Raw genomic sequence first — 57,671 nt, 5'->3', positions numbered from 1 at the left:
GGTCGACCGTGGGCAGGGCACGCCTGCAGCCGCTGACACCCGCGTCGATCTTCAGGGTCAGTATGTCATGCCGGGGTTCATGAACGTCCACGTTCACATCACCGCCGATACACAGGCACTTCAGGGCAAAGAACACTCCGAAGCCGAGGCCGGCGTGCTTGCCTTTACTAACCTTCAAGCCCTGCTCAAATCCGGCGTCACTTACGTCCGTGGCTGTGGCACAGGCTACGATGCCGATGTCAAACTCAAAAAGCTACAACGCGCTGGTCAGTTGCCCCACACGCCACACATGTTAACTTCCGGCAAGGCCTTCTCCATGACTGGTGGTCACGGCGATTCACCTCATGGCGGCCACGCTGTTGACTCTCCCGATGAAATGCGTAAGGCCGTTCGAACTGCATTTAAGAACGGGGCCGAAAGTATCAAGGTCATGGCTACCGGTGGCGTTATGACCCCCAACGACTTCATGGAAGATGCCCAACTTTCCGTGGCCGAAATGCACGTTGCCGTGGAAGAGGCCCACCACAAACGGCGCGTTGTCGCTGCCCACGCCGAGGGGAACCCCGGCATCCAGAATGCCCTCGATGCCGGCGTCGACTCCGTGGAACACGGCTTCTACGTCACCGAAGCCGAGGCGAAGCAGATGGTCAAACAGGGAACCTTCCTCACCCCCACGTTGATCGCTGAATGGGTGATCCCCGAACAAGGCCATGGCGTGCTTCCCGACTGGGAGGTGAAGAAGGCCGCTGACGCGTTGGACGATACCTATGTCAACATGAAACGGGCTTTCCAGCTGGGCGTCAAGTTCACCTGTGGGACTGATGCCGGAACCCCGTTCAACGGCTTTGATCTCACCCCCAAGGAGTTCGGCCTTTTAACCAGACTGGGGATGACCCCCGCACAAGCGTACCAATGTTCAAGCTTAAATTCTGCCGCACTGATGGGGGTGGATCAGGAATACGGGACTCTCGAAGTTGGCAAATTTGCTGATTTCCAAGTCCTTAAGGCTGATCCCCTCGCTGATACCGCGGCCGTAGTTCAGCCCGACAAGCAGGTCTACTTGGGCGGTCATCGCGAATTCTAATTAACTACAAAGCAATGCCCACGCACGGGATCCGACCCCTGGTGCGTGGGCATTGCTTTTTGTGGGTAATCATATCTCAAAGGCCAACCCAAAATTTGACCGAAAAAAAAGACCAACACCGAAGTGTCAGTCTTCAAATTACTAGTCTTCGCTAACGAATGGCATTAAGCCCATGATCCGTGAACGCTTGATAGCAATGGTTAACTTACGTTGGTTCTTGGCACTAGTACCAGTTACCCGGCGTGGTAAAATTTTACCCCGTTCGGAGATGAACCGACGTAATAAGTCAGTATCCTTGTAATCAATGTATTCGATGTGGTTGGCTGCAATAAAGTCAACCTTACGACGGCGACGGCCGCCACGACGTTGTCCTGCCATGAGAAATTCCCTCCTCGTATTTTAGTTTTTAGAACGGTAAATCGTCATCGGAAATGTCAATTGAATCGCCGGTGTTCGCAAACGGATCAGCTGAGTTGTTCCCAGCATTGTTGCCGTTGTTACTTGGTGCGGGATTCGAGTTTTGCGAAGGGGCCGTCGAAGACGGATTCCCACTCGTAAATGGATTGGCATTTTGATTCTGATTCGATTGAGGAGCATTATTCGCTGGGTTACCGCCGTAGTTATTGTTGCCAGCATTGTTGTTCGCGTTGCGAGAACGTGGTTCGAGGAACGAAAAGTCCTCGACAACAACTTCGGTAACATAAACTCGTTGGCCCTGTTGATTTTCGTAATTTCGGGTTTGAATCCGGCCTTCAATCCCCACAAGGGAACCCTTGTGGAAGAAGTTCGCGAAATTCTCCGCAGATTTGCGCCAAATGACACAACTTACGAAATCAGCTTCCCGTTCACCAGATTTGTTGGTGAACCGCCGATCAACGGCCAAGGTAAACGTGGCAACAGCAGCACCGCCTTGGGTGTATCGTAAGTCAACATCCCGTGTCAGTCGGCCAGTTAGTACTACTCGGTTGATCATTGCTGAATAACTCCTCTCAAAATTAAAAGTTTAAAGTCAAATTAGTCTTCACGCTTAACGATCATGTGACGTAAGATACTGTCATTGATCTTGGATAAACGGTCAAATTCGTTCAATGCTGCATCGTCATTAGCGTTTAAAGTAATAACGTGGTAGATACCTTCGTTAAAACCGCCAATTTCGTAAGCAAAACGACGCTTGGACCAATCCTTTGAGTCAAGGATGTCAGCACCGTTATCCTTAAGCAACTTGTCGAAGCGTTCAACCAATGCGGTCTTTGCGGCATCGTCAAGATCTGGACGAATGATGTAGGTAATTTCGTATTTAGTAGTTTCCATGAATGTTACACCTCCTTATGGACTTCAGGCCCCCACTGCGATGCGGGAGCAAGGAGAGACTCTAGCGAAAGCCAGATACTCACAAGCTAGTAGTATAGCATAGAATAATTGGTTAAGCAAATCGGGGCCGACCGACGGGGTTGCCTTACGCTACATGACTTAACTCCGTAAAAAGTCGACTTCTATTTTTTATTTTTCAAATTTTTTCTCAGCGGTCCTCACCCTGACTTGATGCTTGCGGACTGCGCGGCGCTGGTTCACGCTTCTCGCCTTCATCAGTCCGTACCCGCTCCTCTACGCGCAAATTGGCGCGCATCATAAATAGTGCAGCTTGAATTGCCGCCCAATCACTCATCACTGTTCTATTCCTCCTGATAGCCAGTTTGTGGTCGCCCCCACGATGGCTGGCTGTAACGCCAGATAAACCTGCGCCAATATGTAATAGTCAGCGGCCAGCAAGCCCTCCGCTTGATGGGTGGTCGCCCAGTCAATGCCCTCCAATAAGATGGCTAATGCCTGTTGCGGGTGGCCCAATTGCAGGCACAGCTGCGCGTATTGCTGAAAGATCACGCCTAAACTCGCATTGCGATCAATCAGCCGATTCTCACGAATAATTTGCAACGTGCGCTCGAAGCTGGCGCAGTCAAATTGTTGCGTACTGGCAACCTGGATGTAATTTTCCATGGCCATCAATAACACTTCCAACGTCCGATAGCGCAGGGGGTGCTGTGGCATGATCATACTAAGTCCGGTACGAATGCGCTGTAACGCCGCCGGACCGTCTTGTGTGGTCCGATAGTACGCCCAACCGTCGTAATAGTAATAGCTCTTAAGATCCTCATCCGTTTGTAAGACCTGTAAGCGCCCTGGATTCTCCATATACGTCACCAGCTCGGCATACCGCTGCTGACGTGCTAGCCGGTGTACTTTACGACTAAACGACGGTAACCGTCGAATCGGAAAATCCCCGCCCAGTCCCTGTTCCAGGGGCAACCGGAGGCGTTCACAGAGACGTCCCAATAAAGTCGTATTGGGCACATGTTGCCCTTGCTCAATTTGCGCAATGGTCGCTGGCAAACAAATCCCTGCCGCGACCATTTCTTGAGAAAAACCCAAGGCTTGGCGCCGATGCTGCAAGTACTGTCCTATAACTGTGATTGCCGTCGCAAAACTCGTGATCGTGGTTGCCATTAGCCGCATCCTCCTCGTAAAGTCGTCAAAATTAACGCCCCCTGCGATAGTTGCTTTGAGCTTACCAAACTCAGCAAATAAAGTAAACACTTTTAACTATATACAATTATTTAAATAATCGGACAGAGCCCTTTATATAAATATCTTTATTTTAGGGCTATCAGTCACTTTCCCTCTCTGCATGGTCTGAAAATCATTTACCCCTTTGTCGTTATTGATAGCGTATAATACTGCAAATAATTGGTATAAATCATAAAACAAGGATCACCATTAGTGGTCGATCCCTGTTTCGTCGTATTCCTTTAGTTTTGCCGTTTGAACCAATTCAAGCCTAATAACGTTAATCCTAGTGCCCCGGCAACCACTGCTAGCCAGTTCTGCGGTTGCTCATTAGTCTGTGGCAACTTTGCCGACATAGCTTGAGATTGTTGGTGGGTTACCGGCTGCTGGGCTTGCTTTGGGACCGTCGTGTGGACCGCCACTTTCAGTGGGGTTCCTTGATTCGAGCCCTTTTGAACCGTCGCTGCCGCATGGCCCGTCACTACTTTCGCCGACTGACTCGTCTTATCCGTTGTTTCTTGGGCTGACTTTGGCTGAGGTTCCGTAGCCGATTGGCCATTGTCAACAATGGCATCGCCATCCCCAGCGGTTACAACATCACCATCACCCGCGGTATCGGTCCCTTGATCAGGTTCCGTCCCCGGATTCGTAGGATTATCAGGATTGGTCGGATTCCCCGTATCCGTTCCAGTGCCAGGATTATCTGGTGTCGTCTTCGCCACTGGCTGCCAAACGTAAGTATCAGCCATCGTGGCGCCATCATAACCAGTACTTAACTGTTTACTGGTAAAGGTGGCTCCCTTAGGATTAGCAATCGTACCACTACCTACCGCTTGCCAAAGACCCGTGTAAGCATCCGTCTTCGCAACAGCTGGCAAATTGGCATTGTCAGTCGTAGTAGCATCAGCATCACCAAGAATCATATCCTTACTGAGCGTTAATTCTTTAAGCGCTGTGGTTCCGGCCAATGCCTGATCTAGCGCCACACCTTCATCGCCAGCAGCAAGCTTGAACCCGGAAAGATCCAGTTTAGTTAAGCTCGCATTCTGATCAAACATATAGCCCATGTAGACAATCGGCCCCGTCTGCCAGCGACTCAGGTCCAGTCCGGTCAAAGCTGAGTCGCCTCTAAACATTTCTGCAAATTGCGTCCCGCTGGAGACATCCCAGTTACTGAGATCAAGCGTCGTCAGTTTTGGCAAGTCTTGAAAAGTCTGCACGAAATCTGTGACGTGACTGGTATCCCAATTTGCCACGTTCAAACTCGTCAAATTACTCATCCCATTAAACAGATTACTTAGGGACGTTAGGTGACTGGTATCCCAGCTACTCAAATCTAAGCTCGTTAGACTAGCATCCCCCTGAAAGAGATCCTCGAGGTCCTGCAGACTGCTGACGTTCCAATCCGCCGCGTCGACCGACGTCAGCGCACTATCGCCCACTAACATATCTTCCATGCTCGTGACGGCACTGGTCGTCTTCCCCAGTTTCAAGCTCGTCAATGAACGGTCCCGAGAAAAGGCATCACTCATATCCGTGACGTGGCTCAGGTCCCAGCTACTAAGATCGAGACTGGTCAAGCCACTTTGCTGAAACATCTGACTCATGTCCACGACTTGACTCGCATCAACATTCTCCAAGCCCTCAATTGTCTTTAAATTGGGGGTTTCCAAGAAAGCCATCCTAGAATTGGCGTTTAACACGACGGGTCCCGCAAAAACAATCTTAGTCACGACAGATTTATAAAACGCTGGGCTTATCCCCGCACCAAAAGTTCCGGCGGAGAAAGTCATGACCCCGTCACTGTCAAGCGTCCAGGGGCTGGTCCCAAATGTCCCCGATTTCACAATCGTCGGTGCTTTGACCGCAGCGTCCTCAGTCGCTGTATCTGTACGCAGCAGCGTCTGTGGACCCTGAACGCGCGCTAATCGTCCAATACCAACGCTCTCCTCATCGCTCGACTGTTTAGACGTGGTCTGCTCAGGCGCCGTGCTAGCCGCTTCTTTTGAGTTTTCTGGTGCACCAGTCTGTGGTGCGGGTGCTGGATCACTAGGCACAACTGGTTTAGCTGGCTCCTTTTCCTCCGATGTTGGCTGTGCTGGGTCGGTAGCGTCCTTGGCTGGCGCAGGTGCTGGTGTAGCTGGCTTTTCAGTCGCATCATTTTCCGTCTGGTCGCCCGTCTGTTGTTCATCGGAGGTTGTGCCCACCGACTGCGAGCCATTCGACAACGTCACCTTCTGGCTAGTCGTGTCATCAGTCACTGTCGTCTTGGATTCGGTCGCCGGCGTATCAGTATCGTTAGCCGTCGACGTATCCGCATAGGCCGTATCAACTTGGTACCCCAAACCAACGATAGCCCCCAAAACCACTAAGGTCGTCAACCTTTGCTTTGATTTATTCCCCAACTTTAAATCTTTCATGCGAATTCCCTCCAAACTTTATGTAACACTTCACGGTTTCTGTTACCATCAGTGTACAACCATCGCTCGCAAAAATCTAACAAATATAACTATTTGGTTCACATTTATTTACTTAATCAATCCATTCGTTGGAAGGATTGTTGTTTGTGCTGACATTTCCTGCTCCTCATCATCCCCATCCATCAGTTAGGGCTTAAGCGGTCAGTTCATTCAGCTAACTAGCTACCGGCCTTTTGACCCACACTTCGGCTATATCCAGTACGCAAAAAGGATCTGAGACTTCTGCCTCAGATCCTTACTCGGTCGAAATACCTATCAATTTAATCTTGACGTTTGAACCAGTTCAATCCCAACAAGCTTAAGCCAATGACACCCGCAATCGTAGCCAGCCAACTCGTGGATTTCTCACCAGTCTGTGGCAACGTCGCCGCTTGACTCCGCTGGTTAGTCTTCGTTCCTGGTTGTTGGGCAAGCTGAGTGGCCTTCGCTTGTTGATCCGGCTTAGCAAAGATGACCGTGACGGGTGCTCCAGACTTCGTGGTCCGCTGGCTGTTTACTGTGGATTTCGTCTTAGTTGACTTAGCATGCTTGGCGCTCGGCTTCCCATCAATCGTCGCACCATCGCCACCAGTGACGACATCAGCATCCCCGCCAGTTTCAGGAGCGGTTGTATCTGGCGTGGTGGGGTCAGTCGTATTATCAACATCTGGTGTCGTCGGATCGGTCGTGTTGCCTGTATCCGTCCCCGGATTCGTTGGCGTGGTTGGCTTAGGATCGGCCTTCTGCCAAACGTAGGTTCCAGCCATCGCAGCGCCATCATAAGTGGCCATTAATTCAGCAGCAGTATAGGTTGGACCATTAGGATGATCAACCGTCCCGGTACCCACGAACTGCCAGAGGCCGGTGTATTCGTCCGTCGGGGTAATTTCCGGTAGGCTTACATTATAGTCATAGCCAGGGTAGCCCACATTAGTTAAGTGGGTCTTCTCACCTAGAGTGAGCGTTTTAATCCCTGTTGCACCACTCAACTCGTCAGTAACAAACGTGGAGTTAATATTAGTTAAATCCAAATGCGTCAATTTTGTATCATTCTTGAACATCGACGAAACAAATCCAGTAAAGACCATATTTTCCAAATTAATAGTCGTTAGATTTGGCATATTAGCGAACGTCTCGATCATCCGACCATCTGACTCAATTTTCCAATTACTCAAATCCAGTGATGTGAACCCTGTCCCGTTAAACATAGCAGACATCCCACCAGCATGACTGACATCCCAATTTTCAGTATCAACGGAGGTTAACACTCTATCTCCTTCAAACATAGCGGAAAGATTCAAGGAGTAAGGATTCCCTATGTGGCCCATCTTCACACTCGTTAAGTGCATATAGTTTTCACCACCAAGTGAAAACTCTGGGGCGGCATTAGGGCCTTGGAACATCGCCAACATACTGTTCACGTGCGTCATATCCCAACTACTCAGATCAATACTTTCTAGCGCAAAGTTAAAGGCAAACATATTAGACATGATATTGACCGACGATGCGTCAACATTAGCTAAGCCTTCATACGACTTGACCTTAGTCCACTCATTGAATAGTGCATTACAATTCCACGGTAGAACCACACCACTATCAAAGACCACCTTGGTCACATTGTCCTTGACATCTTGCATCTCGGAACTGGCTCCTAAGGTACCGGCACCGATGGTCAAAATCCCTTGGTCATCCAGTTGCCAAGTACTAGTTCCCCAATTCCCAGTTTGAATACTTGGGGCTGGTGCTGCTCTCAACGTCATGCCCTTTTCCGGCGTATTCGCTGCTGGGGTGTTCACGTTAAGACTATCGTTGCTAGCTTGAACTTGCTTATTAGCATTGTTGACATCGCTTACATTTTCGTTAGTGTTACCCGGTTCTTGTGTGCCGCCTACGTTTCCATTACTCTGCTTCTCACCGGTATTGCCTTGCTGTCCCTGTGTCTCTTGACCTGATCCTTCTTCGCCTAATTCTCCGGTTTCTCCAGCAGGTTCTTCAGATTGTTGCTCATCACCTAGCTGCTCATTTCCTTCTGGTTGCACATTCGCTTGCGGACCAGCGATCTCGGCCTGATCACGCTGTGGATCATTGGCAGTGCCCGCAACTGCGGTATTCTCCGTTCCTGAATTATCGTCATTGTTAGGCTGAGTATCCGCCTGCGCCGTGTCTACTTGGTAGCCGACCCCGGCAATAACACCCAAGACGGCTAAAGTCGTCAATCTTTGTTTTGATTTATTCCCCAACTTATTAAGCATGACGCTACCCCTTTCTTATGTAACACTTCTCACATACTGTCTAAAGCCAGTATAGGACACATCGGCAAATATGTCCATATGCATTAACCATTAACATATTTTTTCATTTCCCATAAAACTAATGTAATAAAATAACGGTATCGCTCGTGAACGATTCGGTTATGAAAGCTACCTTACAAAATGCCTGCGCGTTGCGTGTTGGCAATGTTACGTTTTTTATTAACCATTAGCTAACTACTTTTTCACAACCAACGGTCACCACTAAGCCATGAAAAAAAGGGATTCTACCAGTTAGTAAAATCCCTTTACGATTATTTTTACATCTCGTTTTCAATTGATCTAAATCAAGCTACGCACGACTGCTAGTGCCGACGATACCACCAGCGACCTAGTCCCGCTAACAGCAGCGTTCCTAACACCACCAGCTTAGTCGCCGTCGCCTCACTAGTTGCCGGTAACTTTTGATTCTGAGTAGGTCTCTCTGAATGACCGGTCACTTGTGGTTGGGGACGACTATTGCTGACGGCGCTAGCCCCTTGACCACCACTCTCACCTTGCACCAGGTCACCCGCACCCCCAGCTCCCGTTTCGTCTGGGCCACCCGGTGCCGGCGGGGTAATTTCAGGTTCTGGATTGGGCTCTGGCGTCGGCAACGGATTGGGGCCAGGATTCGGGTCGGGCGTGGGCTGCGGATCTGGGTCGGGATTCGGTGTCACGATGGTCTTCTTCTTGAATACCAACCCCACTCTGGTGATCCCCGGACCATAGACGCCCGGCACGGGACCCATGCTTTTGACAAAGATATAATCTGCCAGCTCTGAGTCCAGTCCTTTCAAGAATTGGTCTAATTGGTACTGGGTGCCATATTCCCCTTCAAAGTTGCGGGGCGCCACAATCTTGCGGCCCGCTTCATCGACGTAGGTCACGTTAACCTGGCCCAGCTGCCGATAGAGAAATGTCAAAACTTGCGGCTCAGTCGTGAAGAGCCCTTGTGAGGGTAACGGCTCATCCACATGTAAGTGATAACCCTCGATCTCCGGCGGCGCAATCACAAAGGGCTGGCCCACCTTACCAATTTGCGTGTCATCCGGTCTGAGCTGCTGGCCTGCGTCATTAACAAACCGGAACGTGACACTCCCTAAGTCCGCGGCCGTTTTTAAATAATAGAGGGTCACCTTTTGCGGATTGCTTTGAAACGTCCCCGTTAAGGGCCCATCGGCCTTTTGATACTGATATCCCGCAACCTCTGTCTTAACCTCAAACGGGGTTCCCACAATTCCCGCTAGCTGTTGGGCGGGTTGGATCTCTTCGTTAGTGGTCAAATCCCGATAGGTCACGGTCACCGGCGCCGCTTGATAGACGCGGACGTAGGTATCCGCCATCGCCGCTGTATAAGTCGTTTCCAGCTCTTTTCCCGTTAGGATTCGGCCTTGCGGATGCGCGATGGTTCCCTGGTCCACCGCCTGCCAGAGGGTCGTGTCCAAGCCCACCGTATAACCATTGTCATCCTTTAGCTGCGTCTTAGTCCCTAATTTCAGGATCTGAAGATTGGGCATCCCGTTTAACATCAGCTCAACTCGGCCATCGGTCCAATAGCCCGAGCCACTACCCTGATAATCCAACTGCGACATATCAAAGCCCGCCAGATTAAGGATTTTCGCCTTTGACCGAATGAACATCTTCTGCATACTTCCCGCGTGTGACGTCTGCCAGCCATCCACCCGGATATCGGTGCAGCGACTCTCCCCAAACATTTGCTCGAAGTTAACCACGTTGCGGACATCCCAACGCGAGAGATCCAGCGTACTAGCGGCCGTTTGCGCAAACATCTGCTCCATCCGCTTCACCTGACTGACGTCCCACTGTTCAACTGCCAACTTACTTGCCGGCACGTAACGGAACATCATCGCCATATTGGTCACGTTCCCCGTTTGCCAGCCCGTGACGTTCAAAGTGGTCAAATAATAGCATCGCCAAAACATCTGCGTCATATTCGTGACCCGACTGACATCCCATGAGTGCAAGTCTAATGTGCGGAGACCGGTTCCCATGAACATCCCATCCATTCTCGTCACCTGACCCGTCTGCCAGTTAGATCCCAAACGCAAGTCGGTCAATTGACTATCCTCGCCGAACATCCATTGCATTGTTGTGACGTTGTCCGTCTTCCAGCCCGTCAGATCAAGCTTTGACAGATTACGCATACCATAAAACATGTTTCCCATATCGGTGACTTGACTAACGTCCCAGTGACGAAGATCTAAATCCGTCGCGCCACATTCACTGAACATTGATTCCGTCCAAGTTAAGGAAGACGTCTCCCACGTCCCAACCTGCAACGTCCTCAGCTTCGGTGTTCTTCTGAATAAATAACGCATCGCCCACACATGACTAACATCCCAAGTCCGTAAGTCTAAAGCCGTCAATTCTTCATCACCCATAAACATGCCATACATATTAGTGACCTGACTCGTATCCACGTTTTCAGTCCCTAAAAAACGCTGCAATTTTGGTAAATAGGAAAATAAGTCACCCGACATTTCGGGAAGGACCACTCGCCCAGTGAATTGAATTTCCTGAACCTGATCCTTATATTTCAGCCAATCCCCATTTCTCGCAAAGTTTCCCGCTTCAAACTTAAGCACGCCATCCTGCAAGGTCCACTTGCAGGTACCGGTTTGTCCCGTAATCACCTGACTATCCGCACTAGTATCGCTAGTAACCGTCTCCTGCGCGGTCGTCATCTCTGCTTGTGCCGGGGGCGTCGCCATGATTGTGCCCCAAACCACCATGCCAGTAAGTAGACCAACTTTAGTCATCGTTATTTTATGTGAACGCTTTCGTTTTTCTCGTTGCGGTTTCAAAATTTTCGCCTCCCATCAGCATTATCGTCGAACGATTACTATCCAAAACGAGTATACCGGGTCACTTTTATAAAAGCCACCAAAACCTTTTATAAATTAAATTATATACAATCGGATAATCAGGGCATAAGAAAAGACATCACCCATTAAGGCAATGTCTTCTTAATTTCACTAATGATCTAATTATTTAAGCTTCAGGTGCATCAGAATTCGGCGTTACAGAGGCTTCATCAGATGCCGGCGTTTCGTCCTTCGCCGCATCGTCAGTCGCGTCGTCACTGTCGTCTTCCTTGTCCACCTTGGCCATCGTCGCCACAGCGGTGTCGTCGCCCAAGCGGATCAGGTGAACCCCTAAGGTTGCCCGGCCCGTTTCGGAGACATCACTACCACTAAAGCGGATCATGACCCCCTTGTTGGTGACCAACATAATATCTTCGTCTCCATCCAAAGTCGTCAAACCAGCAAGTGGCCCATTCTTTTCGGTCACGTTAACGGTCTTAATTCCTTTACCGCCACGGCCCTTGATTGGGTATTCGCTAGCAGGCGTCTGTTTACCATAACCCTTTTCGGAAATGACAAACACGCGGCTCTGTGGTTGTAGGACACTGGCGCCGATCACGTAATCGTGGTCACGCAACCGAATTCCCCGGACACCGGTCGCTGAACGACCCATTGACCGGACATCCTTAGCTGCAAAGCTCACCGCATAACCTAAGTGCGTTCCGATGATCATATTGGCAGTGTCATCAATGATGTCAACGTCAATCAACTCATCATCGTCTTTCAGGTTAATCGCCTTTAGACCATTGCTCCGAATGTTAGCAAATTCGTCAACTGGCGTCCGTTTAACTGTTCCTTGAACTGTTGTGAAGAACAGGTCTTGGTTCGCGTTTTCACCCGGGTTAGCCACGTTAATGACGGCCTGCACGTGCTCATTGTTATTGATTCCCAATAAGTTAATAACCGGGATCCCTTTAGCCGTCCGACCGTATTCAGGGATTTCATACCCCTTCATGCGGTAGACCTTCCCCGTATTGGTAAAGAACAACAGCATATCATGCGTCGAGGTCGCCACGAGGTGTTCAATGAAGTCATCCTCATGAACGCCCATGCCTTGAACCCCTTTACCACCACGGTTTTGCGCCTTAAATTCGGATGTTGGCAAGCGCTTGATGTACCCATTATGGGTCAAGGAAACCACGACATCTTCTTCGGCGATCAAGTCTTCGTCTTCGAGACTCAAGACTTCACCGACCATCAATTCAGTCCGACGAGCATCGCCAAACTTGTTTTGAATTTCCATCAATTCGTCATAAATAATGGTCTGTTGCCGTTCTTTGGAAGCTAAGATGTCCTTGTAGTCCTTGATGTTCGCCATGACATCGTTGTATTCTTTTTCGACCTTTTCCCGTTCCAGACCGGTCAACCGAACCAGCCGCATATCCAAGATGGCTTGCGATTGCTTGTCTGACAGGCTATACCGGGTCATCAATTCATTCTTCGCCACTTCAGCGGTCTGTGACTGCCGAATAATGGTGATGATGGCATCGATGTGGTCGAGGGCAATCCGCAATCCTTCTAGGATGTGGGCCCGGGCTTCCGCCTTCTTCAGCTCGAACTGTGTCCGCCGCCGAATAACTTCCAACTGGAAGTCCAAGTAATACTGCAAAATGGCCTTTAAGCCCAACACTTTAGGCGCACCATTGACGATGGCTAACATGTTGATCCCAAACGAAGTCTGCATCAGCGTGAGCTTGTAGAGGTTATTTAAGATCACCTCAGCACTCGCATCGCGCCGGACGTCGATCACGATCCGCATCCCAGTCCGGTCGGTTTCATCGTTAATATCGGTGATCCCTTCGATCCGCTTATCCCGGGCCAATTCAGCGATCCGTTCAATCAGCTTGGCCTTGTTAACCATGTATGGAATTTCCGTGGCCACAATGCGTTGCTTACCGTTCTTTTCTTCTTCGATATCGACCTTGGCACGTAAGGTAATCGTACCCTTCCCGGTCTCGTAAGCCCGGCGAATCGCTGCCTTACCCATCACAATACCACCCGTTGGGAAGTCTGGTCCTGGCAAGACTTCCATCAGTTCAGCCAAACTGGCATCGGGGTTCTTCATCAAAATGTGTAACGCACTGATGACTTCCGTCAGGTTATGGGGCGGAATGTTCGTCGCCATCCCCACGGCAATCCCAGAAGCCCCGTTAACTAACAGGTTCGGGAAGCGTGACGGTAAGACAACGGGTTCCCGTTCGGACCCATCATAGTTGTCTTGAAAATCAATGGTATCTTTGTTGATGTCCCGCAGCATTTCCATCGCGATCTTACTCAACCGCGCTTCGGTATACCGCATGGCAGCGGCCCCATCACCATCGACAGAACCAAAGTTCCCGTGACCGTCCACTAACATGTAACGGTACGAGAAGTCTTGTGCCATCCGTACCATGGATTCGTACACCGCAGAATCCCCATGTGGATGGTATTTCCCGAGGACATCCCCGACCATCCGGGCAGATTTCCGGAATGGCTTATCGGGCGTAATCCCCAATTCATGCATATCATATAAAATCCGACGGTGAACGGGTTTCAACCCATCTCGCACGTCTGGCAAAGCCCGTTGCACAATCACACTCATCGCGTAATCCAAGAAGGATGTTCGCATGGTCTGTGAGAGGTCAACGTCGGTAATCCGACCTATATTACGATCTTGATCAGCCAAATTTTTACCCTCCGTTCTTCACTAAACATCCAACTCGGCGAAGGTGGCGTTTTCCTCGATGAATTCCCGTCGAGGTGCCACTTTATCCCCCATCAACATGCTGAATACTTGGTCAGCATTGATGGCGTCCTGCGCATCAACCCGCAACAACCGGCGATTTTCCGGCTTCATCGTCGTTTCCCAGAGCTGTTCGGCATCCATTTCACCTAGCCCCTTGTACCGTTGGATCTGTGGCTTAGGAGCGGGTGGCAATTGCCCTAACAATTCCTTCAATTCGTCATCGGAGTCCAAGTAGCGTTGCATCTTGCCTTGACGGACCCGGTACAGCGGTGGGCAAGCAATGTAGACGAATCCTGCATCCAGTAATGGACGCATGTAGCGGTAAATCAACGTTAACAATAACGTCCGAATGTGCGCGCCATCGACATCGGCATCGGTCATGATGATCAGCTTGTGGTAGTTAGCTTTGGAGACATCGAAGTCTGACCCAAAACCAGTTCCCATGGCCGTGAACATCGACCGGATTTCTTCGTTAGCCAAAATGCGGTCCATCGATGCCTTTTCAACGTTCAAAATCTTCCCCCGGATAGGCAGGATGGCCTGCGTCAACCGCGACCGTCCCTGCTTAGCAGAGCCACCGGCAGAATCCCCTTCGACGATGAATAATTCAGAAATTTCCGGATCTTTGGACGTGTTGTCGGCCAGTTTCCCCGGTAAATTCGAGATTTCCAAGCCACTCTTCTTACGAGTGACCTCACGAGCGCGTTTAGCCGCCACCCGTGCCTTGGAAGCCAGCGTCCCCTTATCCACCACTTTACGGGCAATATCGGGGTGTTCCATCAGGTAACGCATGAAGTGGTCCGCAAACGTGTGGTCCACGGCCGTCCGGGCATCGGAGTTCCCTAATTTAGTCTTCGTCTGACCTTCAAATTGTGGGTCAGGGTGCTTAACGGAAACGACGGCGGTCATGCCTTCACGCACGTCATCCCCGGTCAGATTAGGCTCATTATCTTTCATCAACTTGTTCTGACGCGCATAATCATTCACAACCCGCGTCAAAGCCCGTTTGAACCCTTCCTCATGCGTCCCACCTTCATAGGTGTGGATGTTGTTGGTAAACGTCAACAGGTTGTTGTGGTAATCATCCGTGTATTGCAGGGCAACTTCCACCGTGATCCCGTTTTCTTCACCTTCAACGTAGATTGGCGGTTCAAACAGCGTCGTTTTATTTTCGTTTAAATAGTCAACGTAGTGGCGAATCCCACCTTCATAGTGGAAATCATCCTCAGTTGGCGTTTCTGGGCGTTCGTCACGAATCGTGATTCGTAGGCCCTTGTTCAAGAAAGCGAGCTCGCGCACCCGGGTCGTCAACGTCTTAATATCAAACGTCGTCGTTTCCCTAAAGATATCTGGATCCGGCAGGAAATGGACGATCGTCCCGTGACGATCTGGGTCCAAGCCCTCTTCCATGACGTACATTGGCTTCTTCACGTGCCCCCGTTCAAAGGTAATCCCGTAACGCTTGCCGCCCCGGATAACCTGAACTTCTAGGTGGGTAGACAAGGCGTTAACTACCGATGCCCCCACCCCGTGCAGACCACCGGAGACCTTGTAACCGCCACCGCCGAACTTACCACCGGCATGAAGGATCGTGTAGACCGTTTCCAGTGCGGGCTTGCCCGTCTTCTTTTGAATATCAACTGGAATTCCCCGACCATTATCACTCACAGTGATACTATTGTCTTTTTCAACCGTGACGTGAATCGCATTGGCAAAGCCAGCCAACGCTTCATCAATCCCGTTATCGACAATTTCCCAAACCAAGTGATGGAGACCTTGGGCACTCGTGGAGCCGATGTACATCCCTGGTCGCTTCCGAACCGCCTCCAAGCCTTCTAGGACTTGAATTTGGCTGGCATCGTATTCTCTGGCTTGTTCTGCCTTTGTTTCGTGTTCTTTATCAGCCACTGATTAATCCTCCTTTGTTGCCGGATCGCCGGTTGAGGTCGATCCATCAGCCACCACAGTGCCACTCGCCACATGAAAAATGGTGGGGTCCTTGATCAGCTGGCGGGTAATCCCGCTCAGACTGGTGGTGGTAATAAACGTCTGCACTTTATCCTGAATTGCCTTGAGTAAATGCGTCTGCCGGGCATCGTCCAGCTCAGAAAGGACATCATCAAGTAATAAGACCGGATATTCACCGGTCTCTTCTTTCATGAGGTCAATTTCAGCCAGCTTGACGCTCAGCGCCGTCGTCCGCTGCTGACCTTGTGAGCCAAACGTTTGGACGTTCTTGCCATTAACGCGAAAATGTAGGTCATCGCGATGCGGGCCAACGAGGGTGGTCCCACGATACAGCTCCTTGGCTTGGTGCTCTTGGTAAAGTTGCGTTAAAGCCGCACAAATCGACTCCGGGTTCGTCAATTGATCCTCGGGAACCTGGGTCGCATAGTGAAACGTTAATTCTTCTTTTTGCTGTGAGATCTCGGCATGAATTGCCTGTGCCCAGTGCTCCAGCTTATGTAACATCCGCAGCCGCTGGGCAATGATCTCCGCACCATACGCGGCCAGTTGATCGGATAAGACCGACAGAAACAACAGGTCACGATTTTGCTTGTGCTGTAAATCCTTGAGGTACCGGTTCCGTTGCTTTAACAACGTCCGATACTGACTCAGATTGTACAAATAACGCGGGTTCATCTGACCAAACTCCATGTCCATGAACCGGCGCCGAATCGTCGGTGCGCCTTTAACAATGGCGAGATCTTCCGGCGCAAACAAAATCACGTTGAGCTGACCGACGTACTGAGACAGTCGCGCCTGCTCCAAGTGATTCACCTTCGCGCGCTTACCCTGCCGAGAAAAGGTCAATTCTAACGGCACCGTGCCGACCGCCTTCGCCACGCGGCCACTCACCTTGGCTGTCTTAGCTTGCCAATTAATGAGATCGTGGTCATTCGCCGTCCGGTGGCTCCGCGTTAAGGCGAGCACGTAGATCGCTTCTAATAGATTGGTCTTGCCCTGCGCATTTTCTCCTAATAACACGTTAATCCCTGGTCCTAACTTCAGATCAGCCTCAGGATAGTTACGAAAATGCTGCAGCTGCAGCTCTTGCAAATACATTATTCACCCTGCTTTGAGCGTATAAAAAATAATCCTGTACCAGGTACTTCCACTGTATCGCCGGGATACAGCTTGCGGCCACGCCGGTTGTCCGGCTCGTCATTGATATTGACGGTGTTTTCCCGCAAATACCACTTGGCTTGACCGCCAGTACTGATAATGGATTCTTCCTTGAGTAACTGGCCTAAAGTCATATAGGGCGTCTCAATGAAAACTTCTTTTTTCACAATTTCACCCCTTAATATTATTCTCTTCTATTATACCGCTTTTTAGGGAAAAGTACAGTTTATCAGCTTGATTTTTGGCTTCTCAGCCAATCTGAGCCCTTTTCGATATTTTTGGTAAAAAACCGGTAAATTTGCTCAAATTCGAAAATAACGGCCTTATAACGATTTATTTGTTTTTTCAACCGTTTTTTCAGGCTCACTTGAAAGATTTTGAAAATCACGAAACATATGCGCACGCAATCACTGAAATTTCATCCAAAAATGGTCACTTTTACCAACTTTTTCAGGAATTTTCCCGCGTACCACGCCTGTCCACCACATAACCTGTTATTTTCGGCTCACGAACGACTGTTTTCACGGACTAACCCCATTGTCAGCATTGGATTGGCTAAGCCAGTCTGCCCCCCTGAAAAATGAGCCTCAACCTTTCAACACATCTCTTCAAGCAGATGACACAAAAAGCGCCGCCTCCTAATCGAGACGACGCTTTGTTAGGTTGTTGATTTAGAAGGTCCGAACTGGCGTAATCAGTTGGATAAAGTTGCTGGTGTCTTCCGTTGGGACCAAAGTAAATGGCCGCAATGCTGAGGTAAACGCCACCCGGATCGTCGTTTGACCAAATGAGCGGAGCGCGTCCTTCATGTAATCTGGGTTGAAGGAAATTTCCAGATCCTCCCCCGTGATTTCTTTGGGGGCCAACGCTTCTTCAACGTTCCCGACATCGGGAGAGTTACTGAAGATCGTCACTTGGTTATCTGTCGGCGTCAACGTCAATTTAACCACGTTGTTCCGCGATTCGTGTGACAACAGTGAGGCCCGTTCTACGGCCGCCAATAATTCAGGCGCTTCGAACTCAACATTGGTCGACGCTTCCTTAGGAATCAAGCGCGACGTGTCGGGGTAGTTCCCCTCCAGTAAGCGTGAGTAAAATGACGTGTCGCCCAAGAGGAACAAGACTTGGTTTTCAGAGAATTGCATCTTCACGTCGCTGTCATCGTCACCGATCATGCGTGAAAGTTCCGTTAAGCTCTTCCCAGGAATAATCACATCGAACGCTGCGTTGCTTGGCGTCGGCAATTCGATCTGACGTTGGGATAGCCGGTGACTATCCGTTGCCACGGCCAAGAACTGGTTGTCCGCCAAGACAAAGTGAACCCCGGTCAAAATCGGCCGACTTTCCTGATTGGAGACCGCAATAACCGTTTGGCTAATCAATTCTTTGAAGACTGCGCCAGACAGAACCACTGAATCGCCGGCATCAACTTCTGGTAAGTGCGGATAGTTGTTCGCATCCTGACCGTTGATGTTGAAGGCGGCCGAACCAGAAGTGATTTCCGTTTGGAATCCGTCCTTAACGGTGACCGTCATGGTTTGTTCTGGCAAACGTTTAACGATTTCGCTAAAGAAACGGGCGGTGAGGACAATCGATCCTGGTTCATCAATGGTTAAACCAATGTCAGGATCGTCGGCACGAATCAAGGTTTCGATTGAGATGTCTGCGTTAGACCCGGTTAGTAATAGGCCCGTATCGCTGGCAACAATCTTGATCCCCGTCAGAATGGGAATGGTGGTCTTGGAGGAAATGGCCCGAGACACATTATTAAGTTCCTTAATGAAAGCTGCGCGGTTAATGGAAAATTTCATAAGTTGGGATACTCCTTCGTGGTGCGTAGTTAACTTAATTAAAAGAAAAAACAGTAGCCGTAGTAGAGCGGTGTATTCTGTGGATAACTTTAGAAAACAGCTTGTGTTACTAGACTTTCCACCTGTGGATAACTTGTGGAAAACTTTGGACCTTTTTAAATCTTATCCACACGCTGTGGTCGTGATAGGTCTATCATACCGCAACTGGTCGCAAAAAAACCGCTCCGAGTCTGCTAACTTGAGTGCGCGGACTCGAACGGTTTCGTTCTAGCGCCGTAGTTCGTCTTTGAGGTTGTCGATGTCTTTTTGGAGCTCGGCATCCGTTTTGAGTGAATCTTGAATCTTATCATAAGCGTGGATGACCGTGGTGTGGTCTTTGCCGCCGAACTCGTTGCCAATTCGTGGCAGCGAAGCTTCAGTTAGTTCGCGTGAGAGGTACATGGCGATTTGCCGGGGCACCACGATGGCTTGCTTACGTTTCTTACCCTTTAAATCTTTGAGCGAAACGTGGAAGTAGTTGGCCACCCGATCTTGAATGACGGGGATCGTAATCGCATCCGTGGCATTCGCGAGGTTGAGGCTCTTGAGGGCTTCAGCGGCTAGATCGGTAGTAATTGGCTGACGCATCAGTTGATGGTAGGCTTGAACGCGCGCTAGAGCACCCTCAAGTTCACGCACGTTAGAGTCGATCTGACCAGCGATATAACTCAAGGTATCATCTGGGATGTCGATCTGATCAGCGTCGGCTTTGTTTCTAAGAATGGCGATCCGCGTTTCGAGATCCGGTGGCGTAATGTCAACCGATAATCCCCAAGCGAACCGGGAAACTAGCCGGTCTTGGAGCTTAGGAATCTCGTTTGGTAAACGGTCGGAAGTCAGAACAATCTGCTTCTCGTCGTCATAAAGCGCATTAAATGTATGGAAGAACTCTTCTTGCGTTCCTTCCTTATTAGCGAAGAACTGAATATCATCGACCAGTAGCAGGTCAACGTTGCGGTACTCCTGTCGAAACTGCTCCTGCGTTCGTGTCTGAATCGCATTAATAAAGTCGTTGGTGAAGGCCTCGCTAGTGACATATTTGACCTTGGTGTCCGGGCGATCTTCGAGCATTTTATTGCCGATCGCATGCATCAAGTGGGTTTTACCAAGGCCCACGCCACCGTAGAAGAACAGCGGATTGTACATCACGCCGGGTTCTTCGGAGACGACCAAGGCCGCAGCATGGGCCATTTGGTTGCCTTTTCCGATGACGAAAGTGTCAAATGTGTAGCGGGAGTTCAACGCCGTTTCCTTCATAAAAGTGGGTGTCGGTTCGGCCGTGGCTGGTTCCTCAGGGGTCGCAGTCTTAGCCTTGCGCGTAGCTTGTTGTTGACGTTCACTTTCAATGATTAAAACGGGTTGAATATCTTCGTGAGCGGCTTGGTATGCGTATTCTACCAATTGCTGGTCCAGGTGTTGATGGGTCCAGTAATCACGATGCAGGGGTGACGGAAGTTCCAACGTTAACCGGTTGCCTTCTAAGGCAATGGGCTTGGCAGTTTCAATCCAAGTCTTGTAGGTCGTTGGGGTGTTATTTTCCTCAAATAACGCCTTGATATCAGTCCATAAAGTTGACATATCTGGCACTGATGAATCCCCCTATTAATCTTTTAGATAGTCATTTTCCAGAAGGGCGTACGAGGCCCTAACGAAAACGTAAGTCCAGTGTAGCATGAAGAAAAAAAGTTTTCCACAGGTCATTTTAAGCTGTGCATAATTGTTTCACAGAAAGTGAATTGAGTTATCCACAGGTAGGCCAAAACCTGTGGATTGTTTTTGGAATAATAAGTTATGCACAGCCTTCTGTTAATCAGGAAAAGCATAGTATCAAGTGTTTCACAAGTTATCCACAAAATTCACTGAACCTAATTCCAAAAAATAAACAGGCTGTGGAACGGTGGATAACCTGGTGGGAAAGCCCGGAAAAACTTTTTTTGAAATCGAGAGTTATCCACAAGCAAAGTGCATGAAACAAATTTTAGCGGGGACAACTTTTTCTTGGAAATTCAAAGTTCCTATTTCCATTCCGGCGAATTTATGCTAATATGTTCAGGAAATGCATTTAGTATTTGTCTGGCTTCACCAGATAAAAAATAGTCATAGTTAAGAGAGGAGATTTTACGATGAAGCGCACTTTCCAACCAAAGAAACGTCACCGTTCACGTGTCCACGGCTTCCGCAAGCGTATGAGCACTAGCAATGGCCGTCAAGTATTAGCACGTCGCCGTCAAAAGGGACGTAAAGTATTGTCTGCATAGGCCGCTGATGGTTCAGTGGTCTTTTTATTTTATCTGCGAGCAGACTGGGACCCTAATCGCTCGCGGACTGTTCAACAAATCGTTGAGAACTTTGGAGATGCACCATGCGAAAATCTTACCGCATTAAGAAAGAAGCGGAATTTCAGCAGGTCTTTGAAACCAGAAATTCAGTCGCTAACCGGCAATTTGTGGTGTATTCAATGGCAAAGCCTGATCAATTACATTTTCGAGTTGGCATTTCGGTCGGCAAAAAGATTGGTAACGCGGTCCACCGTAACTGGGTGAAGCGCCGGATTCGGCAGAGTCTACTCGAGCTAAAGCCCTACCTCAAGCAGGATGTGGACTTTCTCGTGATTGCTCGGCCCCGGGCGGACGGCATTTCCATGACCGATGCGAAGAGCAGCCTGATTCATGTTTTGAAGCTGGCAAAACTGCTAGATTCCAATTATAGCGAGGAATAAACGTGAAAAAGTACAAACGTACCCTACTTATGTTAGGTATTGTGAGTTTGGTCTTTATCCTTTCCGCTTGTAGCAACGCGCCAATCACTGATAAGAGTACCGGGATTTGGGACGGCTGGATCGTTCTGAACTTCTCTCGGGCCATTATCGGCTTGGCACACATGTTTGGCGGGAGCTACGGTGTCGGGATTATCATCTTTACCGTGATTGTGCGGATTATCTTGTTACCACTGATGATTTTCCAGACGCGGAGCATGCGTAAGACGCAAGACCTGCAACCACAATTGAAAGCTTTACAGAAGAAATACTCTTCTAAAGATCGCGAAACCATGCAGAAGATGCAAGCCGAACAGCAGAAGCTGTATTCGGAAGCGGGCGTTCACCCCATGTTGGGTTGCCTGCCGGCAGTGGTTCAGTTGCCCATTATCTGGGCGCTGTATCAAGCGATCTGGCGGACGGCCGTACTGCGGTCAGGGGACTTCTTGTGGCTACAATTAGGTCACAAGGACCCGTATTTCATCCTACCGATCTTGGCTGCGGTTGCCACGCTGATTAGTTCGTGGTTAAGCACCAAGTCGATGCCAGAATCGAACTCAATGAGTACCATGATGGTTGTCGGGATGCCGGTGGTGGTCTTCTTCACCGCCCTGAACGTGCCATCATCACTGTCCTTATACTGGACGATCTCATACGTGTTCCAAGTTGGCCAGACCTTGTTAATTCAAAATCCGTGGAAGATCCAAGCGGAACGCGATGCCAAGGATAAGGAAAAACGGGAACATGAACGCGCGGTACGTAAAGCAATTCGTCGTGCCAAGCAGAGTAAACGCAAGTAAACAGAACGCATAAATGCATTTTACAAGCTCGGAGCCATCAAATGGCTGCGAGCTTTTTTGTATACAGCCAAAGATTGAAACTTAAAAAGGTTCTGTAAAGGCCGCGGCATTACGATAGAAAAATAGATAAACAGATAATTCCTGCCGCCTTGCCGTTCGCCAAATTTGAGCTGGAACGCTATGGGGAGGACGGCTAGAGCCATAGAGCGGTCTCTAGCCTCGCTTTGACCCGAAGAACACGTGTCAAAGTCGCCATTTATCAAGAGAACCACTTGATAAATCCCACGGCTGAGCTCAAATTTGGCTCACTCTCGGCTACACAGATATTGTCCTCTATAGTTGCTGAGAGCTGATGTACCAAGCGGTTAAACCAATTTGCTAATCAAAGGCTAACATAACCGGAGGAGGGCAGAGGTGGAGCCAGCCGGGGGACCGCTTCTCAGGCCGCAGGCGGGCCCCACAGCAGGCGGAATCTCTGACAGCCGCAGGTGACGGGTTTAGGCCGTTTTTCAGATTAAAATCCTGGTCACTTCAGCGTTGATAATGATTTTAGTCCTTTCAACCTTCAGGTATACAGTGGTTCATCACCTCCTTCAAGGGCCCCTTATTAATTACTAAGGATATTTTATCGGGATTCGTGGCACCATTTCCAAGAGCTTAGACAATCTTTAAGGTTTGTAGGCTGCAAGCGAGAATGGCTTGGGGCAAAAAGGGGACGGGTGACCGTGACTTTCAGGTGGATTAGCAGGGTGTGGGGAGGTCATTATGGTATACTGAGTCTTAGCGAAAAAGACATGGAGGAATGGACGATGACAATCTACACGGGGAAAACGGAAGAAGCGGCGATTGCAGCGGGGTTGGCTGCGTTGAATAGCCGCCGTGACCAAGTCATCACCAAGGTGGTTGCCACACCACGGAAGGGATTGTTCGGGATCGGTCGCCGGGATGCTATGGTGGACGTGGTCTTGAAGACGGTGGCAGAGCCAGCCTCGACCGCAACCAGTGCGGCGCCGGTAGCTGAGCAAGCGGCAACGTCACAAGCGCAGGCGACTAGCAGTGCTGCCACGGCACCAGCCCCACATTCAGCGGCGGCCCCGGCAGAACCAACAGTGACCCCACAGGAACGCCGTCAGCGGCGCGAGGCGGCGATTGAAGCCGTACAGGACTACTTGGCAACGATTGTTGAGCAACTCGGCATAGACGCCACGATAGACATGGAGACGGGCAGTCATCGCCAGGTGCGGCTGATCTTCACCATGGATAAAGAAGGCCTACTGATTGGTAAACATGGGCGGACGATCAACGCCTTACAGAGCCTTGCACAGTTATTCTTGAACCATCATGGCGCCGCGCACGTTGAATTGGAATTGGACGTCGCAAACTATCGTGAACGGCGCGCCGCAACGTTAACCCGGCTAGCGGAGAGCACGGCGCGGGAAGTGGTCGCAACCGGCAAACCGATTTATTTGGACCCGATGCCCTCGTTTGAACGGAAGCAGATTCACGCGGTGTTGGCTAAGAATCGGTACGTGACGACGTATTCTGCCGGAAAAGAACCCCACCGCGCGGTTGTGATTGAACCGGCATAATTTTCGTTTGACAAACGACGGATTACCCCTTATAGTGAAGACAATCATTCTTATCAAGTTTACGATAAAGTAGTGAAAGTACTTTATCCACGCACAGTTAGGTGGCGTGGAGTAGGTGCTTTTTTTTATGGCGTTAAATGATACGCCCGGGTCGATTAACGGAACTTGGTTAAGAAAAACAGACAGAAAATGAGGAGGATGGCTTATGGCAGTCACCACAACAGAATTTGATACGATTGCAGCGATTTCTACGCCACCTGGTGAAGGTGGGATCTCCATTATTCGGCTGAGCGGTGAAGAAGTCTTTGCCGTCGCTGGTAAGCTCTTTAAAGGGGCAGATTTAACGAAGGTTGCGAGCCATACGATTCATTATGGTCACATCATTGATCCCGAAGATGGGCAAGAAGTTGATGAAGTCATGGTGACCGTGATGCGGGCACCGAAGACCTATACCAAAGAAGACATTATTGAAATTAATTGTCACGGTGGGATCGTCGCGACGAATCGGATTCTACAGTTGTGCCTGAGCTATGGTGCGCGATTGGCGGAGCCCGGGGAGTACACTAAGCGGGCTTTCTTGAATGGACGCATCGACCTCACGCAGGCCGAGTCCGTGATGGATCTGATTCGTGCTAAGACGGATAAGTCGATGAAGGTTGCTTTAGACCAATTGGACGGTGACCTGTCGAAATTAATCCGGCATTTGCGGCAAGACATCCTCGACGCCTTGGCGCAAGTTGAGGTAAACATTGACTATCCAGAGTACGACGATGTCGAGACGATGACCACCAAGATGTTGCTGGAAAAGGCGCAAGAAGTTAAAAAGCAAATTCAAGCGCTCTTGGCCACCGCTAAGCAGGGGAAAGTCCTCCGCGAAGGACTGGCGACCGCGATTGTGGGACGCCCGAATGTGGGAAAGAGTAGCCTGTTGAATCACCTGTTGCACGAAGACAAGGCGATTGTGACGGACGTTGCCGGCACCACGCGAGATGTGATTGAGGAATACGTTAATGTTAAGGGTGTCCCGTTAAAGCTCATCGATACGGCCGGGATTCGTGATACGACGGATAAGGTTGAAAAAATTGGGGTTGAACGGTCCCGTAAGGCCATCAACACTGCTGATTTAGTGATGCTGGTACTCAACGCCAGTGAGCCTTTAACGGTCGAAGATCAGGAACTGCTGACTGCTACGGCGGGGACGCAGCGAATCTTAATTTTGAACAAGACCGATCTGCCGCAAAAGCTGGATATGGCCGCGTTGAAGCAGGCAGCCGGTGATAGCCCGATTATTGAGACGTCGATCCTGCAGAGTGCGGGTTTGGATAAGCTAGAGGAGACCATTGCCCACCTGTTCTTTGACGAGGGGATTGAGTCCAGTCAGAACACGGTGATGGTCACAAACGCCCGGCACATTGGCTTGTTACACCAAGCCAGTTCCGCGCTCGATGACGTCATGCACGGCATCGCAGCGGGGATGCCCGTCGATTTGGTTCAGATTGATATGACCCGCGCCTGGGATTTACTGGGTGAGATTACGGGTGACAGCTACCAAGACGAGCTGCTCGACCAGCTGTTTAGTCAATTCTGTTTAGGAAAATAGTGATGAACCCGGCCGTTATGCGGTTGCGGCACAAATTTTAAATGATTAAGAGATCGTCTGATTGCTAGTCAATTGGCGATCAGACACGGAGGGAAAAGAACCATGACTGAAGTAATTGAATACCCGGGACAGGACTACGACGTCATCGTCGTGGGTGCTGGCCATGCTGGTAGTGAAGCGGCGTTGGCAGCAGCGCGGATGGGGAATAAGACCTTATTAATGACGATTAACTTAGACATGGTGGCCTTTATGCCATGTAACCCATCAGTTGGTGGGCCAGCCAAGGGGATCGTGGTCCGTGAAATTGACGCGTTAGGTGGCGAGATGGGTCGCAATATCGACAAGACCTACGTGCAGATGCGGATGCTCAACACGGGTAAGGGGCCAGCGGTTCGTGCTTTACGGGCCCAAGCTGACAAGCATGCCTACCACGCTGAAATGAAGCATACGATTGAACGGGAACCTAATCTGACGTTACGTCAGGGAATCGTCGATGATTTGATCGTCGAAGACGGCGCCTGCAAAGGGGTCATTACCAATACGGGAGCGCACTACCGCGCTAAGGCTGTGGTGGTCGCTGCCGGAACTGCTGCGCGCGGGAAGATTATTATTGGGGAATTGATGTATTCCTCAGGTCCCAACAACTCCCAACCCGCCAATAAGCTGACGGCCAACTTGCCTAAGTATGGTTTTGAGCTGGAACGGTTCAAGACGGGGACGCCACCACGGGTCGATGGCAATACGATTCATTACGACGAGACCGAGGAGCAACCGGGTGACAAGGAGCCGAACCACTTTAGCTTTACCACGCCGGACAGTGCCTACCTGGACCTCAAGAACCAGTTATCTTGCTGGTTAACGTACACGAACCAGAAGACTCATGAAATTATCAAGGCGAATTTGGATCGGGCACCGATGTTTACCGGTGTGATTGAGGGCGTTGGCCCCCGGTACTGCCCATCAATTGAAGATAAGATTGTGCGCTTTGCGGACAAGCCGCGGCACCAACTCTTCTTGGAACCAGAAGGTCGCAACACTGATGAATGGTACGTTCAAGGGTTATCGACGTCGATGCCAGAAGAAGTGCAACAGAAGATTCTGCACTCCATTCAAGGCTTGGAAGACGCGCAGATGATGCGGCCCGGTTACGCCATTGAATACGATGTCGTTTCGCCTTATCAATTGCGCCCGACGTTGGAAACGAAGCCGCTGAAGAACTTATTCACGGCGGGACAGACCAACGGGACTTCGGGTTACGAAGAGGCTGCCGGCCAAGGCTTACTTGCCGGAATTAACGCGGGATTACGGGCCCAAGGCAAGCCTGGCTTCACGTTGAAGCGTTCCGACGCCTACATCGGCGTGATGGTCGACGATCTGGTTACCAAGGGGACGAATGAGCCCTACCGGTTACTGACGAGTCGGGCCGAGTACCGCTTGATTTTGCGGCACGATAACGCCGATCTCCGATTGACGGCTAAAGGGCACGAGCTGGGACTGATCAGCGATGACCGGTACCAAGATTTCTTAGCCAAGAAGGCAGCGCTGAAGGCGGAAATTAACCGGTTAAACAGCATCCGGATCAAGCCTAACTCGGCGATCAATGCCTTTATTGAGAGCCATGGCGATAAGCCCCTGCAAGATGGCGTACTCGCAGCCGTCTTCTTGCGGCGGCCATATGTAGACTATCAGACGTTGCTGGACTTCATTCCAGCGCCTGAGCAGCCCCTAGATCGCCACATTGTTGAAGAGATCGAAATTTCATTGAAGTACGCCGGCTACATCAAGAAGGCGGAAGACAACGTGGCGAAGTTGAAGCGGATGGAAGCGAAGGCGATCCCCGCTAAGATTGACTACGATGCCATTGATGGTTTAGCTACTGAGGCGCATCAGAAATTGAAGAAGATTCAACCAGAAACGTTGGCGCAGGCGAGTCGAATCAGTGGGGTTAACCCAGCTGATATTGCGATCTTGAGTGTGTATATCGAACAAGGAAAGATTGCCAAAGTAGATTAGAAACGAAAGCAAAGGCCATTCCCCCGGGGATGGCCTTTTTAATAACTATTATTTTAATTATTAGTAGGTATGCTGTTATTAATAATTGATTTACAAATTACTTACAGCATCTTTGCAGAAATGATACATCAGACTGTTATCCTATAATGACCGGTTGGCAAATTGGGGCGGTGGTTCGCCAGTAGATGGTGGGTGGAAGGGGAGTTTAAAGAAGACACTAAAAAACCACGCTCTGCTTAGCGTGGTTCAGGATTAATTGTGGCCACTTCCAAGAATAAAGGCGCGGCCGATGGAAACGATTAGAAAAACAACTTGTAAGGTTAAGTCAATTCGGTTCAACGGATTGGCATCCGTCGTACTCTCAAAAACATTAAAATGCAGCATCGCAGTAATCAGCGAACTGAAACAGAGAAAGGCAACGATCTGGGGCGTCTGAAGAAGGAGCATGGCAGCGAACAGAACTAACGTCAAGATTGGGACAAACACTTTGGCAGGAGTCGTAGGAAAACGCGTTTCGGTCATGAGTCTTCACCTCGTTTCGTTTAAATGAGAATATGAGATTTTGGTTATAACTTGTTACCATCATACCAGATTTTCTGGACAAAAGGGGAAATTAAAACGCAGAATGGAAAAATAATTGACTAAATAGCGAAAAATGCCCAAGAATGTCGACGGTGCGACCATTCTTGGACATCAGTTAAGCCTAGGCTAAGAGGAGTTGTTTGAGTGTGGTGAAGGAATCGACTTCGTAAGTCGGTTGATAAGCTGCCGTTCCCGCCTGATGGTGAGGATTGAACCAGATACTATTAAGGTGGGCGTTAGTGGCGCCAAGAATGTCGGAGTGGAGGCTGTCACCGATCATGACGGTATTGGCAGCGGACATCGTTGGGTAGTGATTGAAGATGGGCGCGAAGAAGCGCTGATCCGGTTTGTCGAACCCAACATCTTCGGAGATAAAAATACTGTCAAAATAAGGGGCCAGGTTTGAGCCGCGCAGGCGGTTAAGTTGAATGGACTTAGTGCCGTTAGTCCCGGCAATGACGGTTACGCCAGCGTGCTTGAGGTCCGCCAATAATTCGGCCGCACCGGGAAGCGTGTAGTAGTTGTGATCAAGCATGGCCTTGTACTGCTTTTCGAGAGCGAGGCCGTCGACGGTTACGCCTAGCTCATTAAATGCTTGCGTAAACCGCGCGTTCAGCAGGGGTGCGCGATCGGCGCCAAGTTCAATTTGGTGCCAAATATTGCGATTAATTTGAACGTAAGTGGCCAGTCCTCGCTGAATATCGGTCACACCGTTTTCTCGTAACAGCTGGGTGACCCCTTCATTTTCTCCCCGGGTAAAGTCCAGGAGGGTATCGTCTAAATCAATGATGGCATATTTTTTCATGGGCACGCACCTTTCAAATGAGTTTCCCTGATTTTAGCAAAAATTGGCTAAAAGTACCAATAGCTTCGTGTAAAAAAGGGCCTGAGACATGTGTCCCAAGCCCTCGGCAGGTGTGTCAAATTTAATCGATCGTTTTGGATCTAATGATGCGGCTCAGTACCCAGCCCAAGAGGACCCCGATCGCCGCGGGGGCGACCCAACCGAAGCCTTGCGCGGCTAGTGGCAGGTGTTGATTTAACGTCAGAATTGACTGGATCAATGACTGCCGTTGCCAATCTGCGGGCAGGGCGGCTACGGCGGAGAAGATTGCGGGAATGAGTGTAAAGAGCATCGTCACGCCGAACAACCACCGACTCGTTCCCAATAGGGGGGACAGGACGGCTAAAACGATGAGTACAATTGCTAACGGATAGAGGAACATCAGCACTGGCGTGGAGTAACTAATCAGGTTGGTCAAGCCAACGTTGGCAAATAAGCAAGGCAACGCGCTAGCGAAGATGATGAGTCCCGTATAAGGGAGACGCGGAAACATACCGTGAAAGGTGTCACCGAACGCTGAAATCAGCCCAATGGCCGTCTTTAGGCAGGCGATAATCACGATTAAGGCTAAGAGCAGATTACCGAAGACCCCAAAGTATTGGTTGGCAATTTGGGCCAGTGTGATTCCCCCGTTGGCTGCGGCCGCGAATTTACCCAAGCTCATCGTCCCCATGAGTGCCAGTAACGCATAGATGAGGCCCATGAGCCCGACGCTGATGGTGCCAGCCTTGATAACGTCTTTGGCAATCTGACCGGGTTCCGTGACCCCCAGTGCGCGAATGCTATCAATGACGACGATGCCGAAAGCCAGCGAGGCTAAGGCATCCAGGGTGTTGTAGCCCTCGGTAAAGCCGGTGGCTAGCGGGCTGGTGACGTAGGCGCCACGGGCAGGAAAGTCAAAGCCGCCCATTGGTTTGATGAAGGTGGCTAAGATCAGCAGGCCCAACAATATGAGAAAAATAGGGGTGAGCCATTTGCCAATGTACGTCATCAGTTTGCCAGGATTGCGCGCGAGTAGCCAGGCAACCACGAAGAATAAGATGGAGAAGCTAGCTAACACGAGGCCTTGATGAGCGGGACTAACGAAGGGGGCGATGCCAATCTGAAATGAAGTCGTGGCCAGTCGAGGCAAAGCGAAGAAAGGCCCCACGGTGAGGTAAAGCAGCACCGTAAACAGATAGGCGAACGGTCGGTTAACCGTCTTGGCGAGGTCGAAGACACCCTCACTGCGGGTTAAGCCGATTCCCGTGACCCCCAATAGTGGTAAGCCGATCCCCGTAATTAAGAGACCGATGATGGCCCAGCCAACCTGCTGGCCAGCTTGCTGACCCAAAAAGACTGGAAAGATCAGGTTACCGGCACCGAAGAAGAGACCGAATAACATCATGCCGATAAACAGAAGTTCCCGCCAAGATAATCGAGTTTTCAAAGTAATCGCAACTTTCTATAGTAAGTACGGTCTTGTAGACCTTAGTAAGCATAGCAAAAAAAGGCGCCCAAAGAAACGGGCACCTCTCATAAATTTATTTATCAGCGACGGTAAATCGTGTTTGCTGGTGTTGGGGGTGTTCAATCTCATCTAAGATGGCTACGGCCATGGTGCCCGCGGAGGTGGTTGACTGTTGATCAGTATTGACCAGAAGCTCGTCATCGCCTAGCAGGTAAGGTTGGGCTGCGCCGGGATGGAAATCAGCGGCCGGTGAGATGCCGACCCAGTTGACGTTATCAACGTCGCGTAAAAAGTTGAGTTCTTTCAATTGATTCTGCGGAATACTTAAGAAGCTGGCTGCCTGGGGATCCTTGGCGATGTCGTCAACGAATAAATGGTGATCGTCGCCGGTCTGAAGACTCCCCGCACCGAGAATAAAGACCAGCCGTGGTGTGGTGGTTGCGCGCAGTTTAGCCACTAAGCTCGCAGCTAAATCAACGTGTTGAAAGGCCAGACTAGGCGCTGTGGCAAAGGCATCGATCACGACGTCCGCTTGACTCAGCTCGTCCGTGGTTAATTCGAAGGCATCTTGCACCTTGGTCGTGAGCTGCGGATTGGCGGGTAGCTGGGCCAACTTCTCTGCTGACCGGGCCAGCGCCGTCACTGTGTGTCCGCGACGGAGGGCTTCCGCAACGAGTGCGGAACCGGCCATACCGGTTGCCCCGATAATAGTAATTTTCATAACAGAACCTCCCATATTTGCTGGGATCAGTATAGCGGTTTTTGATAGCGGCGCCAACAATTGTGGCTCAACTCGGTTAAGGATGTGGTAGAGTAAGAGAAAATACCGAGGGGGCAACAATGATGAAAAGTGTGGTTCAGGGACAATTGGTGCATTTGACGGAGATGCGTGACGGAGATGCCGAGTGGTTACAAGACACGCAGTGGGAGCCGGGCTTGCTACGGAACTTATCTGCTGACGCCTTACACCCATGGACGGCCGCTGAATATGCAGAATTAGCGGCGGGACCGGACAGCGATGACAAATTTTTCTTCATGGTCCGGGCCAATGCAGACGACGGGCTACTGGGCTGGGTGATTCTTGATGAGGTCCAGCACAAGAACCGGCGAGCCGAGCTCGGTATTGCGTTGCCGGTGGTAAGTGATCGGGGCCAGGGATTCGGCACGGATACCTTGAATACCATTCTGTCGTTTGCTTTCAATGAACTGGGATTACATAAGGTGACCTTGGACGTCAATGCGAACAATCAAGCGGCCTTACGTGCCTATGCCGCCGTGGGCTTTGTACGGGAAGGGATTAATCGAGAGGCGGTCTATCAAGATGGAAAATGGCTAGACCTTTACCAGTATGGCATTTTGGCGCAAGAGTGGTGGGCTGTTTCACGTGGAACAATTCCAGATGAAGAGCTACCAGCAGATGAGTAACCCAGCGGCGGTGTTTCACATGAAACAATTAGTTGCTGGGCCAAGGTGAGTTGGTCGTGACGTGCGCGTTGAGTGCGCCCTGTTCTTGGCGCCGCTGCTTACGTTGGGCCGTTCGTTGGCCATACCCCCGACACAGGTAGCGTTGCTCATCGGTGATGGGCGTGACACCTGGCAGAGGTGTCGTGACGGACTTATCATCAATCACGTAAGTAATAAAGCAAGTGAAGCCGACGAATCGTTCGCCGGTGGTCAGATTTTCGCCGATGATTTTGACAAAGACTTCCAGTGAACGGGTGCCCGTCCCGCTGACGTAGGCTTCAAGGATCATGGAATCGTCGAGATGAAAGGGCTGTAGAAAGCTGACGTGGTCAAACGAAGCTGTGACCACGGTCTTATGGGTCAGACGTACGGCGGCAACGGAGGCACTGTCGTCGACTAGTGAAAGGATCTTGCCACCGAAGACCGTTTGATGCTCGTTTAAGTCGGGTTGAAAGACGCGGTGGGTGGTTACAATAAGCGTCGCGTTGCAGGAAACTGGGGTTGGTTGAGTTGTCATAAGAGTCACTCCATTCATTAACGGATACCTTCATTCTAGCAGACTGCAAATGAGGTTACAGTATTATTAACTTTTCGCTATATCTTGATGGATTCATGGAGAAAAGTTGGCGGGCTTTGCTATACTGAACCTAAATTAAACCGAAGGGGTGATCGTGTGAATTATCGTGGCGAACCAATGGATTTAATGCCAACGCTGGACTTGGATCAAGCAGCGCCACTGTTGGAGTGTACCCTGAGTCTCATGCACCCCGTTGATGTCGAGCGGTTGTTCGCCGCCGTGAAGACGACGCAAACGGTGGTCCCCCAGATCATGAGTCGTTATAATTTGCGCAAGAATCGTTTTGAAGAACAATCGGCGCAGTTACAGCGGGTCATTGAGGAGTTCACGGCTAGTCATGATCCGGGCCGCGGTCAGTTGGATGTCTTGCAGGGGCCGCAACTGAAGATTCAGGTGATTCACTATGCGGATTACGATCAGCTACGGTTAATCATGAGTCGCCTGTTGACGGATGGTGAGGGCTTTAAGCACTACTTGTACTTGCTGGCTGCGGCTTATGATGGTCAAGATTTGACGGACTTTGTGAATGAGCGGAGTGGGCGGCGCATCATGAATTTCTTACGGCATCCCCATCGCCCTCTTCCTCAGAGTAGTGATGCACCAGTTGCTGAGCGTTTTCCTCAGCTGGCCGGTGACGTTCATCACCATAAGGGAGAAGTCCTCATTCCTAGAGTCGAGAGTAAACGCCTGCGCCAGTTGGCTCGCCATCAGGGAGTCACCATGAATGCGGTGCTACTTTCGGCGTACGCGTTGGCGCTGTTTTCGTTGACGGGTGAACGGCAATTGGTCATTCCGTATCAGGTGGATTTGCGGTTGCACGGGCCAGTTGCGGCGACCAACGTCGTCCAGGTGGCTAATTTAACCAGTCAAATGCCGGTCACCATTACGATGCAAGAGGGGGCTACGCTACAAGCGGTGGTTGCCCAGACGCAGGCGACCCTCACCCAATTGCATGAGCGCCTAGCGTATCTGGCCCCGCTGGTCGAGATTAACCGCATGAGTCGAGCGTTGCCGCCAGAACTGGTACGCCGATTGACGAGAAAACACCGCGAAGGGGCCACGGTCTCCTTCGCCAATTTTGGGCACGTTGATCATACCCGGCTAAAATTCGGTGAGATCCCAGTCACCCAAATTTACTTCGCGGGAACGTATCGGACGATGCCGAGCTTCCAACTCACGATGAGTGCTTACCACGATGCGTGGACCTTGGCCTTTCGGATGTTGGGGTCGGAACCGGACTATCAATTGGGCATTAAAATTTTAAAGAACGTCGTAACGCAGCTGAATCAGTGGGGTCACGACAAATAAAAACACGCCTTACCAGCTCGGGTAGGACGTGTTTTTGTATCGCCATTAAGTTAATAACGGGTGGTGACAAATTTTGGATTAGCCGTAATGTAACCACCGGCAACGCGGTAACGGAGGGTTCCCGGAGTTGTGGTGCTCGTGCCACGGGAGTAATCCCAGCCTAAAACCTTAAAGACGTGATGGCTTTTGGCGGCGTAGTGCTGCTGCTTGTGAGTCAGGTTGACCGTCGCGTAACGGTTAACGGCGGTTTTAGCCCGAACCTTAGTTGGCACTGATTGTCGACCCGCGGTCACCAAATGTTTATTGGCAGAAATGTAGGTGCCGTCGTTCAGTAGGAAGCGCGTTGTCGCGTTATGGGTAACGACTTTCTTGACGGTCAGTTGCGTCCCTTGGCGATAGTGCGTGATGGGGTGGCTGAGCGCGGCAGTAGGATAACTGTTGAGACCCTTGGGGTTAATCACCGTCACTGTTTGTGGAGCACTCTGATAGTACGGCGAGGCGACGTAGGCTGAGTTAGTCGTGATGTAGCCCGTTTGACCATAAGTTGGGGAAGCACTATTGAGATCGCGAACGTGGTAGCGGGCGTTGCCAGCGGTTGATTTAGTTTCACCAATGACCGTGAAAGTTGGCTGCTTCATCTGCGGCTTCTTGACGTACCAAGTGAGCCGACTGGCTGTGGAAAAGTTCTTGGTACTGTAAAGCCCAATCTTTTTGGTAGCAACAACACTGAAGGGACTAAACGTTGCCTGATCAGGTTCTGAAGGGGTCGTCGGGGTTGTTGGTGTCGGCGTTGGTGTTGGATTAGGGATCACCGGATCGGGGGTGGTGAAACGGTAGCTTTCAGTTGGCTCCCACACGTAGGTTTCGTTGCCAGTGAGTGCGGTATCGCCCTTGTAACGAGAATAGAGGTCGAGGTTGCTTAGCACTTCCCCCTGAGGATCATAGTCTTTGTAGCCCTGAAGAGGATCGTTATTGATAAAGTCAACCGTGCCATCACCTACAGACTGCCAATTACCGGTGAAGTTAGTGTCGGCAGTCGGTCCTGTTAACATAGAGTTCGATATAAATGCGCCATTGTCGAGTCGCATATCTTTACTCAACGTGATGTTTTGCAAATTGACCCCATCGAACAGGTATCTAGTTGTGCTGGGGGTGGCCCAATTACTAAGATTTAAGACGCTGAGATTGTCATCGCCGGTGAACATATTATTGACTTGTTCTGCATGAGTATTATCAAGTTGTGACAAGTCCAGGTTCACAAGAGCGGTATCCCCGGCAAACATATAGGCAAGGGGATGTGAGTTAGCGTCCGTCAGACTGGGTGCTGTAAAGGTTTTGAGGCTCGTATCATAGGCGAACATATAATTCAGACCGTTTGTGTCGTTTGTGGCACCACTTACGTCCAGATTATCAAGTCCCGAAAATGTCGTGACATTTGGGAGATGGGCGAAGAAATAGTTAGCTAAGACATTTGAAAACGTGCCGTTACTCAGGGTAAGTTTGCCGGTTAGTTGAACCTTGGTAATCGAGTTCTGGAAATAAGTATAGAGGGCATCATAAGTACTGGAATCGGTAGAAACAGAACTAATGAGATCGTAGAGCAATAGCCCATTTTCTACTTGAGAGTAGGATGCTGCGTAAGGAGTCACGGTGCCACCGCTGAGTGAGAGCACGCCATTCTTTAAAGTCCACGTCACATCTGAATCTGCCATGGTACCGTGGGTTGGTGCCAGTGAGTCAGCCTGTGCGTTGCGCGCTGTAAGTTGGATCATCGGTAACTGCCATTGGTTGGTATGATGAAATGTGGCGACGGGTGAGGTCACACATATGCCTAAGACAAAGCTAATTACGAATAGCCAAATTTGTCGTTTCATAATACCCCTCCTAAAATATACTTTGTTAAAACAATCACTTTCGGGACCAGTATAGCATTTTTTTAATTAATTCGGACAAATGTTGTCTGGATGAATAGTTGTCGAGCGAATAAAAAACGCTCAGGATTTTTCCCGAGCGCACAACTGTTAAGATTAAGCTGTCTTTTGAGTCTTGCCTTGATACGTGACTAGGCCCCAAGCCCCGGCATTACAAATGAAGAGCATGATGGCCATCGCCGCGTAGGATTGACCGGTTAAGCCGACTAGCGGTGAGGCCAAGCCCCCACAGGCGTTTTGTGCCAAGCCGACGACGGCCGAGGCACCCCCGGCATTCTTAGTGGCTTGATCCATGATAATCGTAACGGTCAGCGTGAGTAACGCCCCGATCAAGATGACCATGGCAAGGACTAGGCCGCTGACGACCCACACATTGGCGGGGAACAGCAACGTTGCCAGTAACACCAGGCTTACGACGGAGGCAATGGCGAGGAGACCCGTGACTTGTTGGTGGTTAGAGTAACGCCGTGATAGTTGTCCCGGCAGGTTACTGCCCACGACGATACCTAAACCGTTAAACGCATAGAGTAGGCTGAACGTTTGCGGCGCCATCCCAAAGCCTGTTTGAAATACGAAGGTTGAGGCAGAAATGTAGCTGAAGAGGCCACCGTAGACGAGGCCAGTTGCTAAAATTAGTGGCCAGAAGGCAGGTTGAACGACCAAGCGACCCATTGCGCCCAGGGAACTGTGAAAGCCCCCAGTTTGGCGTTCCGCTACGGGCAGAGACTCTGGCAAACCACCGGCGACGGCTAGGGCGATGACTAAGCCAATCGCAGCCAGTAGAATGAAGATGGCTTCCCAGTCAACGTAGTGAATCATAAAGCCCCCAATGATGGGCGCTATGATTGGAAAGACGCCGTTGACGGTGTTTAAAAGCGCATAGAAGCGCGTTAATTTCTTCCCGGAGAAGAGGTCGCGGGCCACGGCACGGGCCATCACCTGACCGGTGGCCCCGGCGAGCCCCTGAATGAAGCGGAGGATGATTAATAAAGTGATTGAATGAATGAAGGCCATGGCCAGTGAGACGAGGCTGAAGATGATGAAGCCGGCAATCAGGGGCTTACGGCGGCCATATTGATCGGACATTGGCCCGGCAATGAGTTGACCTAAAGCCAAACCGATCAGACAGGCAGTAATGCTGAGTTGCATCAGCGAAGCGCTGGTAGCAAACTGAGTGCGCATTTGCGGTAAAGCTGGTAAGTAGAGGTCGATGGCGAGAGGACCAGTGGCGCTGACGGTTCCCAGAAGCAGGGTAAGCCAGATTTGACGGCGCCGAGTAAGAGTAGGATTCAAAAGCAGTCAGCCCTTTCGGTATTTTATAAATTTTGCAATAACCAGTGAAGACAACGCTGGGCCACCACTCTCTGCAGAATGGCGGCCCAGGTCATTATGTATGGCAAAGCGTATTGATTTATTATTGCTGGAAACGGCCGATTTTGCAAGTCGTAACGTCACAGTAACCTTTCATTTTGGTCTCAAACGTGTAAATTTTTTGTAAAGCACAGGATAGTGGAGACGGAAATGTTATGATTGAAAACGACACTACCGACTAAAATAAATGCCCGAAAGCTGGCAGGTGGTGTATGATAATAACATAATTAGTGATTCCCGAAAATAAGGAGTGCCATCATGAAAAAACTAAAGGAAATCTTGAGTTGGATTGTGCCGGTCATCATTGGGCTGGCAATTGCCTTAGCTCTCAAACAGTTTGTCTTTACCCGTGTGCGGGTAGACGGGCCGTCCATGGAGCCTAACCTGAATAATAACGAAAAGGTCTTTGCTTGGAAGATGTCCAAAGTGAAACACCTCAGTGTGATTGTCTTTGACGCCCACGGGGAAGACCCAGCCGCGAAGCCCAACACCAACTATGTAAAACGGGTGATCGGGTTGCCCGGTGATACGGTGAAGAGTAAGAATGGCTACATCTATGTGAATAATAAGCGGATCAATCAAAACTTTATCAGTCGGAGTGAACAGACGTCAGGGACCGGGAACTGGACCTTAGCGGATCTGCAGCGGCAAAACGACTGGCAAGGTGGGAAGAATGGTAAGATCGCGACGGTTGTCCCTAAGGGTAAGTACTTTGTGCTCGGGGACCATCGCAGTGTCTCCAATGACAGTCGCTACTGGGGATTTGTCGACAAGGATAAGATTGTCGGCGTCGTGAAGGTGCCATTCTGGGCCTCCAACAAGACCAAACGAGTGAATATTAACTCGTTATCTTACTAAATACTAACAGTAATCAGAGTCCGGGCTAAGTGGCCTAGGCTCTTTTTTGTCGTGTCGAAGTGGTGTGGTGACCCGCGGTACGAAATGAATTTCAAAAAAGTTTAAGTATCCGCTTACAAGTTACCCAGAGTGGCGTATTGTAGACACTATGAGAAGAAACGTAGGAGATGACAATCATTAAGAATTCGCTGAAAGAACGCTGGCTGGCGTTGATTTTAGGGTTGGTGATTAATGCTTTCGGGAGTGGTCTCACGGTGGCGGCTAATATGGGGGCCAGTCCCTGGATGGCGTCAGAGGTCAACCTGAGTGAGTGGTTGCGCGTGGAGATCGGTTGGCCGGTCTTCATTGTGAGTTGTTTGGCGGCCGTGGCGAACCAGATCTTACTGCGTCGCTGGGATGGTCGCCGCTTCTTTGGTGAAATTGGGTTTATGTTCTTTGTGAGCTTCTTGGTGAACTTTTTTACGGCGATGTTTTATCGACTGGGGATCTTACGGCTGTCGATGATCACGCGTGGCTTTCTAGCCGTGGCGGGCGTGATCATCTTTTGTATCGCGATTTCGTTGTATCAACGGGCCAATTTGGTCATGCATCCAAACGATGATACGACGAATATTTTGCGATTTATGTATTGTCACGGTAACGTGTTGCACGCGCAGCTGCTAAACTTTATCCCGCCGGTGACCATCATTGTTGTGAGCTGGCTAGTGACGCACCGGCTGTTTGCGATCAACCTGGGTACGCTCTTTGCTCTATTATTCACGGGAACGATCATCAACCTGACGGATCGATTTATTTGGCCGAGCCTACAGCATAATTTCCGGACGCAACGGGAGTAGTGGCCAGCTTGACTTTTAATGTATTTTAGAATATGCTTGCGCACGTAGTTTACGGAGAGGGGGGTGGCGCATGGTGACCACGGGAAATGATTCCGACATTGTGAAATGGCTATCAATTGCTAACCGGTATACACGGATCGCGTTGGATCGACGGCTACAACCTTATCGACTGAATGCCAGTATGTATTATTATATTTTACGGTTGCACGAGCATCCACGACTAACCCAAGACAAGCTGATCAGCTTAACCTACCTGAATCCTAGTAACGTGACCCGTGCGGTTAATCAATTGGTTAACCTGGGATATGTGCGTAAACGGCAATCGAAGACGGATCGGCGGGTCTATGAATTGTCGTTGACCAAACGCGGGGAGCGCATCTATCCGGAGATTGTCAAGTTACGGCAAGAAGTGGCAGATCGGCTGTTAACAGACATCGCCGTGGATCATGATAAATTGGTGGATCAGATTCGGCAGCTGGCGTTAACGGCAGTTGAGAATGAGACGCCCAATGTGAATGACTAACAACGAAATTGAAAAGTTTAGGGAGGTGCCTGATGGGTGCCTTCTTTTTTTGGTTGGAATGAAACCGCTGTCAAATAAGTGTTGACTTCTGGCGGGGATGGCGCTACGATGTGATTGTAAATGAGTGAGTGGACACTCACATAAAGAGTGAGGAGGAACTGATATGGTTGCAACGACAATTGATGTGCGGGACGTTGCCAAGTCCTTTGGGAGCAATCCCGTGCTAAAACAAATTAATTTACGATTGCCAGCGGGACAGATCATGGGGCTGATTGGCCCGTCCGGTGCTGGGAAGACGACGTTAGTGAAGGCGATCTTGGGCATGGAAAAGGTGGATGCCGGGACCACGACGGTGCTGGGAACGCAGATGCCTAATCGTCAGGTCATGCAGCGAATTGGGTACATGGCCCAGAGCGACGCACTTTATGAGGATTTGACAGCGCGCGAGAATATCCGTTTTTTTGCAGAGTTAATGAGCGTGCCCAAGCCACAGCTGGCGGGGGCCATTGATCACGTCGCGCAGGTGGTGAATTTGACTGATGCCTTGGATCGTCGGGTGGCCGCTTATTCTGGTGGGATGAAACGGCGCCTTTCCCTAGCGATTGCGTTGGTTCAGGATCCCGAATTGCTGATATTAGATGAGCCGACCGTGGGGATTGACCCTGAATTACGGCAACAGATCTGGGCGGAACTCTACCAACTTAAGGCTCAGGGCAAGGCAGTACTGGTCACGACTCACGTCATGGATGAAGCCGAACGGTGCGACTATCTCATGTTAATTCGAGAGGGGATTGCCCTAGCCCAGGGAACCCCGCAGCAACTGGAACAGGATTATGCGGTATCGACGATTGAACAAGTCTTTTTGAAAGCGGGGCGGCTACAAGATGAGAGTCATAGCGATCTTTAAACGCGTGTTACGCGAAATGTTACGGGATAAACGGACCTTAGCGCTGATGTTTATTGCACCATTATTTATTCTGACGTTGATGTTCTTCCTGTTCAATACGAGCTCGGATACCGTGGCGAAGATTGGCGTTAGCAACGTGGATACGACGGTGGTAAAAGCGATTAAGAATAAGCACGTCAAAATTCAGCATTACGGGACGCAGGCCACGGCTAAGGATCAGGTGCGTGAAGATAATTTAGCCGCGTTCATCAAACAACGACGGGGCAAATTAACGGTGACTTATCAGAACAGTCAACCGGGGGATTCGGCGCTGGTTCGCCAAGCGTTACAGGACGGATTGACGAAGATTAAGGTGCAGGCACTAGTGGCGGCGACGCAAACGCAGAAAAAGGCATTGCAGCAGCAGGCTAAAGTCCTTAAAACGCTGGTTGCCCAGCAACAACAGCTGGCCGCTGCTCGGGGAACTTCACAAACGGGGGCGCCAATGACCAAGTCCCAGCAGACACACGTATCGGCACCAACGAATTATCAGGTGACGAGCCATTATCTTTACGGCAGTGCGGACTCAACTTTCTTTGATACCTTCTTACCGATTCTGCTCGGATTCTTCGTCTTCTTCTTCGTGTTTTTGATCTCAGGAATTTCACTGTTGAATGAACGGACGACGGGCACGCTCACCCGGTTACTCGCGACGCCGATTCGGCGGGGTGAAATCATCACCGGGTACTTGATGGGCTACGGGCTGTTCGCGTTGATTCAGACGGTAATCACCGTGACGTTTGCGCTGACCGTCTTCCAAATTCACATGATCGGTAGCGTCTGGCTGATCTTATTGATTAATTTCCTGCTGGCCTTAGTGGCACTATCAATGGGAATCTTTGTCTCAACGTTTGCCAACTCCGAATTTCAAATGATGCAGTTCATTCCGATCTTGGTTATTCCGCAGGTCTTCTTCTCCGGATTGATTCCGGTCGATCAGATGGCCAATTGGCTACAGTGGATTGCCCACATCTTCCCGTTGTATTATGGTGGTAATGCGCTGATGAACGTGGCAACGCGGGGTGTTGGTTTGAGTGGCATTGCATTTGAACTGATCGTGCTGGTTTTATTTGCCACGTTATTTACGACACTAAACGTCGTGGGCATGAAGCGTTATCGGAGGGTCTAGTATGGCAGAAGAAATGAATATTCAATCCGCCTTTCAATCGGTCATGGCGGCGAATCAAGATATTCCACCCAAACAAAAACAAGTCTTAGCGGCTAGTCTGGCACTCTTTGCCCAGCAAGGATTTGCGAGCACGACCACTAAGCAGATTGCGGATCGTGCGGGCGTCGCGGAGGGCACCGTTTATCGGCGGTATAAAACCAAAGATGAGCTGTTAGCGGCCATTCTGGCGCCGTTTATGACAGAGGTGCTCCCACAGTTGATTAAGGAATTTGCCCAGGACGTGGTGAGCCAACCGTACCTGACACGCCATGAGATGATCGAGTCGATTGTGGTGGATCGAATGGCGTTTATCCAGAAAAATGGCGCGATTTTGCGGATCTTAATTCGCGAGATTTCAGTAAGAAAAGACTTGAGAAGTCAATTTGTTAGCCACGCGGCCCCGCTCTTGCAAGACAACCTTTTCCCAGTGCTCGATCGGCTAAAGGCCCGTGGCGAGCTGGTTGACTGGCCGGATTCACGGATTGCCCAGTTTATGATTGGGACGATGCTGACGGAACTCTTTCGGCGGTTACTATTGTCGGAAGACGATGCTGCGGCAGTTTCCGTTATCATTGAATTTTTAGAAAAGGGGTTAGCCCCAACGACCAAGTGAAGTTAAAGTGTCAGTTTAGCGCTGTAAAACCGGATGGGTTTTGCAGCGCTTTTTGGAGATTCCACGGTAACCTTAATGGTCGCGTTGCTTCGTTTGAGTCGTGGGATCAATCCTAAACAGACGTTGTGCGACTTGCAGGAAAGCCGCCATCGCGGGGGTGTTCGTCTTGCTGGTGCGATGGGCCATAATGAGCTGATAGGTCAGCAGATTGGTATTGATGGGGATGGTGCGTGCGGTCGTCGTCAGCGGTGTGGGCAGAATGGTCCAGCCGGCCCCGCGCTCAACTAGTTTTTGAATGGTGGCCAGGTTATTGAGGGTTAGCGCGGGCTGTAAGAAGAGCTGGTTAGACGCCATGAAATCACGAACGATTTCGCCTAAGACCATCTGCAAATCGCAACCGATAAAGGGTTGAGTTAGTAATGGGGTCAGCTGACTAGCGGTGTCGATACGCGTTAATGAAAAAGTATTGTTAGTCGGGATGAGCACACTGAAGGATTGGGCGTGCATGATGCGGTAGACAAAGTCACGATGGTAGGGGGATTTGGGCCCGATATAGACATCGCTTTGGTTATCGGTCACGGCCTTTTCCGCCGTCAGTGAGGGCATCTCATGAACATCGAGATGGTACTGGGGATAGTTATGGAGAAAATCCCGTCCCAACGCGGGGAGAATCTGCAGGGCCATGCTTTCAGAAAGGGCGATCGAGATGTGGCCTGATTTTGATTGTGCAAGTTCGCGCATAGTCTGGTCAAGATCGGTTAATTGGTGCTGCACCTTCTCAAGCCCCAAGAGGTACTGGGTTCCCGCGTAAGTGAGTCGCGTGGGCTTAGCAGAACGGTCGATGAGTTGGAGTCCGAGTTGCTGTTCAGTTTCCTTAACGGTCCGGCTGATATAGGGTTGAGAAACGAAGAGATGCTGGGCGGCAGCGGTAATGCTACCGAGATCGTTGACCGCTGAGAGAATTTCGGCGAGTCGGATGGTACTGGAAGTCATAGAGATCACCTCATCAGTATTATAACCATTTAGTTCTGAAAACGTTATCAGAAAAGTATTCGACTTTGTGATTCATCACACTATACTGAAAGTAGAAGCACGTTAAATCAGGATGTTTGACTACGGAAAGGTGCGTTGAAGATGACTGTCGACTATAAATTTTTGCAACCGTATACCTTTACTAACGGGGTAACCGTTAAGAATCGGGTGGTGATTCCGCCAATGACCGAAGCCTCCGCGTTTGAAGAAGGCTCCGTGACCAGTGATGAGTTGCGCTACTTCCGCCTGCATAGTGGTGGTGTGGGGATGTTTATCTCACCCGTTGCCAACGTTTCAGCGAGTGGCAAGGGTTTTGAAGGAGAGCTTGCGATTACCGACGATCGGTATTTGCCGGGCTTAACGAAGATGGCTCATGCGATGAAACAAAATGGCACGAAAGCCATCCTGCAGATTTTCCATGCTGGGCGGATGTCGAATTCACAAGTGTTGCGGGGTGAACGTCCCGTTAGCGCGAGTGCCGTCGCGGCGGAACGACCACACGCTGAGGTTCCGCGTGAGTTGACGGCCACAGAAATTGACCAGATTATTACGGATTTTGGTGAAGCCACGCGCCGGGCAATTCAGGCCGGATTCGATGGGATCGAACTCCATGGGGCCAATACTTATTTGCTGCAACAATTCTTCTCCCCACACTCCAACCGGCGGACGGACCAATGGGGCGGGGATGTCAACGGTCGGATGAGCTTTGCCTTGGCCGTCATCAAACGCTGCCATGACGTGATTGCTGAGTACGCCCAGCGCCCATTTATCATGGGATACCGGCTGTCACCGGAAGAGATTGAGACGCCGGGAATTCGGTTAGCAGATACGTTGCAACTGGTCGAGGCGTTATGCAAGCAACCCGTAGATTACTTACACATTTCGATGGGCTATGCTTGGCGGACGTCGTTGAATGATAATAATGATACAGAACCGCTGATCTTAAAGATTAAGCGGCAGGTAGCGGGCCGGTTACCGTTGATTGCGGTCGGCTCAGTTGAAAAACCAGCTGATGCGGAAAAAGTCATCGCTGCGGGAATTGATTTTGTGGCGTTAGGCCGGGAGATGTTGCGTGAGCCTAAATGGGTTCAGAAAGTCATGCGTCATGACGAAGCCGCCATCCGCTACACCATTTCCGAGCAGGACTTGGATGAGCTAGGCATTACGCCAGCCATGTGGCAGTTCTTAACCGTTCGGCTGAAGTCGGCCATGCACATTTCCAATCAACCGGATTATGATAAAGATCAATTTGATCATAAATTAGCGCCTCACGAAGGTGCCTAGACAGATAGAAGTCAGCGGTCAGGATGCTCACGTATTCTGGCCGTTTTTTGTCGCAGCGTTAACTGTGAAATCACAGTGTGTTGCGCCCACGGTGGGAAAGGGGTAGAATGAATTAAGATTAAAATATGAGAATTTAATGAGATTTATTCTTGAGGGAAAAGAGAGGCGTTAGTCTATGTCAGAATTAACGAAACACGAACTGACCGCCACGGAAACGGCGGCGCTGCAACAAGATCTCCAGCAACAGCCAGCCCATGAGGTGATTAGCCGTGCGGTGATTAAGAATGGAGTGTTGGCCGCGGCGGAAGATCCGCAGGCCACGGTCCGATTGAACCGGACTTTTTCTGTGGAGTTGGATACGGGGAAGGTCGCCAATCAGAAACACTCAGGCCGTTGCTGGTTATTTTCCACTTTGAATACCATTCGGCATCAGTTTGCGACTAAATATCACGTTAAGGACTTCGAGTTGTCGCAGAGTTATCTTTTCTTCTGGGATAAGGTCGAACGGGCCAATATTTTCTACGATAATATCTTGCGGACGGCGGACCGGCCCTTAGATGATCGTGAAGTGGCCTTTTACCTGAGTCGTCCTGGCGATGACGGCGGCCAGTGGGCAATGGGTGCCGCTTTGGTTCAGAAATATGGAGTTGTTCCGACTAGCGCCATGCCAGAATCGTTTAACACCAACGATACCACTGGTTTTGCGGCGACGTTGAACTTGAAATTAAGGAAGGATGCTCTGGCCTTACGCCAGCTGGTCGCCACCGGTGCCGGTGAAGCAAAAATTGCGGCAACGCGGGATCAGGCATTGAAGGAAGTCTATCGGATGGCTGCTTACTCCTTTGGCGAGCCACCGACTACGTTTGACTTGGAGTATAAGGATGATAATCAGCAGTACCATCGGGAAGCCGGTTTGACGCCCCAGGGCTTCTTTGAAAACTATTTTGACATTGATCTCGATGACTATGTGGTACTGTCTAATTCGCCGGACAAGCCATTTGACCGGTTGTACAGCCTACCCAGTCAGGACAATATTGTTGGCGGGAAGCACATTACCTTCCTCAACGTGCCAATGGCCGAGTTGAAGCGGACCGCGATTGCCCAGCTACAAAGTGGTGAAGCAGTTTGGTTTGGTAACGATGTTTTACAGCAGATGAGCCGTGAACGTGGCTTCTTGGACAGCCACCTTTACCGAACCGCCGATCTGTTTGGCATTGACTTGAGCTTAACGAAGGCGCAACGGCTAGCGACCGGTGAGGCGGAGGTGTCTCACGCGATGACACTGACCGGGGTGGACTTGGTTAATGGTGACCCTACGCGTTGGAAGGTCGAGAACAGTTGGGGCGAAAAGAACGGCGCCAAGGGGTACTTTGTGATGACGGACGAGTGGATGGATGATTTTGTCTATGAAGTCGTGGTTCACAAGCAATTCCTGACGGCGGATCAACGTCAAATCTTAGCGACTCAGCCGCAAGTTTTGCCTGCTTGGGATTCCCTGCAGTAGATTTAGCGAGCTAAGCATCAGTGATGATGACATGATACCAGCAGCGATTGTGAGTTTAGGACAATCGCTGCTTTTTTGCTGACAAAATTAAAAAGCCGCCCCTGGTTAGGAGGCGGCAACCGTTACGTGGTTAGGATAACGGTGTGTCATGGTTAGTGACAATTGAGGTTGGTTAAAATAGTTCTTGAGTTAAGGCTATCTTAAATCGAAAATGTGAAGAAAGTATGAAGAAAACGCACGAGTTTCAAATGGTAATGATAATTTCTGGATTAACCACCGAGAAAGCGGGTGATTTCGGCGGTTAGATAACTTTTCTCTAATCGTTTCGGTGAAATATTGACGTATTTTGGTATAAATTCAGCACACAAACGCTCGAAAAATTGTATTTATTATGGAAAGTATAACTTGTAGGTGCAATCACTAAATAAAAAAATCGCTATCCACTGCGAGGATAACGACGTATTGACTAACTGATTAATGGTGAAATGGTCCGTGATGAGGGTGATCTGCGAGCGGCCGCGGCTGACCATCGTGATGTCCGGGACGGAAACGATTGATTTGCATCTGTTTGGTCCGTTCCCGTTCAATTTGAAGTTGCTTTTTAAGTTGGCGATTTTTCCAAAAGCCGTGGGCAATCACGGTAATCGGAATAATCTCGAGCATGACCGTCGCGGGAATCAACCAAGGATTTTCATCGATCAGCTCGCTCAAGTGGCGGGCGTCCGTTTGATCCGGTGGGGTAGCAACAGTCGAGCAGTTATGTTTTAACATCATCATCACACTCCTTTAGGCCCTATCATAACTCAAAGTGACAGCGCTGTCAGCCGTTGTGTTCCACGTGAAACAAACTAACGATGACGCCAATGGCTAATGAGGTGCAGAATGCCTAACACAGCGGCGACTCCCAGGACGACGGTCTCCAACATCACGATGCCGCTGACGTGGCGCACCTGTTGGTAGAGTAAGACACCGCCGATCACCAAGAGGCCACCGCCAGCGGCAACTAGATTTTTCATACACGCTTCCTCCAACATAAAAAACGAGGCCAGTAACGGCCCCGCTTCGGATTACATGACTACCAATAATTATTGGGCAACTTTAACTAAGACGGCTTGGGTAACATCGTTGTCGATATCTCGCGCAATGTGGTAACCGGCGACCTTTAGTTTTGTAGCCTTATTAGTTCCCGTTAACGTCTTCTTGACGGTGAACTTTTGCGTCATTGGAATGTCGGATAACTTCCCTTTGAAGTTAATGACCGTGTCGTCACCCTTAGTCTTAAAGGTGGCCTTGAGGACGCCAGACTTGTTCAGTGCCTTAGCTTTTTTAGCGGCGGCATAAGTCTTGTAGAATTTGTTGACGTTGTAGACCGTCACTTTACCGTTCTTATTAAAGCGGTAAGCTTCCATTCCAGAATTACTCTTAGCATTAACAGAACCGGTGACGTACCAGAGCTTCTTTGAGTTGGTTAACGTCGACTTCACATCAGCTTTTTTAGTGGTCTTGTTCTTAAAGCTGGCTTGTTGCGTATCCCCCGATTTGCTACTCTTACTGCTGCAACCAGCTAAACCAATGGTCAAAATGGCCAGTAGGCTAAAGATGGCAGTCAGTGTCCGGGTTTTCTTCATCATCCAATCACCTCATCAAAAATGATAACAGTTTTAGAGTTCGCGTACAAATAGCGTGCTCCCTTACTCTCCTCACAGTATAGCATGCCGGTCGAATCAAAATCCGAATTCTAGCGTTAAAAAAGCGTTAAGTTCATGTGACAATGCCACCGGTAGGCAGAAAGCTGAAGACAAACACACGTTCTTTTGGTAGAATGATAATCAGAGAGTGAATGGAATTGAGAGGGGAATTGAGTATGAGTAAACGGCACTATCGCCGGGGACGGCGGGGCAGTCGCATGTCGATTTATGCCGCGATCTTACTGATCGTGATTGGTGCAGTTGGTAGCCTGGCCAGCCAGGGAAATCCAACCGCACAGCATTTAACGGCGGCAGTCAATAAAGTGGTGGGGACCTCATCAGGTAGTCACACCGCGGGTAATTCAACGGTTAGCGCACCGAAGCAATCCGTTGCGACCAAGGAGTTGGCCCAGCAAAAGTATACGGGGACCCAAATTGTGGCGGTGAATCACAACCGGCCAACGTTTACGGCGGGGCAATTGTCGACTAAGCGGGGTGCTTGGGCGACCTATGGGAACTTGGATAATCTCAATCGGGTCACCACAGCGAATGCGTTGCTCAGTAAGCGGCTGATGCCCACGGCAAAACGGGAGCCGCTCCACGTTAACCCGACCGGCTGGAAGAATAAGCCGTATACCGTCAATGGTAAGCGCGGCTATCTGTATAATCGGAGCCATTTGATCGGCTACCAGCTGACGGGGCAGAATAACAATTTGAAAAACTTGATGACGGGGACGCGATCATTGAATGATCCGGGGATGACGGCTTACGAAAATCCGGTTGCGAGTTATCTTAAGAGCCATCCCAACAACTATGTGCGTTATCAGGTGGAGCCGGTCTTTCGGGGGAACGAACTAGTGGCCCGCGGTGTTCACATGCAAGCACAATCAGTGGGTGGAAAAGGTGTTTCTTACAACGTCTACATCTTCAATATTCAATCTGGAGTTAAAATCAATTACAGCACCGGGACGAGCCAATACGGCAATCCCGCGGCGGCTTTTTAACCTAAAAGAGGATCGGGAGAAAAATTCCCAGATCCTCTTTTTTAGCGACGATTCATGTAACGGTAAATTAAGAATAGGACGAGTCCCACAATCAAGATGGTTCCGATCATCGGGTTTTCACGGAAAATCCAATGAAAAACTCGGAAGGAGTGGACGCCGTGTAAGCCGCCGAGTAGGGTAGAGAACTGTGTAAACATAGCTGACCTCCAAATAATTTATAGTCGTGGCTAGAAAAATTAAAAAAAACTAAAGACATTTAAATGAATTGGCGTATGATAAAAAAGACAGAGTAGAGGAGGGTTTCCCGTGAGCGTGAATTATATGCTGATCTTTGAAATTGTCGTGGTGATTAACGCGGCACTGGCGTTTGTCACGGTATTTCGAGAAAAGCGCGATATTGCAGCCACTTGGGCATGGATGTTAGTGTTGGTTCTGTTGCCAGTGGTTGGGTTTATCGCCTACGCTTTCATTGGACGTAAGTTGCCGAAGGGCCGGATGTTTCGATTACAACATCAAGTAGCCGTCCAGTTAAATGAACGCTTAACCCAGCAGCGTGAACAGTTGGGGACAGAAATTATGCCGGCCGACAAGATTAGTCACTCGGTCATCAATATGGTGAATATGTTTATGGAAACTGACCAGGCCTTCTTGGCCCGGCAGAACCGCGTCAAGATATTTACGGATGGTCACGACCTGTTCCATACCATGTTAGAGGATATCGAACGGGCCCATTCGAGTATTCACATTGAATTTTACACCTTTTATAACGATAAGATTGGAAATGAGATTCTAAATATACTGGTTAAGAAGGCCGCTGCTGGCGTCGAAGTGCGCGTGATCTATGATCCGTGGGGGTCAATGGGCACCTGGAAACGATTTTTCAAGCCCCTGATGGATGTTGGCGGTCACGTGGAACCCTTCCTGGGCACGCGTTCAGCCGTGATTGACTTCCGGTTAAACTTCCGGGATCACCGTAAGATTGTGACGATTGATGGTCAGGTGGGGTATGTCGGCGGTTTTAATATCGGCGACCAATACTTAGGCCGCAAGGAAAAATTCGGGTATTGGCGCGACACCCATTTGAGAATTGTGGGGTCAGGCGTCTTCTCGTTACAGGCCCGATTCATGTTGGATTGGAATGCGACGGATAAGGATCATCCTTTTAACGACCGGAAGATTGATACCCGTTACTTCCCGCTCAGTAAGGTGAAGGGCAATACCAGTCTACAGATCGTGTCTAGTGGGCCCGATTCTGACTTGCAGCAAATCAAGATGGGCTACATGCGGCTGATTCAAACTGCCGAAAAAAGCTTATGGATTCAAACGCCATACCTGATTCCAGACGACAGTGTTTTGGATTCTCTGCGGATTGCGGCGATGGCGGGAATTGACGTGCGAATTATGATTCCGGATAAACCAGATCATGCGTTTGTTTACCGGGCTACGCAGTACTATGCGCGGCAGCTCGCGGATGATGGCGTGAAGATTTATTACTACCATAACGGCTTCATTCACGCGAAGACGATTGTCGTGGACGGCCGGATTGCCTCGGTGGGCTCCGCCAATATGGATTATCGGAGTTTCAAGTTGAATTTCGAGATTAACGCCTTTATTTACGATGAAGGGATTGCGTGCCAGTTAGAGAATATCTTTGAAAAAGATATGCAGCACAGTGAGTTGATCACGCCAGAGATGTTTGACCAACAGTCGTTATATCTGAAGTTTAAGCAGACGGCCTCACGGTTACTATCACCAATTCTATAATTAGGTTCAGTAAAGAGCTTGCGGCTAATCACCGCAGGCCCTTTTTTGTTAAGAAGCGGTACGGTTGGTTGTTTATTTTTACCAACTTAGCGGTTATAATAACGGTATAGTAGTGAAGCGGTTACACTAAAATGGTCGACTGATGAGTTGGGAGAAGCCAGTGTGATGACTGAGGAGGTTTTAGCATGAAGCGCTTTGTTTCGTTACCAGTCGTGGATTCTAGCCTATATATATTTGGGGGTCATATGCGGACGGTTCCCGGCGGTTGGCAGTTCTTCGAGCAGAAGCATCAAGCCTTTGAGTTGATGTGCGTGATTGATGGCCGTCAAACGACGGAAATTAAAAATTTAGCCACCTATGATTACGGTGCCGGAGATGCTATTATTATTTCCCCCGGAACGTTGCATACTAATCAAAATAGTAGTGCAGATCAGGATATGACTTATATTTGTTTTCATTTTAACCTGGAAAACTTGGCACTGAAGTCGGAAATTATCGGAAAAGTTGCGAATACCGTCATTTCAGCCAACCAGCCAATTGCCCAATCAGCCGTGCGTACGGCTAAGCGGATGGTGGCGTATAGCGCGAGTCAGAAGTTGAGTAAGGAACAGGTTAACTTGAAGGTCCAAATTGCCGTGTTAGAGTTCTTTTATGATCTCACGGAGGAATTGCGGGATTATCGTACGCGGCGTGGGGCTAAATACACTGAAAGTGAAGCCAAGACCAGTCGGCAAATTGCGACGTTGGTTAAGGAACAGATCGAGCAGGATGAAGTGATTAACTTTACCTTTGGTGATGTTTGCCAGAAGATTGGCATTAGCAGTGGTTACGGCCACCGGACGTTTAAGAAAGTCTATGGTGTAACGCCCTTGCACTACATTGAAAGTCAAAAATATAATAAAGCAAAGATGTTACTAGGCTCGCCGGAACATTCAATTGAGGACGTGGCAGATTTGATGGGGGCCAGTAGTGTCTCCAATTTCAGCAAGCAATTTAAGAAGTGGTCGGGGACGACGCCTAGTAAATATCAGCGACAGATGAAACAGAAGCGGCGGGTGCGCACCGTCAAGGAAGGCGGCTACTTCGAGTAGTTTAACGTGCACAAAGCGACAGTTTGGCTCGGTAAAAGGTTAATTTACCGGGCTTTTATTTTGTGGCGGAGGTCACAATTTAACTAAAAACAGTCATGAAATAAGATAGCGTTTGTAACTGAAAGCGATTACAATGCAGTTGTAGTTAGCTAACGAAATAAAACAGCAGGTTAGCGTTTGGCCATGCTAATCTTGTTGCACTTACGCTTTGTAAGAGGTGTAGGGCAGTCAACCTGCCGCTGGGTAAGTTGGTTGAGATGTTTGGATAATTGTTGGATTCAGCAATCTTTTACCTACCTTGGTTGGTTGCTTCTACCAACCAGATGACATATTTTAGCGGACGCCCTGGTAAATCAAATTGACTTACCAAGACGTTACAAACTTTTTCCTTCGAAAGGAGTTTTCGCATATGGCCTCAAATAGTCAGGCTGATGCCGCAAAGACTCAAGACAATACCAATGACGAATTCGCCAAGCTTTCTTGGCGTGAGCGAATTAGTTATGGTGCCGGGGATTTAGCTCAAAACTTAATCTTTGGGACGATTGGGTCAATGTTACTTTTCTACTTAACCACTGTGTACGGAATTTCTGCCGCAGTTGGTGCCACGATTTTCTTAATTGTTCGTTGGGTCAACGTATTCTGGGATCCATGGGTTGGTGCCTTCGTTGATAAGCACAACTTCAAGTCCGGGAAATACCGGCCATACTTGGTCTACTGTGGTATTCCAATGACCATCTTCGCCGCAATGCTCTTCTTGCCAATTGACGCAGTTCGGGGCAGTGTTATGTATGCCTTCATCGCTTACCTGGCAACGGCGTTGATTTACTCCTTCGTTAACATCCCTTACGGGGCACTGAACGCCTCATTGACGCGGGATAACGATGAAGTTTCTACGTTAACGACTGTCCGGATGACGGAAGCTAATATTGGTAACTTATTGGTTTACACATTCTTGCCATTATTCGTGCAAATGGCTTCGCCTAACCCACAGTCAAAGGATATCGGGTTCTTCGGTATTCACATGAACTTAGGGGATTACACATCACCTAAGGCTGGGAAGGCTTACTTCCTGGTTATGGGAATCTACATGATCATCGGGTTTATTATGTTGATGTGCACCTACTTCGGGATTAAGGAACGGGTCTTACCTACTGAAAAGGAATCCGCTGCCGTTAAGTATTCCGACTTGTGGTATGAATTTAAGCAAAACAAGCCTCTGCAAGTGTTAGGTTCCTTCTTCTTGATTGGTTTTACGTTCATGTTCTTCGGGAACACCGTATGGCCATTCTACATGCAATACAACATCGGTCACTCCGAATGGATGGCTTCCATTAACTTGGTTGGTTCCATTCCTGGTATCTTCTTAGTCTTCTTATGGCCAATTATCCGTAAGAAGATTGGGAAACGTCAATTCTTCTACGCTTTCTTGGCACTGTTTATTGTCGGGACGTTAGTTCTCTGGGTATGGTCAATGCCATCCTTCAAGAACGCCACTGCCCTCGGTTACATTGGTCGTTTCTTACAACAATGGGGGATCACTGCTGCTACTGGTTACATGTGGTCATTGGTTCCAGAAGTTGTTTCTTACGGCGAATACAAGTCCAAGAAGCGGGTTGCTGGGATCATCAACGCCATCATGGGTCTGTTCTTCAAGATCGGGTTGGCTCTTGGTGGGATCATCCCTGGTTACATCAACGCCTTCTTCAAGTTTGACGGTTCCAAGCCAACTCAAAGTGCTGGTGCCTTAATGGGGATTCAATGGTCCATGATTTGGTTACCAATCGTCTTAGCACTGGTTGCGATGTGGATTATGAGTAAGTACACTCTGTCAGATGAAGATGTTAAGAAGATGAACGAAGAGTTGAACGCTGAACGGAAGGCTCACGAAGTTTAGGCTGCTCACTTTAGTTAACTGATTTTGTTAAGGAAAGGAAGATTCTTTTATGAAGATTCAAAACCCCGTTTTACCTGGTTTTAACGCGGATCCTAGCATGATTCGGGTTGACGACACGTACTACATTGCCAACTCCACGTTTGAATGGTTCCCAGGCGTCCGTCTGCATGAATCTAAGGATATGGTTCACTGGAATTTGTTGCCATCACCATTATCAACAACTAAATTGCTTGATATGGTCGGGAACCCCGCTTCTGGTGGGATTTGGGCACCAGATTTGAGTTACGCAGATGGCAAGTTCTGGTTGATCTACACCGATGTTAAGATCACCGATGGTCCTTTCAAGGACATGACCAACTACTTGACGACGGCAACGGATATTCGTGGCCCATGGACTGATCCAATCCGGGTTAATGGTGTTGGGTTCGATGCTTCCTTGTTCCATGACGATGATGGTCGGAAGTACTTGGTTCAACAAACCTGGGATCACCGTGAATATCACCACCCATTTGACGGAATCACCTTAACTGAATTTGACACGTCAACGATGCAACTCAAGCCAGAAACGGCCCGGAATATTTACAATGGGACGGACGTTAAACTGGTTGAAGGGCCACACTTGTACAAGATCAATGGGTACTACTACCTGTTCGCTGCACAGGGTGGGACCGTCTTTACCCACCAAGAAGTTGTGGCACGTTCTAAGACCCTTGATAAGCTGTCCTTTGAAAGTGAACCAGATGGCCCATTCATCACCAACATGGATACACCAGACTTCTACTTGCAAAAGCAAGGCCACGGTGCCTTGGTAAACACGCCAGGTGGCGAATGGTACTACGCTTCATTGGTATCGCGTCCTTGGAACCATAAGAACGAATCTGCTTATGACCCACGTGGTTGGAGCACACTTGGTCGTGAAACGTCTATTCAAAAGGTTGAATGGGACGACGCTGGCTGGCCACGGGTTGTTGGCGGTCATGGTGGTCAAGTTGAGGTTGAAGCCCCTAAGGATGCTATCTTGACGAAGGCCCCTAAGGATCACTCACAACACGATGAATTCGACAAGTCAGAACTCGACTTGAACTGGAACACCTTGCGGCAACCATTCACTGACAAGTTAGGAACGGTTGGCAATGGCGAATTGAAGCTGGTCGGGAACCAATCCTTATCCAGCACCTTCGATGTTTCCTTCTTAGCACGTCGTTGGCAAGCCTTCAACTTTGATGCTGAAACCAAAGTTAAGTTTGATCCATTCACGTATCAACAAATGGCTGGTTTGGCTAACTTCTACAATGACAAGCACTACTCCTCAATCTTCATTACTTGGGATGAGAAGAAGGGTCACGTCATCGAAGTTGCCCAAAATGACAACAACAACTACACGTCTTACCTGAAGGATGACGCCATTGCTATTCCAGAAGGAACAGAATACGTTTGGTTCCGGACGAAGGTTCGTAAGCAATCTTACACTTACGAATACTCATTCGATGGCAAGAAGTGGGAAACGGTCCCAGTTGAACTGGATGCCGCAATTCTCTCTGACGATTACGTTCTGCAAACCTCTGGTGGCTTCTTCACGGGTGCATTTGTTGGTCTATACGCTGTTGACTATGCCGGTTACGGTCAAGTCGCAACGTTCGACCACTTCGATTACCAAGAACTCCCAGATAAGGTGGATGCCGAAAGTAAGTTAGTTTCTGAAAGCTAATTAGTTGGCAGCTCACCTAGGTGGGTGTATGATGATGGCGCTGAGAAAGAGAGTCGCTGAGCTGGATTGAGGCTGCATAGCAGTCGGATTGGTGGCTCCTGATTGGCGCTAGCAACAGAAGAAGTATGTGAATATGTAGTGAAAGTCCTATCGAGAAATCGGTTGGGCTTTTTCTTTGTGGTTGATCGCAGGGGGTAGTTTTGACTTTACAGGAGTTGCTGGCGGATAGCGAGGATCTTGACCGGCTTTCGTTTTGCCCCATTAGTAGTCACTTGAGCTGATAGATGATGGGTTAAAATGAAAGCGAGCGCTTAGTTTAGGTTCTGAGCGGTTCATCTGTTAAGCTGAGAGCAGCGTATTTAATGGAACTAGGAGTTGGGCCGCTCCAACGCCTATGCTAAAATGTGGGTAGTGAGAAGGGGTGGTCGGATGGTACGACGGGAATACATAACATTAATGTTGGGCTTTATCGTGGGTCTATTCGGGTGGGGGATTGGTCAGCCGGTTCGTGCCAGTGCAGACTATACGATTTCACCCTATCGGATGGCGATTCAGGTTCAGCGTGATGGCAACGCTGATGTGACGCAGACGATGACGTATCACTTTGATGATGATTATCATGGTGTCTTTAACGTTCAGGATATTCACGGCATCCAAGGTGGTCGGTTGACAGGTGTTAAGTATCAGGTTAACCATGGCCTTATTATGCCGGGGCGAAAGTCAGCTGACGAAATGGATGGCGATTATGAAGTCAGTCAAAATAAGCAGCGGATTAAAGTTAAACTGTATCAAGAAATTAGTTCGGGCGATCAGTTAAAGGTCACCTACCACTTCCGTTTGCGTGGGGTGGTGACGAACTACCGAGATACCGCCGAATTGAATTGGAAAGTGATTGGTGCTGGGTGGGATGAACCGCTCAAAAATGTGCGGGTTACGATTCAGCTGCCCCAAAAGCCGGTCACAAAGTTGCAGGCGTGGACGCACGGGCCACTTTCAGGACAGACTAAAGTCGATCGGCAACAAGGAAAAGTGACGATGACGGTTGATCGTAACTTGGCGAATTCGTTTATTGAAAGTCACATGCTGTTCCCTACAACGGTTACGGCAACTAATTCGAATAAGGTGGACAAGAACCACCTAGCAGCGGCGCAAAAGCAAGAGGCCCAGTTGGCGCGAGCAGCTAATCGGAAGCGACAGCGGAATCGGTGGTTGCGGTGGGGCGGCTTTGGGCTCCTCTTAGCCTTACTGGCAGGGTTTAGTTTCCGCTCGTGGCGCTGGTATCACCGCCACCCGGCCAATCGCTACGTCCATCCCACCCCGATTAACCATTCCTTCGAGGTGCCTAGCGTCCCACCGGCATTGGCGCAATCGTTAGTGGATGGTACCTCGCCCAATGCGAATGCCCTCGCAGGTGAGATCCTAGTGGCGGCGGCTAACCGAGAGATTACGTTGGAATCGATCAAAGTGGGACGGAAAGCCACGGTTAAACTGACTAAAATTGGGGAGACAACCAATAGTTTTCTCGAAAAATGTTTTGCCGAAGTGGGCAGTAACGATAGTTTTACGCTGCTTGAATTGAAAAAATTCGGTAAGAAAGATGACACCGGACGACTGAATGGGTGGTTTACGACGTGGCAACAGCCCACGGATGAAGCGGCAGATGCCTACTACGATAAGGATAATCTAAAATTGCGGACCCGGTTATACGGGACGGTAATGGGATTAAGCACGTTGATCTTTCTCACGACCGCGGCAAGTTGGTTGCTGGGGATGACGGTGGGTAAGATTTGTACGGTCATCGGCGTCGTGGGTTTACTGACGTTTTGGGTATTGAGTCGGCGATTCAGCCGACGAATCGATCGGCATAATACTAAGGGGCTGAATCAAGTCAATGAACTGAAAGGCTTCCGCCGAATGTTGCAAGATATTGGGCATTTCAATACGGCAGAAATTGGCGATTTAATCTTGTGGGAACAGATCTTGCCGTATGCCGCGGCATTTGGGTTGGCACAAAAGGTCGCCGATAAATTAGCCGTCGACTTTGATACGGCCGACTTAGACACAAGCCTAGTGGTCTTCTATCCACTGTTTTATGGGTCTAACATTGGGCTGCCTTTAGGCGATGCCTTGGGCGATAGTTTATCGACGGCGTTACACGCTTCTGACACCAGCAGTAGCAGCTCCATCTCTGGTGGATCTGGTGGGTTCTCTGGCGGGAGCTCCGGTGGCTTTGGCGGCGGTTCCGGCGGTGGGGCCTTTTAGACCACCACGGCTGACAGATCCGTTAGCAGTCTTGTACGAGTAACAAAAATCCTCTGAGAATCACCAATAGTGGCGACTCTCAGAGGATTTTTAAGACTATTTGGTAAAATCAATCTTTACCTGAATTATTCACCAGAAACTCCAAAATCCCCATCAAACACATGATTCAAGTGCTTGATGGGAATTTTACGTTTTCACCTTTTAAGTGCAGAAAAAGAGCCTCAGCTCTG

At 49.6% G+C, this 57,671-nt stretch carries 49 protein-coding genes (1 of these 49 running past the window's edge); 23 read left to right on the top strand and 26 right to left on the bottom strand.

Features of this window, described 5'->3' with window-relative positions; translation table 11 throughout:
- On the top strand, positions 1-1,084 hold the 3' portion of the coding sequence (locus HF569_RS00245; RefSeq protein ID WP_168900870.1) for a metal-dependent hydrolase family protein. Its footprint begins 101 nt before the window's first position; the window shows 1,084 of its 1,185 coding nt (coding positions 102-1,185); its start codon lies off the left edge, out of view; it ends in the stop codon at positions 1,082-1,084.
- Between the two features lie 141 nt (positions 1,085-1,225).
- Here the strand turns inward: HF569_RS00245 and rpsR are convergent, their stop codons facing one another.
- The 14 genes from rpsR to dnaA form a co-directional block, all read right to left on the bottom strand.
- Entirely contained in the window at positions 1,226-1,462 is a 237-nt protein-coding gene (gene rpsR / locus HF569_RS00240) for a 30S ribosomal protein S18 (protein WP_045807732.1), read from the bottom strand.
- 28 nt (positions 1,463-1,490) lie between these two features.
- Entirely contained in the window at positions 1,491-2,057 is a 567-nt protein-coding gene (gene ssb / locus HF569_RS00235) for a single-stranded DNA-binding protein (RefSeq protein ID WP_168900869.1), read from the bottom strand.
- A gap of 41 nt (positions 2,058-2,098) precedes the next feature.
- The gene (rpsF, locus tag HF569_RS00230; RefSeq protein ID WP_168900868.1) at positions 2,099-2,395 is read right to left on the bottom strand and encodes a 30S ribosomal protein S6; all 297 of its coding nucleotides are present in this window, start codon (positions 2,393-2,395) and stop codon (positions 2,099-2,101) included.
- A gap of 208 nt (positions 2,396-2,603) precedes the next feature.
- On the bottom strand, positions 2,604-2,753 hold the full coding sequence (locus tag HF569_RS00225; protein ID WP_168900867.1) for a hypothetical protein: 150 nt from the start codon (positions 2,751-2,753) through the stop codon (positions 2,604-2,606).
- A complete protein-coding gene (locus HF569_RS00220; protein WP_168900866.1) occupies positions 2,750-3,586 on the bottom strand; it encodes a helix-turn-helix domain-containing protein in 837 nt (278 codons plus the stop codon). Before HF569_RS00220 ends, HF569_RS00225 begins: the two co-directional genes overlap by 4 nt.
- Positions 3,587-3,888: 302 nt before the next feature.
- Positions 3,889-6,066, bottom strand: coding sequence for a BspA family leucine-rich repeat surface protein (locus HF569_RS00215; RefSeq protein WP_168900865.1), 2,178 nt, complete (start codon positions 6,064-6,066; stop codon positions 3,889-3,891).
- Positions 6,067-6,386: 320 nt separating this feature from the next.
- The gene (locus HF569_RS00210; protein WP_168900864.1) at positions 6,387-8,357 is read right to left on the bottom strand and encodes a BspA family leucine-rich repeat surface protein; all 1,971 of its coding nucleotides are present in this window, start codon (positions 8,355-8,357) and stop codon (positions 6,387-6,389) included.
- A gap of 362 nt (positions 8,358-8,719) precedes the next feature.
- Entirely contained in the window at positions 8,720-11,221 is a 2,502-nt protein-coding gene (locus HF569_RS00205) for a BspA family leucine-rich repeat surface protein (RefSeq protein WP_168900863.1), read from the bottom strand.
- A 187-nt stretch (positions 11,222-11,408) separates the two neighbouring features.
- On the bottom strand, positions 11,409-13,889 hold the full coding sequence (gene gyrA / locus HF569_RS00200) for a DNA gyrase subunit A (RefSeq protein ID WP_232842518.1): 2,481 nt from the start codon (positions 13,887-13,889) through the stop codon (positions 11,409-11,411).
- Between the two features lie 78 nt (positions 13,890-13,967).
- The gene (gyrB, locus tag HF569_RS00195) at positions 13,968-15,914 is read right to left on the bottom strand and encodes a DNA topoisomerase (ATP-hydrolyzing) subunit B (protein WP_168900861.1); all 1,947 of its coding nucleotides are present in this window, start codon (positions 15,912-15,914) and stop codon (positions 13,968-13,970) included.
- 3 nt (positions 15,915-15,917) lie between these two features.
- Positions 15,918-17,072 (bottom strand): DNA replication/repair protein RecF, encoded by a 1,155-nt coding sequence (recF, locus tag HF569_RS00190; RefSeq protein ID WP_168849356.1) that lies wholly within the window; start codon positions 17,070-17,072, stop codon positions 15,918-15,920.
- Positions 17,072-17,299 carry a S4 domain-containing protein YaaA gene (gene yaaA / locus HF569_RS00185; protein ID WP_168849355.1) on the bottom strand — a complete coding sequence of 76 codons (228 nt, stop codon included), beginning with the start codon at positions 17,297-17,299 and terminating at the stop codon, positions 17,072-17,074. Before yaaA ends, recF begins: the two co-directional genes overlap by 1 nt.
- Positions 17,300-17,803: 504 nt before the next feature.
- Entirely contained in the window at positions 17,804-18,943 is a 1,140-nt protein-coding gene (gene dnaN / locus HF569_RS00180; RefSeq protein WP_168900860.1) for a DNA polymerase III subunit beta, read from the bottom strand.
- A 267-nt stretch (positions 18,944-19,210) separates the two neighbouring features.
- Entirely contained in the window at positions 19,211-20,569 is a 1,359-nt protein-coding gene (gene dnaA, locus HF569_RS00175; RefSeq protein ID WP_168849353.1) for a chromosomal replication initiator protein DnaA, read from the bottom strand.
- A 536-nt stretch (positions 20,570-21,105) separates the two neighbouring features.
- Here dnaA and rpmH point away from each other — a divergent pair.
- The 6 genes from rpmH to mnmG all read left to right on the top strand — a co-directional run bounded on the left by rpmH (position 21,106) and on the right by mnmG (position 27,739).
- Positions 21,106-21,240, top strand: coding sequence for a 50S ribosomal protein L34 (gene rpmH, locus HF569_RS00170; protein ID WP_081624573.1), 135 nt, complete (start codon positions 21,106-21,108; stop codon positions 21,238-21,240).
- Between the two features lie 104 nt (positions 21,241-21,344).
- The gene (gene rnpA, locus HF569_RS00165; RefSeq protein ID WP_168849352.1) at positions 21,345-21,701 is read left to right on the top strand and encodes a ribonuclease P protein component; all 357 of its coding nucleotides are present in this window, start codon (positions 21,345-21,347) and stop codon (positions 21,699-21,701) included.
- A gap of 2 nt (positions 21,702-21,703) precedes the next feature.
- Positions 21,704-22,537, top strand: coding sequence for a membrane protein insertase YidC (yidC, locus tag HF569_RS00160; protein WP_240821922.1), 834 nt, complete (start codon positions 21,704-21,706; stop codon positions 22,535-22,537).
- Between the two features lie 809 nt (positions 22,538-23,346).
- Positions 23,347-24,126: an RNA-binding cell elongation regulator Jag/EloR gene (gene jag, locus HF569_RS00155; RefSeq protein ID WP_168900859.1), complete on the top strand. Its 780-nt coding sequence runs from the start codon at positions 23,347-23,349 to the stop codon at positions 24,124-24,126.
- Between the two features lie 205 nt (positions 24,127-24,331).
- Positions 24,332-25,726 carry a tRNA uridine-5-carboxymethylaminomethyl(34) synthesis GTPase MnmE gene (gene mnmE, locus HF569_RS00150; protein WP_168900858.1) on the top strand — a complete coding sequence of 465 codons (1,395 nt, stop codon included), beginning with the start codon at positions 24,332-24,334 and terminating at the stop codon, positions 25,724-25,726.
- A 102-nt stretch (positions 25,727-25,828) separates the two neighbouring features.
- Positions 25,829-27,739, top strand: a complete 1,911-nt coding sequence (mnmG, locus tag HF569_RS00145; protein ID WP_168900857.1) for a tRNA uridine-5-carboxymethylaminomethyl(34) synthesis enzyme MnmG — start codon at positions 25,829-25,831, stop codon at positions 27,737-27,739.
- Positions 27,740-27,991: 252 nt separating this feature from the next.
- On the opposite strand, the gene HF569_RS00140 is transcribed toward mnmG, so the two are convergent.
- From HF569_RS00140 to HF569_RS00125, 4 genes are all read right to left on the bottom strand, one after another.
- On the bottom strand, positions 27,992-28,261 hold the full coding sequence (locus tag HF569_RS00140; protein WP_168849348.1) for a hypothetical protein: 270 nt from the start codon (positions 28,259-28,261) through the stop codon (positions 27,992-27,994).
- A gap of 181 nt (positions 28,262-28,442) precedes the next feature.
- Positions 28,443-29,126 (bottom strand): YjjG family noncanonical pyrimidine nucleotidase, encoded by a 684-nt coding sequence (locus HF569_RS00135; protein ID WP_168900856.1) that lies wholly within the window; start codon positions 29,124-29,126, stop codon positions 28,443-28,445.
- A gap of 121 nt (positions 29,127-29,247) precedes the next feature.
- The gene (gene brnQ / locus HF569_RS00130) at positions 29,248-30,594 is read right to left on the bottom strand and encodes a branched-chain amino acid transport system II carrier protein (RefSeq protein ID WP_211089569.1); all 1,347 of its coding nucleotides are present in this window, start codon (positions 30,592-30,594) and stop codon (positions 29,248-29,250) included.
- Positions 30,595-30,688: 94 nt separating this feature from the next.
- Entirely contained in the window at positions 30,689-31,336 is a 648-nt protein-coding gene (locus HF569_RS00125; RefSeq protein WP_168900855.1) for an NAD(P)-dependent oxidoreductase, read from the bottom strand.
- A gap of 119 nt (positions 31,337-31,455) precedes the next feature.
- On the opposite strand from HF569_RS00125, the gene HF569_RS00120 reads away from it, so the two are divergent.
- On the top strand, positions 31,456-32,040 hold the full coding sequence (locus HF569_RS00120) for a GNAT family N-acetyltransferase (protein ID WP_232842515.1): 585 nt from the start codon (positions 31,456-31,458) through the stop codon (positions 32,038-32,040).
- Between the two features lie 28 nt (positions 32,041-32,068).
- On the opposite strand, the gene HF569_RS00115 is transcribed toward HF569_RS00120, so the two are convergent.
- A complete protein-coding gene (locus HF569_RS00115; RefSeq protein ID WP_168900854.1) occupies positions 32,069-32,596 on the bottom strand; it encodes an acyl-CoA thioesterase in 528 nt (175 codons plus the stop codon).
- 156 nt (positions 32,597-32,752) lie between these two features.
- Between HF569_RS00115 and HF569_RS00110 the strand changes: the two genes are divergently transcribed.
- Positions 32,753-33,964, top strand: coding sequence for a condensation domain-containing protein (locus HF569_RS00110; RefSeq protein ID WP_168900853.1), 1,212 nt, complete (start codon positions 32,753-32,755; stop codon positions 33,962-33,964).
- Between the two features lie 50 nt (positions 33,965-34,014).
- On the opposite strand, the gene HF569_RS00105 is transcribed toward HF569_RS00110, so the two are convergent.
- Together HF569_RS00105 and HF569_RS00100 are read right to left on the bottom strand one after the other, a co-directional pair.
- Positions 34,015-35,838, bottom strand: coding sequence for a DUF5776 domain-containing protein (locus HF569_RS00105; RefSeq protein WP_168900852.1), 1,824 nt, complete (start codon positions 35,836-35,838; stop codon positions 34,015-34,017).
- A gap of 153 nt (positions 35,839-35,991) precedes the next feature.
- Positions 35,992-37,188 carry a multidrug effflux MFS transporter gene (locus tag HF569_RS00100; RefSeq protein ID WP_168900851.1) on the bottom strand — a complete coding sequence of 399 codons (1,197 nt, stop codon included), beginning with the start codon at positions 37,186-37,188 and terminating at the stop codon, positions 35,992-35,994.
- A gap of 336 nt (positions 37,189-37,524) precedes the next feature.
- On the opposite strand from HF569_RS00100, the gene lepB reads away from it, so the two are divergent.
- From lepB to HF569_RS00070, 6 genes are all read left to right on the top strand, one after another.
- Positions 37,525-38,124 carry a signal peptidase I gene (gene lepB / locus HF569_RS00095; RefSeq protein ID WP_168900850.1) on the top strand — a complete coding sequence of 200 codons (600 nt, stop codon included), beginning with the start codon at positions 37,525-37,527 and terminating at the stop codon, positions 38,122-38,124.
- A gap of 167 nt (positions 38,125-38,291) precedes the next feature.
- Positions 38,292-38,960, top strand: a complete 669-nt coding sequence (locus HF569_RS00090) for a YczE/YyaS/YitT family protein (RefSeq protein ID WP_211089567.1) — start codon at positions 38,292-38,294, stop codon at positions 38,958-38,960.
- Between the two features lie 70 nt (positions 38,961-39,030).
- The gene (locus HF569_RS00085; protein WP_168849340.1) at positions 39,031-39,483 is read left to right on the top strand and encodes a MarR family winged helix-turn-helix transcriptional regulator; all 453 of its coding nucleotides are present in this window, start codon (positions 39,031-39,033) and stop codon (positions 39,481-39,483) included.
- 163 nt (positions 39,484-39,646) lie between these two features.
- Entirely contained in the window at positions 39,647-40,390 is a 744-nt protein-coding gene (locus tag HF569_RS00080; protein ID WP_168900849.1) for an ABC transporter ATP-binding protein, read from the top strand.
- Positions 40,368-41,558, top strand: a complete 1,191-nt coding sequence (locus HF569_RS00075) for an ABC transporter permease (RefSeq protein WP_168900848.1) — start codon at positions 40,368-40,370, stop codon at positions 41,556-41,558. The genes HF569_RS00080 and HF569_RS00075 overlap by 23 nt, the downstream gene beginning before the upstream one ends.
- Before the next feature lies 1 nt (position 41,559).
- Positions 41,560-42,210 (top strand): TetR/AcrR family transcriptional regulator, encoded by a 651-nt coding sequence (locus tag HF569_RS00070; protein ID WP_168900847.1) that lies wholly within the window; start codon positions 41,560-41,562, stop codon positions 42,208-42,210.
- A gap of 72 nt (positions 42,211-42,282) precedes the next feature.
- Here the strand turns inward: HF569_RS00070 and HF569_RS00065 are convergent, their stop codons facing one another.
- Entirely contained in the window at positions 42,283-43,203 is a 921-nt protein-coding gene (locus HF569_RS00065) for a LysR family transcriptional regulator (protein WP_168900846.1), read from the bottom strand.
- Positions 43,204-43,344: 141 nt separating this feature from the next.
- On the opposite strand from HF569_RS00065, the gene HF569_RS00060 reads away from it, so the two are divergent.
- Positions 43,345-44,526, top strand: a complete 1,182-nt coding sequence (locus HF569_RS00060) for an NADH-dependent flavin oxidoreductase (RefSeq protein ID WP_168900845.1) — start codon at positions 43,345-43,347, stop codon at positions 44,524-44,526.
- Positions 44,527-44,701: 175 nt separating this feature from the next.
- Entirely contained in the window at positions 44,702-46,030 is a 1,329-nt protein-coding gene (locus HF569_RS00055) for a C1 family peptidase (protein WP_168900844.1), read from the top strand.
- A 474-nt stretch (positions 46,031-46,504) separates the two neighbouring features.
- On the opposite strand, the gene HF569_RS00050 is transcribed toward HF569_RS00055, so the two are convergent.
- The 3 genes from HF569_RS00050 to HF569_RS00040 form a co-directional block, all read right to left on the bottom strand.
- The gene (locus HF569_RS00050) at positions 46,505-46,804 is read right to left on the bottom strand and encodes a transposase (protein WP_168900843.1); all 300 of its coding nucleotides are present in this window, start codon (positions 46,802-46,804) and stop codon (positions 46,505-46,507) included.
- Between the two features lie 74 nt (positions 46,805-46,878).
- A complete protein-coding gene (locus HF569_RS00045) occupies positions 46,879-47,046 on the bottom strand; it encodes a hypothetical protein (protein ID WP_168900842.1) in 168 nt (55 codons plus the stop codon).
- A 69-nt stretch (positions 47,047-47,115) separates the two neighbouring features.
- Positions 47,116-47,661, bottom strand: a complete 546-nt coding sequence (locus HF569_RS00040) for a hypothetical protein (protein WP_232842514.1) — start codon at positions 47,659-47,661, stop codon at positions 47,116-47,118.
- Positions 47,662-47,894: 233 nt separating this feature from the next.
- Here HF569_RS00040 and HF569_RS00035 point away from each other — a divergent pair, with 233 nt between their 5' ends.
- On the top strand, positions 47,895-48,722 hold the full coding sequence (locus HF569_RS00035; protein ID WP_168900841.1) for a DNA/RNA non-specific endonuclease: 828 nt from the start codon (positions 47,895-47,897) through the stop codon (positions 48,720-48,722).
- A gap of 41 nt (positions 48,723-48,763) precedes the next feature.
- Here HF569_RS00035 and HF569_RS00030 read toward each other — a convergent pair whose 3' ends face one another.
- Complete coding sequence (locus HF569_RS00030) at positions 48,764-48,919, bottom strand: hypothetical protein (RefSeq protein ID WP_168849330.1); 156 nt, start codon at positions 48,917-48,919, stop codon at positions 48,764-48,766.
- Between the two features lie 109 nt (positions 48,920-49,028).
- On the opposite strand from HF569_RS00030, the gene cls reads away from it, so the two are divergent.
- The 5 genes from cls to HF569_RS00005 all read left to right on the top strand — a co-directional run bounded on the left by cls (position 49,029) and on the right by HF569_RS00005 (position 57,441).
- The gene (gene cls, locus HF569_RS00025; RefSeq protein WP_168900840.1) at positions 49,029-50,486 is read left to right on the top strand and encodes a cardiolipin synthase; all 1,458 of its coding nucleotides are present in this window, start codon (positions 49,029-49,031) and stop codon (positions 50,484-50,486) included.
- A gap of 185 nt (positions 50,487-50,671) precedes the next feature.
- On the top strand, positions 50,672-51,577 hold the full coding sequence (locus HF569_RS00020; protein ID WP_168900839.1) for a helix-turn-helix domain-containing protein: 906 nt from the start codon (positions 50,672-50,674) through the stop codon (positions 51,575-51,577).
- Between the two features lie 409 nt (positions 51,578-51,986).
- Positions 51,987-53,471: an MFS transporter gene (locus HF569_RS00015; RefSeq protein WP_168900838.1), complete on the top strand. Its 1,485-nt coding sequence runs from the start codon at positions 51,987-51,989 to the stop codon at positions 53,469-53,471.
- 49 nt (positions 53,472-53,520) lie between these two features.
- The gene (locus HF569_RS00010; RefSeq protein ID WP_168900837.1) at positions 53,521-55,179 is read left to right on the top strand and encodes a glycoside hydrolase family 43 protein; all 1,659 of its coding nucleotides are present in this window, start codon (positions 53,521-53,523) and stop codon (positions 55,177-55,179) included.
- Between the two features lie 429 nt (positions 55,180-55,608).
- Positions 55,609-57,441: a DUF2207 domain-containing protein gene (locus tag HF569_RS00005; protein WP_168900836.1), complete on the top strand. Its 1,833-nt coding sequence runs from the start codon at positions 55,609-55,611 to the stop codon at positions 57,439-57,441.
- The last annotated feature ends 230 nt before the right edge of the window (positions 57,442-57,671 follow it).

Source organism: Levilactobacillus tujiorum (genome assembly GCF_012641185.1).
GTDB lineage: Bacteria > Bacillota > Bacilli > Lactobacillales > Lactobacillaceae > Levilactobacillus > Levilactobacillus tujiorum.
This window is presented reverse-complemented; position numbering and strand designations above follow the sequence as displayed.

Excerpts from the sequence above, each read along its gene's own strand:
- rpsR (WP_045807732.1), bottom strand. The coding sequence starts at position 1,462 with ATGGCAGGACAACGTCGTGGCGGCCGTCGCCGTCGTAAGGTTGACTTT.
- ssb (WP_168900869.1), bottom strand. The coding sequence starts at position 2,057 with ATGATCAACCGAGTAGTACTAACTGGCCGACTGACACGGGATGTTGAC.
- rpsF (WP_168900868.1), bottom strand. The coding sequence starts at position 2,395 with ATGGAAACTACTAAATACGAAATTACCTACATCATTCGTCCAGATCTT.
- HF569_RS00220 (WP_168900866.1), bottom strand. The coding sequence starts at position 3,586 with ATGGCAACCACGATCACGAGTTTTGCGACGGCAATCACAGTTATAGGA.
- HF569_RS00215 (WP_168900865.1), bottom strand. The coding sequence starts at position 6,066 with ATGAAAGATTTAAAGTTGGGGAATAAATCAAAGCAAAGGTTGACGACC.
- HF569_RS00210 (WP_168900864.1), bottom strand. The coding sequence starts at position 8,357 with ATGCTTAATAAGTTGGGGAATAAATCAAAACAAAGATTGACGACTTTA.
- gyrA (WP_232842518.1), bottom strand. The coding sequence starts at position 13,889 with ATGCGAACATCCTTCTTGGATTACGCGATGAGTGTGATTGTGCAACGG.
- recF (WP_168849356.1), bottom strand. The coding sequence starts at position 17,072 with ATGTATTTGCAAGAGCTGCAGCTGCAGCATTTTCGTAACTATCCTGAG.
- dnaN (WP_168900860.1), bottom strand. The coding sequence starts at position 18,943 with ATGAAATTTTCCATTAACCGCGCAGCTTTCATTAAGGAACTTAATAAT.
- rpmH (WP_081624573.1), top strand. The coding sequence starts at position 21,106 with ATGAAGCGCACTTTCCAACCAAAGAAACGTCACCGTTCACGTGTCCAC.
- rnpA (WP_168849352.1), top strand. The coding sequence starts at position 21,345 with ATGCGAAAATCTTACCGCATTAAGAAAGAAGCGGAATTTCAGCAGGTC.
- jag (WP_168900859.1), top strand. The coding sequence starts at position 23,347 with ATGACAATCTACACGGGGAAAACGGAAGAAGCGGCGATTGCAGCGGGG.
- mnmE (WP_168900858.1), top strand. The coding sequence starts at position 24,332 with ATGGCAGTCACCACAACAGAATTTGATACGATTGCAGCGATTTCTACG.
- mnmG (WP_168900857.1), top strand. The coding sequence starts at position 25,829 with ATGACTGAAGTAATTGAATACCCGGGACAGGACTACGACGTCATCGTC.
- HF569_RS00140 (WP_168849348.1), bottom strand. The coding sequence starts at position 28,261 with ATGACCGAAACGCGTTTTCCTACGACTCCTGCCAAAGTGTTTGTCCCA.
- HF569_RS00135 (WP_168900856.1), bottom strand. The coding sequence starts at position 29,126 with ATGAAAAAATATGCCATCATTGATTTAGACGATACCCTCCTGGACTTT.
- HF569_RS00125 (WP_168900855.1), bottom strand. The coding sequence starts at position 31,336 with ATGAAAATTACTATTATCGGGGCAACCGGTATGGCCGGTTCCGCACTC.
- HF569_RS00120 (WP_232842515.1), top strand. The coding sequence starts at position 31,456 with ATGATGAAAAGTGTGGTTCAGGGACAATTGGTGCATTTGACGGAGATG.
- HF569_RS00115 (WP_168900854.1), bottom strand. The coding sequence starts at position 32,596 with ATGACAACTCAACCAACCCCAGTTTCCTGCAACGCGACGCTTATTGTA.
- HF569_RS00105 (WP_168900852.1), bottom strand. The coding sequence starts at position 35,838 with ATGAAACGACAAATTTGGCTATTCGTAATTAGCTTTGTCTTAGGCATA.
- lepB (WP_168900850.1), top strand. The coding sequence starts at position 37,525 with ATGAAAAAACTAAAGGAAATCTTGAGTTGGATTGTGCCGGTCATCATT.
- HF569_RS00090 (WP_211089567.1), top strand. The coding sequence starts at position 38,292 with ATGACAATCATTAAGAATTCGCTGAAAGAACGCTGGCTGGCGTTGATT.
- HF569_RS00085 (WP_168849340.1), top strand. The coding sequence starts at position 39,031 with ATGGTGACCACGGGAAATGATTCCGACATTGTGAAATGGCTATCAATT.
- HF569_RS00080 (WP_168900849.1), top strand. The coding sequence starts at position 39,647 with ATGGTTGCAACGACAATTGATGTGCGGGACGTTGCCAAGTCCTTTGGG.
- HF569_RS00075 (WP_168900848.1), top strand. The coding sequence starts at position 40,368 with ATGAGAGTCATAGCGATCTTTAAACGCGTGTTACGCGAAATGTTACGG.
- HF569_RS00070 (WP_168900847.1), top strand. The coding sequence starts at position 41,560 with ATGGCAGAAGAAATGAATATTCAATCCGCCTTTCAATCGGTCATGGCG.
- HF569_RS00065 (WP_168900846.1), bottom strand. The coding sequence starts at position 43,203 with ATGACTTCCAGTACCATCCGACTCGCCGAAATTCTCTCAGCGGTCAAC.
- HF569_RS00060 (WP_168900845.1), top strand. The coding sequence starts at position 43,345 with ATGACTGTCGACTATAAATTTTTGCAACCGTATACCTTTACTAACGGG.
- HF569_RS00055 (WP_168900844.1), top strand. The coding sequence starts at position 44,702 with ATGTCAGAATTAACGAAACACGAACTGACCGCCACGGAAACGGCGGCG.
- HF569_RS00050 (WP_168900843.1), bottom strand. The coding sequence starts at position 46,804 with ATGATGTTAAAACATAACTGCTCGACTGTTGCTACCCCACCGGATCAA.
- HF569_RS00045 (WP_168900842.1), bottom strand. The coding sequence starts at position 47,046 with ATGAAAAATCTAGTTGCCGCTGGCGGTGGCCTCTTGGTGATCGGCGGT.
- HF569_RS00040 (WP_232842514.1), bottom strand. The coding sequence starts at position 47,661 with ATGATGAAGAAAACCCGGACACTGACTGCCATCTTTAGCCTACTGGCC.
- HF569_RS00035 (WP_168900841.1), top strand. The coding sequence starts at position 47,895 with ATGAGTAAACGGCACTATCGCCGGGGACGGCGGGGCAGTCGCATGTCG.
- HF569_RS00030 (WP_168849330.1), bottom strand. The coding sequence starts at position 48,919 with ATGTTTACACAGTTCTCTACCCTACTCGGCGGCTTACACGGCGTCCAC.
- HF569_RS00020 (WP_168900839.1), top strand. The coding sequence starts at position 50,672 with ATGAAGCGCTTTGTTTCGTTACCAGTCGTGGATTCTAGCCTATATATA.
- HF569_RS00015 (WP_168900838.1), top strand. The coding sequence starts at position 51,987 with ATGGCCTCAAATAGTCAGGCTGATGCCGCAAAGACTCAAGACAATACC.
- HF569_RS00010 (WP_168900837.1), top strand. The coding sequence starts at position 53,521 with ATGAAGATTCAAAACCCCGTTTTACCTGGTTTTAACGCGGATCCTAGC.
- HF569_RS00005 (WP_168900836.1), top strand. The coding sequence starts at position 55,609 with ATGGTACGACGGGAATACATAACATTAATGTTGGGCTTTATCGTGGGT.